Genomic DNA, 56,190 nt, shown 5'->3' on the forward strand with positions numbered 1-56,190 from the left:
TCGTCCTGCTGATCACGTTCGGATCCCTCGCCGCCGCCGGTCTGCCGCTGCTGGCCGCGATCATCGGCGTGGCCGTCGGCATGACCGGGATCATGGCTCTTTCCCAGACCTTCGGGCTGTCGGAGAACACCGGCACGCTCGCCACCATGCTGGGCCTGGCCTGCGGCATCGACTACGCCCTGTTCGTCGTCTCCCGCTACCGCGAGGAACGCGCCAAGGGCCACGTACCCCGGGAGGCGGCGGGTCTCGCCGTCGGCACGGCGGGCTCCGCGGTCGTCTTCGCCGGGCTCACCGTCGTCATCGCGCTGGCCGGACTCTGGGTCGTGGGTATCCCGATGCTCACCAAGATGGGGCTTGCCGCCGCCGGCGCGGTCCTCGTCGCCGTGCTGATCTGCCTGACCCTGGTCCCGGCGGTCCTGGGCTTCTGGCCGAACGCCGTGCTCTCGCGCGGCGCCCGCAGGAACTCCAGGCGATACCGCAGGAAGCAGCGCAAGACCGACAACGGCGGCTCGCGCTGGGCCAGGGCCGTCGTCCGCCTGCCGCTACCGGTGCTCCTGCTGGGCGTCGTGGGCCTGGGCGCGGTCGCCACGCCGGTGATGGACCTTCAGCTCGGCATGCCGGGCGACGAGGCCAAGCCCACCTCCACCACCGAGCGCCGCGCCTACGACGCGCTCGCCGAGGGCTTCGGCCCCGGCTTCAACGGCCCCCTGACGATCGTCGTCGACGCCAGGGGTTCCGACGACCCCAAGGGGGACGTAGCCACGGTCACGAAGGACATCGCCGCCACCAGGGGCGTCGTCTCCGTCTCGGCCGCCCGCTTCAACCAGGCCGGTGACACGGCGGTGTTCTCCGCCACGCCCGCCACGAGCCCGACCGACCAGAAGACCAAGGACCTCGTCAAGACCATCCGGGACGAGCGTCCCGGCATCGAGAAGGACGCGGGCGTGTCCTTCGAGGTGACCGGCAAGACCGCCCTGGACATCGACGTCGCCGAGAAGGTGCAGGCCTCGCTGGTGCCGTACCTCGCGGTGGTGGTCTCGCTCGCCGTCGTGCTCCTGCTGCTGGTCTTCCGCTCCCTGCTGGTGCCTCTGAAGGCGGCCTTCGGGTTCCTGCTCTCCGTCCTGGCGGCCCTCGGCGCGGTCGTCGCGGTCTTCCAGCAGGGTCATGGCGCGGACCTCCTGGGCGTGGAGTCCACCGGCCCGATCATGAGCATGATGCCGATCTTCCTGGTGGGCATCGTCTTCGGCCTGGCGATGGACTACGAGGTCTTCCTGGTCTCGCGGATGCGTGAGGCGTACGTCCACGGGGAGGCGCCCAAGCAGGCGATCGTCTCGGGCTTCCGCCACAGCGCCCGCGTGGTCGTGGCCGCGGCACTGATCATGATCGCGGTGTTCTCCGGCTTCATCGGCGCCGACGAGTCGATGATCAAGATGATCGGTTTCGGACTGGCCGTCGCGGTCTTCTTCGACGCGTTCGTCGTCCGCATGGCGATCGTCCCGGCCATCCTCGCCCTGCTCGGCCACCGGGCCTGGTACCTGCCGAAGTGGCTGGCCCGGCTGCTGCCGAACATCGATGTCGAGGGCGAGAAGCTGAGCCGCGAGGTGCCCGTCCCGACCGCTGGGACGACCGACGAGTCGCCCTCCGCGGAGCCCGTCGGGGCCCGCTGAGCCGGGGAGGGGCCGCCTGCTCGCGACGGCCCCTCCGCTGCTTCACCGGCGACTCGCGCACTGCCGGCCGGGATCCACGCCCACAGTGGGACCCGGCCGGTCACGTCCGTTCCGAACGCAACCGCTCGGCAACCCCCCTTGGGGGGCCACGGCATGGGCGGTGCGGTGCTGCGTGCGGTGAGGCTGTTCCTCCGGACGTTCATGCCCGCGGTGTGTGGGCCAGGTAGGCCAGGACGGCGAGGACCCGGCGGTGGCCGCTGTCGCTCTGCGGCAGGCCCAGTTTCAGGAAGACGTTGCCGATGTGCTTGTGGACGGCACGTTCGGTGACGACCAGAGTCCGGGCGATGGTCGCGTTGTCATGGCCCTCCGCCATCAGCTTCAGTACCTCCCGCTCGCGCGGGGTGAGCGAGTCCAGCGGCGAGTTCCTGCGACGGGTGAGGAGCTCGGCGACGACCTCCGGGTCCAGTGCGGTGCCGCCCGCCGCGACCCGCTCCAGCGCGTCGAGGAACTCGTCGACCCGGCCCACCCGGTCCTTGAGGAGATAACCGATCCCGTCGGTGCCGCCGCCCAGGAGTTCGGCGGCGTACGACTCCTCGACGTACTGGGAGAGCACCAGCACCGGCAGGCCGGGAATCGCCTGCCGTGCTTCGAGCGCGGCGCGCAGACCCTCGTCCCTGAAAGCAGGCGGCATCCGGACGTCGAGCAGGGCGATGTCCGGCCGGTGTGCCAGCAGCGCGGGCATGATCTCGGGGCCGCTGCCGGCGACGGCGGCGACCTCGTGCCCGGCCGAGGTCAGCAGGAGGACCAGCCCCTCCCGCAGGAGGGCGTTGTCCTCGGCGATCACCACACGCACGGCAGCTCCACTTCGATCACGGTCGGCCCCCCGACGGGGCTGGACACATTCATGGTTCCGTCGAGAGCGGCGACCCGTCGCCGCATGCCGGGCAGCCCCGAGCCGCCGCTCTCTCCCCCAGAGCCGAATGCCTGGGAGGTACCCTCAGCACCGCCGCGGCCCTCGTCCCGGACTCGGACACGCAGCCCGCGCCGGGCCCGGACCAGCCGGACCTCGGCGCGGGTGACCCCGCTGTACTTGGCCACGTTGGTGAGCGCCTCGGCCACCACGAAATAGGCCGCCGCCTCCACGGCCGCGGGCGCCCGCACCCCCTGGTCCAGGCCGCCGTCGTCCAGGGCGACCTCCAGTCCGCTGCTCGCCGCCAGCGCCCGCAGCGCACCGGCCAGGCCGCGGTCGGTCAGGATCGGCGGATGGATGCCGCGTACGACGTTCCGCAGCTCCGCCAGCGCCTTCTCGGCCTGGGCCTGGGCCTCGTCCAGCAGCTTGAGCGCGGTCTCCGGGGCACGGCCGTAGGCGCGTTTGGCGAGCCCGATCCGCATGGACAGCGCCACGAGTTGCGCCTGCGCCCCGTCGTGCAGATCGCGTTCGATGCGGCGCAGTTCGGCGCCGTGCGCGGCGATCGCGTCGGCCCGCGTCCGGGCCAGCCGCTCCACCCGGGCCGTCAGCAGCGCCTCCGGGGACGGCTTGAGCAGGGCGGTCGACCAGTCGGCCTCCAGGTCCGCGAGCCGCACGATCAGCGGCAACACGACCGCCTTCCGGCGCAGCAGGCCGCACCACATGCCGTCGACGACCAGTCCCACCGGCCACAGCGGCACAGCGAGGGCGAGCAGGGCGCCGTAGAACCAGTAGGCCACCATCCACCGCAGATCCCTGCGGGTGCCGGGGTCCCGTACCGCGGTTGCCACCCGCTCGCGCACCGTGCCGGTCAGGGGGCGGTACACCTCGGGGATCTTCACGCCGGTCCAGTCGGCGGTGAGGTTCCGCTTGGCCCCCGCGATCCGCCGGACGAGCAGGACCGTCTCGGGCAGCAGCCAGACACCGACCAGTGCCAACGTACCGACGGCGGTGATCAGCAGCACGGTGATGAAGATCCACGTGCCGAACGCCATGAGCGCCGTCAGAAAGAGGTGGGCTGTGGCCCTTCCGGCGCGCTGCACCGATTTCCACATGGCAGGAAGCTAAATGATGTAGTTGAGTGAGGCAAATATCGCTCGTGGCAGGCGAGTTCCCGGGCACCTCCTTCGCTCCGAGGGTGTAGTGGGCTACACCGTCGGTTCGGGAGTCCGCTCCCGTGTCCCGACCGGTGAACGACGGAATCGTGGGAGGCCCAGACCACGAGAGCTCCGAGCTCCCCGCACCAGAGGAATGCGATGAAGCCGAAGTCGCTGTTCGCCACCCTGAAGTCGTTCGTCGCCGACCTGCTGCTCTGGTCGTTCTTCGTGGCCGGCATGGCCGCTTCCGCAGGGGCCGGCGCGGTTCTGGACGGTACGGACAAGAACGTCGCCACGATCGTCGGCGCCGCCGTGTCGCTGCTGACGGGTACACGCATCGCGAAGAAGCCCAGGATCAAGGCGTTCCTGTCGACACGGCCGGTGCTGTGGTTCCTGTTCCTGTTCAACGGCGTCGTGGCCGTGGCCTCCTACTTCCTCATCGACGGTGTGAAGGGCGTGGCGACCGCCGCCGCGATGGGCCTGGTCGCGCTGGGAGCGCTCGGAGGGCTGGTGACAGGCCGCCACAGGGTCGGGAGCGCAGCCGGTCGGCCCGTACCGGACACCCGCGTCACCAGCAGGTAGGGACCGGAGCACGGTCCTGGCACTGCGATCCGCCACCCGCGTTCACCCCACCACCGGCTCCACCAACACGCACCGGACGGTACGAGGAAGGGACACACCCATGACCGCACGCCGCCACCATCGCATCACTGCCGTCGCCACCGCCGCAGCCGCTGTCGTGCTGACCGCGACACTCGCCGCAGGCTGCGAGTTCGACGACTCGCTGGACTGCCTCTCCAGCGCCGACACCATCGCCGACAGCGTCACCGCCATCCACACAGCGGGCGCGGACGCGATCAAGGATCCCACGCGGACCCAGGAGTCCATCGACACCATCGAGAAGAATCTCGACAAGATCAACGACAGGACGGACGACAACAAGGTCGACGATGCGGTCGATGACCTGAACAAGGCCATCGCGAACTACAACAAGGCCATCCTGAACGGCGACACCGACCCGGACAGCAGCAGGATCGACGCGGCGGCCGATCGGCTGAAGGACATCTGCACGTCGTGAACGGGTGCCGTGGACACGGCCGCCTGCGAGACACTCGTCCTCAGTGACAGGTGTCTTCAATGAGGAGTGACGCATGACCACGGTAGGTATCGCCACGGGCGCCGCCAGCGGGACCGGAGAGGCATGCGCCAGGCGCCTCGCCGATGTGGTGGATGTGCTGTTGCTCGCCGACGGGAACGAAGCGGCTGTGGCCGCGGTCGCGAAGGACCTGTCCGGCCACGGGAAGCGGGCCCTCGTCGAGCCCTTCGCGGTCGATGTCACCGACCGGGAGGACCTCGCCCGGCTCGCCGACCGGGTCAGGGCGGCCGGCACGCTCCGGGCCGTCGCGCACGCCTACGGCATCCCGCCCGAGGAAACCGACTGGCGCCGGATCATCGAGGCCGACTTCGTCGCGGCGGCGCTGCTCACCGAGACGCTCCGGCCACTCGCCACGGCCGGTACGGCGTTCGTCTACCTGGCCTCCGTGTCTCCGCTGATCGCGCACATCGAGCCCGACCCGGCGGTGGCGGCCGTCCTGGACGATCCGTTGCAGGAGGACTTCCTCGACCGTATCCGGGAGGTGGTCGGTCCCGCCGTCGAGGATCCGGCCTGGGCGTACCCGTGGGCCACGTACGGCGTGCACCGCCTGACCCGCGCGGAGGCCGTGCGGTTCGGCTCCGTGGGCGCCCGCGTGTGCTCGCTGTCGCCGGGTGCGATCGACACCCCGCAGACCCGGCTGGAGGCGGCACGGCACGCATCGATTCGACAGCTCATCGAGCGCACGCCACTGGGCCGCGTCGGCCGGTACGAGGAGGTCGCCGCCGTCGCCGCCTTTCTGCTGTCGGACGAGGCGAGCTTCGTGAACGGCGTCGACATCGTCGTCGACGGCGGCCTGTGCGCCTCGCTGCGGGAGGACTGACGGAGATCTCGACGGGTCCGCCTGATCGACGGCTGCGCCTCGGTCGCCGTGCGCTCGGCGGGGCGACCGAGGCGCCTGTCATCGGCCGGCGGTGGCCTCCCACTCGGCCTCGGGGTCGAGGGGCAGTCCGGGCTGGTCGCGCTTGAACTCCTGTGCCTGTTCCTCGACCTTGGGCAGGGCGTGATCAGGCGCGCCGAAGCCGCGGAACAGGGTCGCGCAGTACTCATGGGACAGGAACTGCGCATCCCACTGCCCGTCCGGCTTCACCCACTGGTACGTGTGGTTGTGCAGGTTGAGGAACTGGAGGGTGGCCAACCGGGGCGACATGGTGCGGAACACGCCCTGCTCCATGGCCTGCGAGAGCAGGTCCGAGATCAACTGCTCGAAGTCGGAACGCTGGGCGAGCAGGGTCTTGAGCTCGTCGCCGCTGAGACTGCGATAGTCGTGTTCGTAGACCCAGATGTGGTCGAGCCTGCGGAAGATGATCGTCAGCAGCGACTCCGACAGCAGACGCAGGCGCAGCAGCGGGTCCATGTCGAGGTCCGCGATCTGCCGCGCACGGGACAGCAACGGCCCCATGACCCGCGACTGGATTTCGACCAGCAGGTTCTCTTTCGAGCCGATGTAGTAGTACAGGGCTCCCTTGGCCAGCCCGACCGCGCGCCCCAGGTCGTTGATGGAGGTCGCGGCGTACCCTTGCTGAGCGAAGAGGGAAGCCGCGATGTCAATGATCTTCTGGCGTCTGACCTCGAAACCCGGTCCATGGCCTGGCGGTCGTGGCATGGATTCACTCCCCGCGTGATGTGGCGACATGTCGATGGGGATCGACTCCCGTGCCCACGTCGGATGCCTTTCGGTATATCCGGGGGAAGCGGACCACGGGGCGCCGCTTGCTTTTACTGGACCAATCGGTACATTAAACCATGAAAACCCGTCGTCTCAAGCCCGCACCGGCTGTCGGAGCATGGCAACGGCGCGCCGGGTCTGCGGTGCCGGCGCTCCAGCGCACCGACACCGGCTCCGGACGCCTGGACGACCTGGCGCAAATGTACCGCCGCAGGTGACGTGTCCGACGGTTCGAGGGCCGGGTCTCCGAACTCCACGAACCCTACAAGGCGACGGAGTTCCCCGGGTTCCCGCATCCGTGGACGGGGCAGTGGGTCCGCCGCCGGGATCCGGTCCGCCCCTTGCACGTCCGCCGTGGGCCCGGCCGCTCGGGCAGGACTGGTCGGGCCCACGGCGGACCCCGGTCGAGTCCGTGGTTCAGACGGTCGCGACCGGTGTCAGCGGACTGCCCTGGGTGCCGGGCAGGTTCAGCGGGGGAGCCGTCAACAGGAACCTGCTGCGGCCGTGCTCGCGCAGCCAGCCGGCCAGCTCGTGGAGGTACCACAGTTCGCCGAGGGGGACGCCCAGCTTGAACAGGCACAGGTGGTGGATCGGCAGCAGCGTGTGCGGGCCCTGGGCCTGTGTGACGCCCACGCCTTCGACGGCATAGTTGTCCGCCACCAGTGCCGAGATCTGCGACTCGGTGATCCACTCGAGCAGCGCCGGGTCGTCGGCGTCCAGGTAGGCGGCGGTCTGATGGATCGCCACGGGGTCGGGGTTCTTGTTCCAGGCGAGGATCTGGGTGGCGAAACCGGTGTGCAGCAGCAGCATGTCGCCGGGTTCCACGACGACGTTGTCCGCGGCCATGATGTCCTGCAGTGTCCTGAAGTTCACCGCCTGGTAGCCCGTGCCCAGGTGGTGTGCCAGGTCGACCAGGACGCCCCGGCCCTGCACGCCGTGCTCTGCCATGTGTTCCAGGCCCAGGTGACGGGCGTGGCTGAGGCTCCCGCTGCCGTCGCCCTTGGCGTCCTCCTGCGGTCCGACGATGTCGGTGCCCGCGCGGTATCCGTTGTAGTAGACGGGCTCGGCCACCCCGTCTCCGTCGGTGTCGAACTCGGCGCCCTGATGGGCGAGGGCGTCCCACTGGGTCGAGTACTGCAGCCAGAGGGTGACCACGTCGTCGGACCACACGTCGATGAGCTCGGGTGAGATCTGTTCACGTGCGACGACGTTGTAGAAGACGTCCTGCTTGTGCGCCAGGTCCTCGGTGGGCCTCAGAATCGGCGGATAGCGCCGCTGGTTCATGGCAGAGCCGCCGGGATAGTCGAGCGGCAGGCTCAGGCCGAAGCTGATTCCGTGCTCGACCTCACGCACGCCCTGGAGGACTTTCTCGGAGGTCAGCAGGTTGATGCGGCCCAGCTCGTCGTCGTCACCCCAGTCGCCCCACGTCGAGCCCGGCGGACGCTGCTTCCAACGCTTCGTCACGATTACGCCTCCTTCGGCGACAGTCCCGATGACAGCCGTGGGCATGCTATTCAGATTGTACCGATCGGTCAATGAGTTGGGTTTAATGCGAATCACCTCTCCCATTTCCTTCTGTCGCAGTAATAGACTGAGTGGTCGAAAGAAGTGGTGGGGTACTGCTGCCGAGCGCAGGCCCGTCCGACCTTGGAGAGAGAATGAGCGAAGCCACACAGGCGTGGGTCGCAGAGGGTGTGCGCGCCGTGATCGGGGCCCACGCCCAGGCCCAGGACGCCGGCCGTACCGATGAGGTCGTCGCGTTGTACACGCCCGACGGAGTTCTCGAGGTGCCGGGCATGGATACCGTCGAGGGCCACGACGGTATCCGGGAGGCCTTCAAGGGCTGGGCTCCGACGCGGCCGCAGCTGCACGTCGTGACCAATACCGTCGTCACCTCCGCCGCCGAGGACGAGGCCACGGCGGTGAGCGACGTGGTCTTCTTCCTGCGCGCGGAGCCGGGCTGGGCACCACAGCTCGTGGGCCGCTACGACGACACCTTCCGCCGCGTCGACGGCACGTGGCTGTTGCACCGCCGCAGGACCACCTACCAGGCCTAGCTTCCCGCCTCGACCCACTCCGCCCGTCGAATCCGCCCTGGGAGAGAAGAAGACAGATGACCATTTCCGCCGAAGCAGTCCTGGCCGGTGTACAGACCGCCATCGCCGCCTACGCCCACGCCATCGACGCGGGCCGCACCGAGGCCATCCCCGACCTGTTCACCGAGGACGGCGTCGCCGAGATCACCGGTCAGGGCACCTTCGAGGGCAGGGAGGCCATCGGCAAGGCCTACGCGGCGTTCACGCCGCAGGCTCCGCAGCTGCACCTCGTCGGCAACACCCTCCTGACCTCCCCTCCCGGGGACGAGGTCACCGCCAGCAGCAACCTGGTGTTCTTCGTCCGGGGTGAGGAGGGCTGGGCCGTCCAACTCGTCGGGACCTACGAGGACACCCTGGTCCGCGTGGGTGACGTGTGGAAGTTCCGCAAGCGGGTCACCACCTTCAAGTAGCCCGAACGCAGAACGGCCGTGCCACCGACCCACTTCCCGTCAGGATCGGCGGCACGGCCTCGGTCTTCCCTTCGGCCGCCCGGCACCGATCGACACTCCGGGGACTCGGCGTGAACGAACTGGCGCCGCAACAAGTCGAGTTCGCCTCGGATTCGCTCCGCAAGAGCACGCCGGGCGGCTGTCAGGAAGGGACGGGGACTGCGCTCGTGTGTGGATTGCGGAGCTGTGTCTCCAGCCTCGCCGGGCGTTCGTGACACCGCAACACTGCGCCTGTGCGTTTCCGGTCGGCGAAGACCCACAGGCGCAGCACGGCGAATCGCCCGATGCCCGCGAGCCCTGAGGCGCTGAGGTAGACGACCTGCTCCCACATCACCCCCGTGGACGGCCGCACGGCGTGCAGGACGAGCACCGCGGCCGAGGTCAGGGCGTAGGCGGCGGTGGCCGACCCGGCCGACTGCCAGTGCTGCCGCCACCCGGCACGCCGCCCGGTCCCGAAGGTGAAGCGTGCGTGGAGCTCCGTGCACAGGAGGGTCGTCGCGACCGTCACCAGCGCGTTCGACACCGCCCAGGGCATCGAGAGGGCGAGCAGCGTCACGGCTGGGCCGGAGGCGAGACCGACACCTCCGCCACACGCCACGAACCGGACGAACGAAGCCAGCGGTCCGGGGGTGTCCGGAGACCGGCGCGTCACCGGCACGAACGACGCTGTCCGTGCCGTCACCGGCTTCGACGGGAGCGTCGGGGTCATGGTGTCTTCCTTCCGGACGGAGCGTTGCGAACCGCCGTGAGCGGCTGGTTTCAACGATCCCGTCGCCTGCGGATCCGCACGAGGACGTGGGCTCCCCGACCGGAGGTGTAGCCAGCTCCACCGACGCAGATGGAGACCGGGCCGAAGATCGGCACTTGCCCCCGTCGACCGGTCGAACCGCCCGGCGCACGCGTGGCCGGCAGGCCGCCCGCCGGACCGTGCATCATGTGCTGGTGCTGGTGCTGGTGCTGGTGCTGGTGCTGGTGCTGGTGCGGTGCCGGTGCGGTGCCGGTGCCGGCGCCGAAAGAGAGGACCGCGGATGAAGGCGCTCGGGAACGACGCGGCGGCCGATACGGCAACGATCCGAACGGGCCGGCCACGCGCGACGTCGCGCGCCGTACTCGAACGACTGGGCTTCGAACTCTTCGCGCGGCAGGGGTTCGACGGTACGACGGTCGACGACATCGCCGAGGCGGCGGGTATCGGCCGCCGCACCTTCTTCCGCTACTTCGCCTCCAAGAACGACCTCGTGTGGGGCGACTTCGAAAAGCAGCTGGCCAGATTGGAGGCCCCGCTCGCGGCGGCTGATCCGGATGTGCCGATGATGGACGCGTTGCGCAAGGCGGTCGTCGAGTTCAACCGGTTCGACCCGGCGGTGGTGCCCTGGCACCGGCAGCGTATGACGCTCATCCTGCGGGTGCCGACACTGCAGGCGGACTCGGCCGTGCGCTACGCGTCATGGCGGGCGCTCGTCGCCGAGTTCGCCGCGCGGCGCCTGAACCGGCCGGTGTCCGACCTGCTGCCCCGGCTGATCGGCAGTACCGTCCTGGCCGCGTGTGTCGCCGCGTACGAGCAATGGCTCACCGACGAGGACGCCGACCTCTGCTGTCTGCTGGATCTGGCCATCCGTCAACTCGCCGCCGGATACGGGGAGTCTGCCCTTCGGGCGTAGGGCCGATCACGTCGCGGGGCCGGGTCCGTGGACGCCGGGGCGGTTCAGGTCAGACCACGCCGCATGGCGTCGGCGATCACCTCGCCGACGAGGACGGCGGTGGCTGCCGGTCCCCGCAACGGAGGCGTCGGCAGGATCGAGGTGTCCGCGACACGCAGACCGTGGACGCCGTGCACCCTGCCGTATGGGTCGACCGCAGCCCGGGGATCGTCCGCAGGGCCCAGGGGGACCGTCCCACAGGTGTGATGCGCTGTACCGAGATGCCCGAGGATCCACTGGTCGAGCAGGAGGTCGTCCTCCAGCACTGCGGTCATCGGCTCCGTGAGACCTCCGCAGACCTCCCTGAAGTCACTCGTGCCGGCCAGCTCGACGGTGACACGGACCGCTTCGCGCATGCGCCGCCGGTCCGCCGCGGTCGCCAGATAGCCGTAGGCGAGGCTCGGAGGTGTCGCGGGATCTGCGGAACGGGTCTGCATCCGGCCGCTCAGCCGCGGTGTCTGGACGGAGACGAGGAACGCCAGAGGCGCGCCGGGGACGGACACCTTCCCGCGGGTCAGCCCGGCCATGGGGACGAGGGACTGCAGGATCTCCAGGTCGCCCGGATGGCTCCCGTCCGAAGAGCTCAGGTGCAGGACTCCGCCGAGCCATGAGCCGGAGGGCGCCCCCATGGGCCGCCGGGGCATCCACTCCAGGACCACTTGAGGATGGTCGCCGAACCTGGCTCCGACGGCGGGAGCGTCCCTGACGACGGCGATCCCGAGGGCCTCCAGGTCACGGCGCGGCCCGATGCCCGACAGGTGGAGCAGCTGGGGAGAGCGGAACGCCCCCGCGCAGAGCACGACTTCGCCGCCGCGGAACACTTCGCGGTGCCCATGGCGCTCGACCTCCACGCCGGTGGCGCGGTTCCGTTCGACGATGACCCTGCGGACCGTACTGTCTCCTTCCACCCGGAGGTTGGGGCGGTCCAAGGCACCCAGCAGGTAGCTGATGCCGGTGTTGACGCGTACCCCGTCCACGGCGTTGGACGGCACCGGGCCGAACCCCGGCGGGTCCTGGGCGTTCTTGTCCGGCTCCGCGGGGAAGCCCAGCCGATGCGCGGCCGCCCGGAACGCGAGGGCGGCGGGATGGCGGAGTTCCGTGCGACGGACGCGTACCGGCCCGCGGTCGCCGTGCAGTGCGTCGGCACCGTGGTCGAGGTCGGTCTCCAGAGCGCGGAGAAACGGAAGCACCCGGTCGTACGACCAGACCGCGCCGCCCACGTCCGCCCAGCGTTCGAAGTCGGCCCGCCGGGCGCGGACGAAGTACCCGCCGTTGACGGTGGTCGAGCCGCCGAGCCAGCGCCCCCGGACGACCCGGTACGGACGCGTCGGGGTGAGGTGCACGTCGTACGGCAGGAGGGCCGGGTGACCGGGCTGTGCGCCGGGCACGAGCCGCGCGTCCAGCAACTCGGGTGCGAACGCCGACGAAGTACGCGGCACAGGGCCTGCCTCCAGCACCAGCACGGTGCGGCCGGGGTCCTCGCTCAGCCGTGCCGCGAGAGCGGCACCGCTGCCGCCGGCGCCCACCACGATGACGTCCGCGCCGCGTGCCCCGTCGTTCCCGTGCTCCGTCCGCCTCATGGACACGTGATTGAAGACGCGCCGACCTCTGCGGGCGGTGACGTGTCCCGCTGACCGGGACAGCCTCGGGCGCTCGGCGTACCGGTGACCTAGCGTCAGATGTGCCAGACGAGTCGGCGGTGCGGACCACCCTGGTTTTGACACCGGGTGCCATTGGCTCGCCCCCTCATCCGAGGGAGAGTCCGCAGCGTGCGACCGTGAAGCCGTAGGAAGCCAGGGAGAGTCGCATGAACGAACTCCGCTCCACCGTGCCCCAAGAGGCGGCCTTCGACGCCGAGCACGACCAGGCCGGTGCCCCGCCACCGCTCATCGAAGCCGAGGACCTCCTGGAGGAGATCTCCATCGACGGCATGTGCGGCGTCTACTAGGCGTCGCCGGATGACACGGCTGGACCTCGACCGCGCCTGGGACCTGCATCCGCAGGTCTCGGTGCGCCCCGAACCCTTCGGCGCGCTGCTCTACCACTTCGGCACCCGAAGGCTGACCTTCCTCAAGGACCGCCGGCTGCTCGCGGTCGTACAGCACCTCGTCCACGCCCGGACGGCCCGGGCCGCCTGTCTGGCCGCCGGCGTCGACGAGGGCGAACTGGCCCGGTACGGCCGTGCCCTGGCCGCACTCGCCGACGCGTCGATGCTCGTCGGAAGGATCACATGACCACCGCACCCACGGCCCTCGGGCCCACGCCCCGGACGCCACGGCTGGTCGACCTGTTCGAGCACGGACTCGACGCCCCGATCTGCCTCACCTGGGAACTGACCTACGCCTGCAACCTGGCCTGCTCCCACTGCCTGTCCAGCTCCGGCCGGCGCGACCCGAGGGAGCTGAGCACGGCGGAGGCCGAGGCGGTCATCGACGAACTGGAGGCCATGCAGGTCTTCTACGTCAACATCGGCGGCGGCGAGCCCACCGTCCGCCGCGACTTCTGGGAGCTCCTGGACTACGCCACGGCTCACCACGTGGGGGTGAAGTTCTCCACCAACGGCATCCGGATCACTTCCGAAGCCGCCGGGCGGCTCGCCCGCAACGACTACGTGGACGTCCAGATCTCGCTCGACGGCGCGACGGCCGACGTCAACGACGCGGTACGCGGGCCCGGTTCGTACGCCACGGCGCTGCGGGCGCTGGAGCACCTAGCCTCCGCCGGAATGCGCAACTTCAAGATCTCCGTGGTCTGCACCCGGCACAACATCCCCCAGCTCGACGACTTCAAGGCACTTGCCGACCGCTTCGGAGCCCAGCTGCGCCTGACCCGGCTGCGCCCCTCCGGACGCGGCGCGGACGTCTGGGACGACCTGCACCCGACGGCCGCGCAGCAACGCGAGCTCTACGACTGGCTGCTCGCCCACGGCGACGACGTGCTGACCGGGGACTCCTTCTTCCACCTCTCCGCCTACGGTCAGGCGCTCCCCGGCCTGAACCTGTGCGGTGCCGGGCGGGTCGTCTGCCTGATCGACCCGGTCGGCGACGTGTACGCCTGCCCGTTCGCCATCCACGAGGAGTTCCTCGCCGGGAACGTCCGCGAGACCGGCGGCTTCGCCGGAGTGTGGCGGGACTCCGAGCTGTTCCGGCGGCTGCGCGCCCCGCAGCACGGCGGAGCCTGCGCCTCCTGCGCGTTCTACGACACCTGCAAGGGCGGATGCATGGCCGCGAAGTTCTTCACCGGCCTTCCGCTGGACGGCCCGGATCCCGAGTGCGTGCAGGGACACGGCGAGCAGCGGCTCGCGGGGGGCCGGGGCGGCCGTCCACGCCCGTCCGCGGACCATTCCCGGCGCCCGCGGCCGGTGGACCTGGTCCTCACCCGCCGCGAGGATCCGGTCCGGCCTCCGGTGAGCGACTGCGCCCAGGACCCGCTGGCCGGGCTCCGACTGACCTGACGACCGATCTCCGAGGAGTGGCAGATGCGACGCCGGAACCCCTGGTTCGAATCGGTCGCCGAGGCACAGCGACGGGCCGAGAAGAGACTGCCGAGCACGGTCTACGGGGCGCTCGTCGCGGGCTCGGAGCGCGGGCGGACGATCGACGCCAACATCGCGGCCTTCGCCGAACTGGGCTTCGCCCCACGGCTCGTGGGCCACCACGCGGAGCGCGATCTGTCCACGACCGTGCTGGGCGTACCGACCGCCCTTCCCGTCCTCGTCTCACCGACCGGCGTGCAGGCGGTGGACCCGGAAGGGGAGGTGGCCGTGGCACGCGCCGCGGCCGGGCGGGGCGTCATCATGGGCCTGAGCTCGTTCGCGAGCAGACCGGTGGAAGAGGTCACCGCCGCCAACCCGAACACCTTCTTCCAGCTGTACTGGAGTGGTACCCGGGATGCGATGGTGCAGCGCATGGACCGGGCCAGGGCGGCGGGCGCCAAGGCGCTGATCGTCACCCTCGACTGGTCCTTCTCCCACGGACGGGACTGGGGGAGTCCGGCCATCCCGGACCGCATCGACTGGCGAACCGCGCTACGCCTCACCCCCGACGTCCTGCCCCGCCCGGGCTGGCTGTGGAGGTATGCGAGGTCCGGCCGTGTCCCCGACCTCACGGTGCCCAACCTGCGGCCACCCGGCGGCGACGCCCCCACGTTCTTCGGCGCCTACGGCGAATGGATGCAGACCACGCCGCCGACCTGGGAGGACGTCAGGTGGCTGCGGGAGGAGTGGGGCGGGCCCTTCCTCCTGAAGGGCGTGACCCGGCTGGACGACGCCAAACGGGCCGTCGACGCCGGGGTGTCGGGCCTGTCGGTGTCCAACCACGGCGGGAACAACCTGGACACCACTCCGGCCGTCATCCGGGTCCTGCCCTCCGTCGCGGCAGCGGTGGGCCACCAGGTGGAGGTCCTCCTCGACGGCGGCATACGGCGCGGCGGGGACGTGGCGAAGGCACTCGCCCTCGGCGCCCGTGCCGTGCTGATCGGCCGTGCCTACCTCTGGGGCCTCGCGGCGAACGGACAGGCCGGTGTCGAGAACGTGCTGGACATCCTGCGCGGCGGGCTCGACTCGGCCGTGCTGGGCCTCGGGCACTCCGGCGTCGACGAGTTGGGACCCGGGGATCTGGTGATACCACCGGGATTCTCGCTGACCTTGGGCGGCGGGGACCTCCCGGCGCCGCCCGAGGCCGTCCAGGCCCACGCCGAATCACCGGTCGCCTGAGCATGCCGGAGGACACCGGCGTGCGAGACCTCTCGGACGCCGTCTGGCCGGCCGTACCGTCCGGTGCACTCGTCCTGGTTCCGGTCGGGTCCACCGAACAGCACGGCCCGCACCTGCCGTTGGACACCGACACCGTGGTCGCCCACGCGGTCGCCCGGCGCACGGCCGACGCCCTCGCCGGCGGACCGTACGGCCAGCCGCTGGTGGCACCGCCGCTCGCGTACGGCGCCAGCGGCGAACACGCGGACTTCCCGGGCACCGTCTCGATCGGGCACGAGGCGCTGCACGCGGTGATCGTGGAGCTGGCGCGCTCGCTGTTCCGGTGGGCGGGCCGCGTCGTGTTCGTCAACGGCCACGGCGGCAACACGGCCACCCTCGGCACGGCCGTCGGCCTGCTGCGTGCCGAGGGCCACGACGCCGCCTGGACCTGCTGCGAGGTACCGGGCGGCGACGCGCACGCCGGCCGGGCGGAGACCGCACTGCTGCTGTACCTGACACCCGACCGGGTACACCTCGACGACGCCGTCGCCGGTGACACCCGGCCCCTTTCCGTCCTCCTGCCGGAGCTGATGGCCCGGGGCGTCCGCGCGGTCTCCTCCTCCGGTGTGCTCGGCGATCCCGCCGGTGCCTCGGCCGAGGAGGGCCTTCGGGCGATGGAGGCGATGGTGTCCGCAACCGTCGGCCGGATCAGCGCGTGGACCTGCGACGACCGGGGCCGTCTCGGCGATCCGGCCCGCCCGGAGGCGGTAGACCCATGACACTTCCCATCGGTTTCGTGGTCGAACTGGACCGGCACACCCGGGTCATCGACGGGGGCAGGGCTCTCCTCGGCGGGTTCCCGACCCGGCTGCTACGGCTGACGCCGCGGGCCCGGCGGCTCCTCGTGGACCGGACGATCCCCGTACGGAGCGCGGCGAGCGCGTTCCTCGCGGACCGGCTGCTGGCGTGCGGCATGGCCCACCCCGTGGCCGCATCGCTGCCCGAACCCCCGGACCCCCGCTGCACGGTCGTGATCCCGGTCCGGGACCGACCGCGCCAACTGGACCGGCTGCTGCGGAGCATCGGCACGGACCATCCGGTGATCGTGGTGGACGACGCCTCACGCCGCCCGGCGGCCGTGGCCGCCGTCGCCGCCCGGCACGGTGCCCGGCTGGTCGCCCTGACCACGAACGTCGGACCTGCCGGCGCCCGCAACGCCGGGCTCCGGCTCGTCACCACCCCGTATGTGGTCTTCGCCGACTCGGACATCGTGCTCGACGCCGACACGGTCCCGACCCTGCTGCGGCACTTCGCCGATCCCCGGGTCGCCATGGCCGTACCACGCATCACCGGCCTGCCCAACGCCGCCACGACCTGGATCGAACGGTACGAGAACGGCCGGTCCTCCCTCGACCTCGGCGCACGTCCGGCGCCTGTGCACCCCGGCACGCCCGTGTCCTGGGCGTCCTCGGCCTGCGTGGTCGCGCGGGTGGACATGCTGGAGGAGGGCTTCGACGACCGCATGCGGGTGGGGGAGGACGTCGACCTGTGCTGGCGGCTGGTCGAGGCGGGGCTGCGGGTGCGCTACGAGCCGGTGGTCCGGGCCGCCCACGAGCATCGCGTGCGCATGGCGGACTGGCTTCTGCGCAAGGCCGTGTACGGCACCGGGGCCCATCCCCTCGCCGAGCGGCATCCGGACTTCATCGCGCCCGCGGTGTTCGCCCCGTGGAGCCTGGTGTTCGTCACCGCGCTGCTCGCCCAGCGCCGTTGGTCGGTGCCGGCCGCAGGGGCCGTCCTGGGAGTGGTCACCGTGCGCATCGCCCACAAGCTGGACGGCACCCGGCATCCGCACCGGCTCGCCGTGCGGCTCACCGCCAACGGCGCCCTCGGCACCTTGTCGCAGGCCTCCGCGCTGCTGACCCGCCACTGGTGGCCGCTGACGGTCGTCGGCTGCACCGTGTCCCGCCGGGTGCGCAGAGCCACGGCGGTGGCGGCTCTGGCCGACATCGCACTGGAGTACCGACACGAACAGGTTCCTCTCGACCCCATCCGCTACGCCGTCGCCCGCCGTCTGGACGATCTCGCCTACGGGGCCGGCGTGTGGCTCTCGGCCCTGCGGGGCCGCTCCACCGGCGCGCTGCGGCCGCGCATCACCCGCTGACACGAGGCCGACCCGACATTCCGTACCCTCAATTATTGACTCGACCGATCGGTACAGTTAACTTCGTATGCAAGCCCGGGTGAGTCCTGCACGAACGACGAGGTTCGAAGAGGGGTACTGCCTGTGTTCAAGGAATTTGTCGTGTCCGGTGACTCGCACATCATCGAGCCGGTCGATCTCTTCAAGACCCGGCTGCCCAAGCACCTGCGTGAACGAGCTCTGTGGGAAGAGGAGTTCACCCTGGACGAGCCGATCGTCCCGGGCGGTCACACGGAGTTCAAGAAGCTCCACACCATCGGCTTCGACGGCTGGACCATCTCCAAGTACCGCCAGCACGGCGGTCAGACGCCGGACGGCGAGCCGGAGCACATCATCCGCGACATGGATCTCGACGGCGTCGACGCGTCGGTCATGTTCCCCAACCTCTCGCTGTTCGTCCTGTTCACGGACGACCACGAACTGTCGATGGCTCACGCGCGCGTGTGGAACGACTACATCGCCGAGCGCTACCTCCCGCACCGGGACCGCCTGCGCCCCACGGCGGCGATCCCGCTCACCCGCATCCCCGACGCGGTCGCAGAGATCGAGCGGTGCGCTCGGCTGGGGATCGGCGCGATCCTGCTGCCCGACATCCCGCCGGTGCCCTACTGGTCGCCGGAGTACGACCCGGTGTGGGCCGCGGCCCAGGCGAACGGGATGCCGGTCTTCTTCCATGTCGCCACCGGCGGGGTCAAGGTCAGGGAGAACGTCTCGGAGACCGCGGTCACGGTCCGGGGCCTGATGACCTCCATGAACATGGGCAAGGGCCAGCTGACCGACGCCATGGTGGCGAGCCGCACCATGAGCGCCGGTGGCGGCGGGGCGGCCGGTCCGCAGGGGATCATCGCCGACCTGGTGGCCGGCGGCGCCTGCGAACGCTTCCCCGACCTGCACTTCAACCTCATCGAGTACAGCGCCGGCTGGCTGGTCTCCTACATGGGGTTCATGGACAAACTCTGGAAGACCGGCACCGGCCAGGACCCCGACTGGTGGCTCGGCTTCTGGGACGACTCGCGCTCGCCGAAGGAACAGCCGGCGATGGGACGGCTGTTCGCCGTGAACAGTCGCTGGCCGCACCCGCTCAAGCCCAGCGAGTACGTCCGGCGCCAGATCCATGTGCAGTTCGCCGACGACCCCACCGCGGTCAAGGCCCGCCACATCACCGGCCTGTCGACGATCATGTGGGGCAACGACTACCCGCACGCGGAGGGCACCTTCCGCAGCAGCGCCGACTGCGTCGCCGAGAACTTCGTGGACGTCCCCGACGCGGACCGTGCGGCGATCCTGGGCGGCACGCTCGCCGGGATCGTGGGCTTCGACACGAGCCGGAAACTGGCCCCCGTCCCGCAGGGCACCTGAACCGCGGCCGAGTGACGGACCGGCCTCGGCGCGACCGGGCTGCGGGGCCGGCTCTGCAGACGGCCCCGCCCCCCGTTGATCTCAGCCTACCGAAGCATCCTTAAAAAAGTGCACTCATCAGGACGGAAGATCGGTCTCGGTGGAGACGAGCTGATCACGCTCGGGATCGACAGCGGGGCGCTCTGACGAACGTACGACGAGAGGAGTCGCGATGACCACGACACTCGAACCCGACGGAACCCACGACGGTGTCGCCGCCTACCACTTCGACAACCGGCTCGGCGGGCCGGTGCTCAGCCACCAGAACCGCTGGGACGAGATGGCCGCCGCGCACTCGGGCTTCCGCAGCACCGTCGCCCGCGGACACTGGGTCGTCACGGACGGCCCGGCGGTGCAGAAGGCGCTCCAGGACTGGCGCACCTTCTCCAACAAGTCGGTGACGGCACTCGATCCGGATCCGACGTTCCTGTGGATCCCCGAGATGCTGGACCCGCCCGTGCACACCGTGTGGCGGCGGCTGCTGGGCCACTACTTCTCTCCGAAGACCGTCGCCGCCCGCGAGCCGGAGATCCGCCGGGTCGCGGGCGATCTGATCGACGCGCTGAAGGAGCGCGACGGCGCCGACGTCCTCGACGAGTTCGCGCGCCGTTTCCCGACCCTGATCTTCATGCGCCTGATGGGGCTGCCCGAGGAGGACCTGCCCACCTTCCTGGACTGGGTGCACGAACTGCTGCACCTCTCCCACAGCGAGGACCCGCACGGCAGCAGGCGGCTGGCCGCCATGCGGGCGGTGTCGGCGTACTTCGAGGAGCAGATCGCGCTTCGCCGTTCGACTCCGCGCGACGACCTGCTCTCCCACGCCATGACCTGGACCGTCGACGGCACACCGATCAGCGACCGGGACATGCACGCCTTCTGCGTCCTGCTCTTCCAGGCCGGCCTGGACACGGTCCCGATCTCCATCGGCTGGGCGCTGTACCACTTCGCGACGCATCCGGAGCAGCGCAGGGCGATCCTCGCCGACCCCTCGCTCATCGCCACCGGCGTGGAGGAGACCCTCCGGGTCTACTCCTTCGTCGTCCCGGCGCGGAAGGCGACGCGGGACGTCGAGGTCGGCGGCTGTCCGGTGCGGGCGGGCGAGATGGTGATGCTCCCGCTGGCGGTCACCAACCGCGATCCCGACCGGTTCGACAACCCGAGCGAAGTGGACCTGCGTCGCAAGGCCGTCAACCACATCGCGTTCGGCTCGGGCCCTCATCGCTGCCTGGGGTCGCACCTCGCCCGCCTCGAACTCAACGTGGCGGTCGAGGAGTGGCACCGCCGCATCCCCGACTACCGGATCGCGCCCGGTCAGGATCTCTGGCAGCACGGCAACATGTACGGCATCAAGTCGCTCCGCCTGGAGTGGTGAGGCGCAGGGGCTCGCGTGCGGTCGTGGCGAAATGAGGGCACTCCACTTGTGGCACCGTCTCGTCCCTCGGGTGCGGGGACGCATAGACTCGGGAGCCGCGAGAGCCACCGGAGGAGTGACCCATGGCGACTGCCGTCGATCGCGAGTTCGCCGACGGCGAGACCGGTGCCGCGGTCGGCAAACTCGCCGCGCAGACCGCACTGCGTATCGAGGCCACCGTGATCCGCCGGGGCTGGCCGGTCGGCGAGTCACTCGGCTCCGAAGCGGACCTGCGGGAACGCCTGGGTGTGAGCCGCGCCGTGCTGCGCGAGGCCGTTCGACTGGTCGAGCACCACCAGGTCGCGAGGATGCGGCGCGGCCCGGGCGGCGGACTGATCGTCCGCGCCCCCGACGCCGGACCCGCTACCCGGGCCATGGTGATCTGTCTCGAGTACGTCGGCACCAGCGTCACGGACCTGCTCCAGGCCCGCCGGCTGCTGGAGCCCATCGCCGCGGGACTCGCGGCCGGGCGCATCACCGAGGACGGGATCGCCACCCTCCGCACGGCGCTCGACGACGAACTCACGCACCTGGACGACCCGTCGGTCCACTCGCAGGAACCACTCCACCCGATGCTCGGCGAGCTGTCGGGCAATCCCGTGCTGCATCTGTTCATCGACGTCCTCACCCGCCTCACCGCCCGGTACGCGCACACCTCCCGTCGGCTCTCCAGGGCGGAGACGCGTGCGGCGAAGGAGTTCTCGCACCGGGAGCATCGCGCGGTCGTCGACGCCGTGATCGCCGACGACGGTGCTCGTGCCCAGACGGAACTCACCGCGCACCTGGAGTCGGTGACCGCCTGGATCGCGAAGCACCGCGTGCGCCGCGGCCGACGCGTCGCGGGGAACGTCGTCGAACCCGAACTGGTCGAGGGCCCGAGGGCCAAGCTCGCCGAGGTCGTGGCGGCCCGGATCCATGACGACATCGCCGCGCGGGGCCGGCAGATCGGGATGGTGCTCGGTTCGGAGGCGGACCTGCTGGCCAGGTACGGCGTCAGCAGGGCCGTGCTGCGCGAGGCCGTCCGGCTCCTCGAGTACCACTCGGTCGCCCGGATGCGCCGGGGCCCGGGCGGCGGGCTGATCGTCACGGAGCCCGACCCCCGGGCCAGTGTCGACACGATGGCGCTCTTCCTCGAATACCAGGGCGTCACGGCCGACGACCTGCGGATCGTCCGCAACGCCATCGAACTCGGCGTCGTCGCCAGGGTGACCGCCCGGCACGCCGAGGGCGACACGGAGGTCGCCGAGCGCCTGTCGAGGGCCGTGCGGTGGACCACGGAGGGCCCGGCCGACGAGCCCCGCAAGGCCGACCTCTTCCACTCCGAGCTGGCGGACCTGGCCGGCAACCCGGTGCTGTCGCTCTTCCTCGACATCATCACCGAGCTGTTCCGCCGGCACGCGTCCGGCCACGACCGGCCCCTGCCCGGTGACAGGGCCGCCGACGAGGTGCGCCACGTCCACCAGCGCATCCTCGACGCGATCCTGCAGGGGGACGCCGGGGTGGCACGGCACCGAATGCGCCGTCACCTGGACGCGCTCATGCCCTGGTGGCACTGATCCTGCCGCCCTCGACCCACGTCCCTTCGCCCGATAAATAAGTATCCTGAATATCGAAGCAAGCCCGGTAGAACGGAGTAGCTGAGTGAAGATCACCATCGATGCGGCGCAGTGCTCCGGGCACGCGCGGTGCGCGGCAGCGGCGCCCGGACTCTTCCGTCTCGACGACGACGGTTATGCGCTGCCCTACGACGGAGACGTCCCCGAGGACCTGGAAGAGGCCGCCCGGGACGGCGAGTCGGCCTGCCCGGAGCGAGCGATCACCGCAGGGTGACGCCGTGAACGCGCGAGCCCCACGGCCTCGGGCCGTGGGGCTCGGTCATGCCCGGTCGCTCAGCCGGCAGGCTGCGGCGGCGGCGTGAAGTGGTGCCCCCAGAACGCGCCGTCGGTGATCTCGTAGACGGGGACGGGCTCCGGCACCTTCAGGCCGTTCCAGCCGAACTCCACGGCATAGTTCTCCGGTGACCACACGTAGAACGACACCATGTGGTCGTTCGTGTGCTTGCCGAGGCTGTGCATCATCGGCACCTCGTACGTGCCGGCCCGGTCCAGGGCGCGTCCGACGTCGTCCAGCGTCGCCGCCTCGACCATGAAGTGCAGAAGGCGCCCGGGGCCCGGCATCGGGGTGACGCCGAGGGTGTGGTGCCGGGGATTGCAGCCCATGAACCAGGTCGTGCCGCCCGGCGAGCGCATGGTGTTCCGCTCGATGAAGCCGAGCACGTTGACGTAGAACTCGAACGTGGTCCGTGTGTCCTCGGCGGAGACGATCGCGTGCCCGAACCCCATGTCCCCGGTGACGAACTTCGACACCAGGGGAGTGTGCACGGGCACGTGGTCGAGGACGGTGCCGTAGAAGAGCTCGACCGGGTTGCCGCCGGGGTCGTTGAACTTGACGAAGCCGGTGACCTTCCGGTCCGCCGCCTCGGCCTCGGTGCCGGGCGTCACCTTGATCCCGGCCTTCTCGACGTCCGCGACCAGGCGTTCGAGCTCGCGCTCGTCCAGGACCTCGAAGCCGAGCGCCGTCATTGCGGGCTGGGCGCCCGGGGAGACGACGATACGAGCCGGGTAGTCGTCCATCCGGAAGGACAGCGACTCGGAGCCGCCGCCCTCGACCGGCATGAGCCCGAGGAAGTCGGCTCCGAAAGCCTTCCACTTCGCGATGTCGTTGGACTCGAGCCTCAAGTACCCGAGCGAATGAACTCCCATCCGACTCTCTCCTTCACGCTGGTCAGTCCGGGGCGGCCAGGGCCCCGGCTCCTCCATATGCGCGACGGTAGGCGCTTCGGTGCGCCCGCCGCCCGGGGCCGTCCCACTGACCGGGAGAGACGGGAACGATCGACGGCGGCCGACCGGGACCGGGCCGGCACGCGAGGATCCATCCGTTGTGCCATCCACGAGGCGTTTATTGTATCGACCGGCTATTCTATTTTTCGCTCGAGGATGCGAAGCCGCGCAACGGGAGCGAGTCATGACCGACAAGGACGTTGAGGGAACAGCCGATCTCAGGGCAGCGGGCTGGACGGCCATGCGGGCGGCCCTGCCCGGCGTCTTCCCCGAAGGCGAGGTCGACCTGCGCGACGGGCGCATCGGCGAGGATCTCGTCGACATAGGCCTCACCAGTGTCTGGGGGTCGCTGTGGGCTCGCGAGGGACTGGCCCCGCGCGATCGGAGCCTGCTCACACTGGGCATCCTCATCGCCCTGGGGGCGGAGAGCGAGCTGAAGACCCACGTCCGTGTCGCGCTGACCAACGGACTGACACGGGACGAGATCGCGGAGGTCGTCTACCACTCCAGCGGTTACACCGGTTTCCCGCGTGCGGTGGCCGCCCGTACCGCCGCTCGCGAGGCGCTGGAGGACTGACCTGGCCGGCCGTCCGCGTGGCGGAGCAGTCTGCGTTCCGCCCCCGATTTCCGCCATCCCCCCACTTCCACCTGGAGGAAAGACCATGGCCGAGGCCGACATCAAACCCGCCCTCGACGAAAGGATCTACGACTACCAGGACGACCGGGACGCCAAGTGCCCGTTCGCCCCGCCGCCCGGACTGCGCGCCCTGAACGAGAATGCGCCCGTGACCCGCGGCCGGATCTGGGACGGCAGCACCCCCTGGCTCGTCACGGGCCACGCCGCCCAGCGCGCGATACTCTCCGACCCACGGGTGAGCTCGGACGACAAACAGCCCGGATTCCCGCTGCCCAACCGGGCGATGGCCGAGAACGTCCAGCACTATCCGCTGACCATCTTCAACGCGGACGGCGAGGACCACAGCCGCATCCGCCGCATGATGACCCGGCCGTTCACCCGACCGCGGATGGAGGCACTGCGGCCGGAGATCCAGCGGTTCACCGACGAGCTGATCGACAAGATGCTCGCCGGTCCCAAGCCGGTGGACCTGGTGACCGCACTGTCGCTGCCGCTGCCCTCACTGATGATCTGCGCACTGCTCGGAGTGCCGTACGACGACCATGACTTCTTCCAGGAGAACGCCTCCTTCGCCACCCGCAGCGACAAGACCGCCGAGGACGACCGGCGGGCCAACGAGGCGCTCGGCGGATACCTGGCGGCGCTGCTTCAGACGAAGATGGACAACCCCGGCGACGACGTGCTCTCGGACTTCGCGGCGCGGATCAAGGACGGCGACCTCACCCTTCCCGAGGCGACCCTGCTCTCGATGATCCTGCTGATCGCCGGGCACGAGACCAGCGCCAACATGATCACGCTGGGCACCGCGCTGCTGCTCGAAAACCCCGAGCAGCTGGCCCGGTTGCGGGAGATCGACGACACGAAGGCCGTCACGGGCGCGGTCGAGGAGATCCTGCGCTATCTGACCGTCGCCCAGTTCGGACAGCGGCGGATCGCCAAGGAGGACTTCGAGTTCGAGGGCGTACGCATCGAGAGGGGCGACGGCATCGTCGTCCCGCTGCCCGCCGGGAACTGGGACCCGACTGCGTTCCCCGAGCCGGACAAGCTCGACCTCGACCGCAAGGCGAGCCACCACCACGCCTTCGGCTGGGGCATCCACCAGTGCCTCGGCCAGCAGCTCGCCCGCATCGAGCTCCAGGTCGTCTACGGCACCCTCTACCGCCGCGTCCCGACCCTGCGCCTTGCGGTCGACCGCGACGAACTCGCCTTCCGGCCGGCCGACTCGCTCGCCTTCGGCATCAAGGAGCTGCCGGTCACCTGGTAGCCGGGCTCCAACTCGGCCTCGCAGTAGTGCTGCGAGCTCGCGTCGAGTTGTTGGTCTCGCCTGTACGGGCGGGACCAACAGCCTCTCATCCGCACTCTCTCAATGCCTGTTGTCCTTGCGGGGTCGGGGGTTGTGTCTCCGGCCAGGCACAGGAGGGCGGTTCCGTGGGAGTGGTGACGCGTGCCGGCCTCATACTCCTCTGCGTCGCCGAGCTCATGAGTCTGCTCGCGCTCGGCGACACCCGACGTCTGCGGTGGTCAGGCCGTATGGGAGCGGGTCGAGGTGATCACGACGGATGTGTAGGGCATGGTGGCGTGGCCGCCGAGCTTGTCGATCGCGGTTCCGGCGCTGTCCAGGACCTCCGCCATTTTGTCTGCGGGGAGTTGGGTGAGGCCGCCGAAGGTGGGGAGCTGGTCGAGCCACTCCTCTCGGGAGTAGGCGCGCTCCCAGGCGAAGCGCCACTGTTCCGGCTCGCTGAAGGTGCCGGTCTGCCGGATCCCGTCGGCGATTTTCGCGAACAGTGGCTGGTATGCGTCCACGGCCGATCCTCTCAGCAGGCCGGGGTTGAACGGGGAATCGGGGACGACCCGTTGGAGGGCTTCGGCGAGGGCGTCGATCACCTCGGCCGGGAGCTGGGGGACGTGGTGGAAGGGCGCGAGCCGGCCGCCGGGCCGGAGCACCTGGGCCGCCTTGGCCGCTCCGACGACGGGGTCCACCCAGTGCCAGGCGGTGCCGGCGATGACCGCGTCGAACTGCCGTCCGGCCGGCTGCCAGTCCTCGAACCTGGCGACCTCGACCTCGACACGGCTGCGTCGCGCAAAGGCGGCCATCCGCTCGTCGGGCTCGACACCGAGCACCGTGCAGCCGGCCGCCTGGAACTGCCGGGCCTCGATGCCGGTCCCGGCTCCGACGTCGAGGACGTGCCGACCGGGGCTTGCCGCGACGATCCTGTCCACCAGGGCCTGGGGATACGGCGGTCGGGCGCGGTCGTAGCGTTCGGCGTCCACGCCGAACGACTCGGCCGTCTGCCGGTGGCGGTGGGGCTCGGGCCCGGACTGGTCCGGCTGTCCCTGCGATAAAGTGGGCATGCGCCCACACTAATGGGCGGTTGCCCACTTGTTAAGGCGGGGGCGGTGCGGAAAGGAAGACAATGCCGACAGGGGTACACATCCACAACGTGCGCGGCCAGTTGTTCGAAGCCGCCGAGCGCGTCCTGCTCCGGGACGGGCCCGACGCGTTGACCAGCCGGGCGGTCACGGAGGAGGCGAACTGTGCCAAGGGCGTGCTGCACCGGCACTTCACCGACTTCGACGCCTTCCTGGCGGAGCTGGTCCTCGACCGCGTCCGCGACATCGAGGACCGAACCACGACTCTGCGCGCGGCCGCCGGCACCGGGAGCGTGGTGGACAACCTCGCCGACGCGCTGCAGGACCTGTTCGGGCCGGTCACGGTGGCAATCGTCGCACTCATCACCTTCCGCGACGGCCTCCGCACCCGGCTGCGCGAGGCCGGCCTGACCGGCATCCCACTGGCCGCGCAGGGCACCGCCATGATCGCTGCCTATCTCACCGCCGAGCGGGAGTCGGGGCGTCTGGCCGGCGATGCCGACATCGACACACTCGCCCCCACCCTCGTCGGGGCCGGGCACCTGCTGTTCGCCGACCGGGCGAGCGCCCCGCCGCAGACCGCCGCCGTCCGCAAGATGGTGACCACCGTCATCGCCGGCGCCTTGCGACCACCCCAGCAGTGACCTGAGCGCCTCGGCCGCACGCCGCCCCGCCCGCCCCTGCCCGGGTCTGGTAGACCTCCACGGCGAGTTCTCCGCAGGCCAAGCGCCAGATACCTGGGGAGACCCACTGAGCAGGTACGGCTTCGACCCGAGCAAGGGGTGGCCGTTTTCCAGGCTCTGGCTGCACTTCCGTGAACGATCTTGAAGACTAGATGATCAATTCCAAGGGATGCCTGCGGAGGGTGTGGGGTGGGCGGCGGCCGAAGTCACCGCGAGACGGTCAGGCGGCGGGCTGCCGGCCCTGGTTGTCGAGGTGGCAGCGGGCGGTCAGGCGTCGGGGTCGACTTCGGGGTGCGTGAACCGCACGGGCTTGCCCAGCGACCGGGCGTAGGCGATTTCGGCTCGGGTGCTGTCTCCGATGTAGTCGCCGACTACGAGCACCTCATCAGCGAGCCGGATCTTCGCCCGGTGCAGATCGTCGAGTCGAACCTTCAGCGCCTCGGCCTCCACAGGATCGGACCAAAGTTCGTGCGGCGACTTCATGTCACAGCCCGGTTTGACGACAATCTTTCCGGCTTTGGTCTCCCGCAGATCGGCCTCGTTCATCTCGGTCATGAAGCGGGTGGAGCCGCAGATCACGACGATACGCGGGAGGCTCAACAGCTTCTTCGCGTCGGCGAGCTTCTCCTCGGGGGTGAGCAGTTGCGGGTATGACACCGGTTCCTCCTGGTGGTGTGGTCCAAGGGGTGCCTGCGGAGACGAGAACGAGGGTGCCCAAGGTCGTTTTGTGACGTTGGAGACGGCCCGTGGCGAGAACCCTCGACTTCGACGCAGTCTGGCCCAGTACGAACCGGACTGAGTGAGAAGCTGCTTCTGAGCCCTGCATGACAGGCAGGTGGAGCCTGCTTCGTCGGCCGGTGTTATGTCACCTCGGCGGCCTTGGCCGACTCGGCCACGTCGAGTGCGGAACGTACGAATGCGGCTACTGCTTGGGAGCGGCAGGTGGGGGGCCAGGCTACGACGACGGTGCTGGGGCTGATGTCGGAAACCGGCACGTAGGTCAGGCCGGGGTGGGCCGCGGAGTCGGCGTATGAGGCGGGAAGGAAGGCCACGCCCTGGCCGAGCACGACCGCGTCGAGCATCTGGTCCATGTTCTCCACCCTCGGGCCAGGGGGTGCGTGCACCGCGTGAGCGGTCCACGTGTCGGTGGCCGCGTTGTAGGCGGCCTGCTCCGCCGTGGCGCCGGGCCAGTGAGGGACCGGTTCGTCGTCCAGGTCGATCCGGCGCAGTCGCTCGCGCCGGGCCAGGCGGTGGCCGGCCGGGAGTACGGCCATGCGTGGTTCGGTGAGCAGGACTTCGCTGTCCAGCAGGGGATCGAACAGGGGGCCGCGCAGCAGGGCGACGTCGGCGCGGCCGTCGAGCAGCATCGCGGTCGGCTCGCCCCAGCCTCCGATGGAGATCGCGGCGGGCGGCCAGGTGCCCTCGCTGTCGTAGCGGGTGACGATGTCGCGTACCAGGGCCGGTGCGCTACCGGTCTTGATCACGACGGCCAGCTGTGGGCGCTCCGTGCCGGCTCGGGCGGCCCGGCGGCCGGCGGCGGTGACTGCGGCGATGGCCGGGCGCGCCTGGTCCAGCAGTACGCGGCCGGCAGCGGTGAGGGCCGGGGGGCGGGCACTGCGGTCGAGCAGCCGTACGCCCAGTTTGGTCTCGATGGCCTGGATGGCGCGGGAGAGCGGCGGCTGGGCGATGCCAAGGCGGTCGGCGGCGCGGGTGAAGTTCAGTTCCTCGGCGACCGCGACGAAGTAGCGCAGGTCCCGCAGGTCCAGGTCTTCCATACCTTCAGGGTATACCCGCAGACCGGGCGGGTCTTTCCCTTCCGGGGAGGGGCTGGGGTCCACTGGGCGCATGAGCGAGAGCAAGATCAGCCTGGTGACCGGGGCCACCGGGCACGTGGGTTTCACCCTGGTGCAGTACCTGCTGGCGCAGGGGGAAACGGTCCGGGCAGGGGTTCGGGACACCGGCGCCCGGTCGGACCGGCTGCGCGCGCTGGATGTCGAACTGGTGCGGGCCGAGCTTATGGACCGCGCCTCGCTGGTGGCGGCCATGCGGGGGGTCGACATCGTCTACTCGGTCGCCGCCGCTTTCCGTGTCTGGGCCAAAGATCCGGAGAACGAGATCGTGCGTGTCAACCTCGACGGAACGCGCCATCTCGTCGAGGCGGCCCTCGAAGCCGGCGTCCACAGAATCGTCTATGTCAGTTCGATGACTACGGTCGACGCCAGCGTGCGACCGTTCAGCGCCGACACCTGGAACCCGCTGAACATCAACCCCTACGAATACTCCAAGACCCAGGCCGAGAAACTGGCCCGGCAGCTGGTCGACGGCACGGACATCGAGTTCGTCTCGGTGCTGCCGTCGGCGATCACCGGTCCCGGGTTCTCCACGCCCACTGGAAGCGTGGAGCTGTTCACCACGATCCTGGCCGGGAAGTTCACCGTCGACCCCGGCCTCCACCTGCTGCTGATCGACGCCCGCGACGTGGCCAAGGCTTGTCATCTGGCGGCCACCCGGGGCCGCGACATGGGCCGCTACCTGGTCAGCAACACCACGCCCGTCTCCACCACCGAGATGGTCAAGACCGCCCAGCAGATGTTTCCCGAGCTGGGCCTGAAGACCCCGCGGACCCTGTCCCCGGCCGTCCTCAAACCGATGGCTCGGGCCGCCACCTGGGTCTCGCGGCTGACCCGCCGCCCGCCCCTGATGCGCCCGGAGATCATCCAGATCTACGCAGGAGCCCCGCACCTGCGCGCCGACACCGCATCCACCACCCGCGATCTGGGGCTGCAGCCGATCGACAACGAGCAGACCGTCCGCGACAGCTTCCGCTGGGCCAAGGACCACTTCTGACCCAGCCAGCCCGCGCTCCTCATTCACGCACCCCTGCCCCAGAAAAGGAAACCGACACGACTGGACCGCATCTGGGCTGATGGGGCTCGTTGAAAACGGTTCTGGCAGCGATTCTCGTGAATGCCTAGGCCAGTGCCGTGTCAGGATGCGAGCTCGCAAGAGCGCGAAGGACGCGCGACCGTACATGCTTCTCTTGAGGAGCTTGACTCTGCAGACATGTCCTTCGACTACGCCCGAGCTGTAGGCGAGGGTGAGTCCGGCGGTGACGGCGTCGAGGTCCTGACGGAGAAAGCTGTCAAAGGACCGGATCGACGGCTGACCGCATTGTTCGCCTTGGCGGATCCACTCGGTGAGCAGATGGCCGCGGCGGTTTCGGACGAGTTCGGTGAAGGCACGGGCGATGTTGCACGCTTCGGTGATGTCCGGGCAGGCCAGCCGGACGCGTTCCAGCTCAGCGGCTTGACGAGGTGAGAGCTTTTCGGGTGGTCGCATGGTCCATCCGCTGATGGTGCGTGGGCTCGGGACCGGTGCGGGGGCAGGGACGGCGGTGCCGTCGCGCAGTGTTCGCACGTAGCGGGAGAGCGTCGAGTAGTCGCCGGAGAAGCTGCGTTCGCAGATCTGGTCGTACAACTCTTTGGCGTTGGTGTGGCCGTCGGCGAACTGGGCCTGGAGGTAGGGCTTGAAGCGGTCGAGGGGCACGTTCCGTCGGTCGCGGGCCTAGGCGAGCAGAACGTCGAAGTCGGTGTCGCGGTAGCGGCGGACGGTCTTGCGGTCGAGTCCGAGACGTCGAGCGATCTCACTGATCGGGTAGCCGGTCTCGACCATGCTGGTGATCACCTCGTGCCGGCGTCGGACCCGGTCCACGATCAGCGTGGTCGGCACGAGCTCCAAGGTGAGCTGCCGCGGGTGGGTCTGCCGTTGTTGTTCAGCGTATTTCCGCAGGCAGGCGCGGTTTTCGTGGCAGACCCGTTCGACGGCGAGAGACAGGTTGCGCAGCAGGTGCCAGCGATCAGCCACCTCAGTGGCGCCAGGGGCGGCCTCCTTGACGGCACGGGTGTAGGCGCTGGCCCGGTCCTGGCACACGACCTCGGCACCGGCATGGTCACGGAGCCAGGCGGCCAGCGTCTCGGAACTCCGGTCTGGCAGGACGTCGACGAGCGGATGGGTTTCGACATTGACGAGGATCGTTCCGTAACGACGGCCGCGGCGGAAGACGAACTCGTCCACGCCGAGCACGCGTGGGGCCCGGTCGGGCACGGCCGGAGCATACAGATGCCCGAGGAGTCGCATCCGGCCTGGAACCGAGAGTTTCCGGCACAGCCGTGCCCCAGGCCGTCCACCCAGCTCGGCCGCCACGGAACGAAGCACGAAGCACAGGCTTGAGCTGGCCCTCTGGTAGGGCTCGCTCACACCGTCGGTCTGCTCAACGAAGGTCCTGCGTGGGCAGGTTGGAGTATCGCAGAAGAACCGGCGGACGGTCAGCCGAACCAGCACCGGCCTGCCAGCGACGGGACAGTCGTCCAGCTGACGACCGTAGCGGCTGTGGACCCGGTGGGATGCGACACCGCAGTCCGGACACGTTCTCGATGAGCATGTGCTGGACAGGCGGACCAGTGTCCCGTCCACGAGCTCCATCACACACTCCACCTGCACATTACGAATCCCGGGAAAGAACACGCCCTCGGCCGATAAGCAGACCAAACGCGGCGACAGCCTGCGGGCCATCGCCCGAGAGCTCCGCCTCAGCCGCGGCACCGTCCTGCGCTTCGCCCGGGCCGCCGATGTCGAGCAGCTTCTCGTCGCAGCGACCCACCGACCGAGCATGATCGACGACTACCGCCTCTACCTGCATCACCGCTGGATGGAGGGCTGCTCCAACGCTGCCGCACTCACCCGGGAGATCCAGCAGCTGGGCTACCGCGGAGACGTCAACACCGTCCGCCGCCACCTGCGGCCCTATCGCACCGGGACGATCCCGACCGATGCCCCGCTGCCCCATCTGACCGTCCGCAGGGTCACCGACTGGATCATGCGCAGGCCCGAGCAACTCACCGAGACCGAGCGCAAGTGCCTCGACGAGCTGTGCGAACGCAGCCCTACCCTGGCCACGACCACCCAGTACGCCCGCCGCCTGGCCTCGATGGTGCGCGAACGCCGCAGCGAACACCTGGCACCCGACGTCTGGCTCGCCGATGTCCGCCTCGACGGACAACGAGAACTCCGCACCCTGGCCGCGGCATACGGCGCGACCGAGCAGCCGTACTCGCCGCCCTGACCACCACCTTCACCTCGGGAGCGGTCGAGGGCAACGTCACCAGGATCAAACTGCTGAAGAGACAGATGTACGGCCGGGCCAACTTCGACCTCCTGCGACGCCGAATCCTCCTGTCACCTTGATCAAACAGCCACCACCCCCAAATCAGCGACAGAGCCCCACAAGTGGGCCAGAGCCGCTTCCCGCCGACACAACCAGCGGCGGCTTTCCGCTGCTGTCCCGTGTGGTCCGGGAGCTGGAACGCCGGCCCGGTGTGGTGCTGCTGAGGCGCACCACGTGCCGGTGTGGAGAGGCGCCGGACCGGCTGATCGGGGCGGGCGCCCCGGATGTGCCGTCGACGACGCCAGGGTCCGTGAACCCGACGCCCTCAGCGGCGACGCCGAGGACTTCCACCGCGCTGTCGTACCTCCGTTCCGCCTTCGGGCGGCTGCGTGACCGAGGCGCCGAGGTACTTGACGGCGAGCAGGGCGATCGCAAGGTCGGTATGTCCTGCTCGGGTCGAGTGCCCCCATGATCTCCTCCGCCTTGCGGATGCGGTAGTGCACGGTGTTCTTGTGCAGGGTCTCATTGCTCGCCGTGGCGGTGTAATTGCAGCCGGTTGCCAGGAAGTCGCGCAGAGTCTCTCGCAACAGTGCGCACTGCTCGTCGTCGACGGCCAGCGGCCCGAGGACTCTCCCCACCCAGGTGCGCAGATCCGGGAGGTTGTCGCACATCAACGCGATCGGAGCGACCTGAGCGTACGCGGTGAGCCGACGGCCGGGACTCGCCGCCGTCGCAAGCTCTTGTGCGCGTAGCGCTTCCCTGTTCGTGCTGCGGAACCCCCCGATCCCGCGCTGCACGCTTCCGGCGCACACCTGCACGGAGGGCTCGCCGCTTTCGACCAGACCGGACAATCGGTCCCAGGACGGTTCGCTGTGACAACCGAAGGGCAGCCAAGCCCAGGCCAGTCCTTCGTCCCGGGGCACGAACAGCGGTCCGGTGGGACAGCCGAGTTCTTCTGCCATTTCGTGGGTGAGCCGGTCGAGCCGGGTCAGTCCGGCTCCGGCTCCGCCGGGCGTCGGCGTCGGCATCCAGGCCACGAGCCCGAGGTGGTGCCGGCGCAGGCGGTAGCCGAGAGCGGCTTCCGTCGCGTCGAGGTCCACCTCTTTCCCGGCGAGGATGTCCCGCACGCGCGCGGCACGCATGGCGGTCCGGCCCATCAGCCAGCGTTCCCGCTCCCGGTAGTACACGTCGGTGACATGCTCCGTGATCCTGTCGATGTAACCGAAGCTCACTTTCAGCATGCGCCGGTTGGTGGCGGCGGAGACAACGTCGTCGGCGCCCCGGAGGGAAAGTTCGTCCAGGCACCATTGCAGGAAACGCCAGTGCCCGAGTCTGTAGGCCCGGATCAATGCACTGACAGGGATATCCCGCTGAGCCAGTCTTCTGGCGTGCTCATTGGCCGCAGCGAGCCCCTCAAGATTTTCCAGGGGGATGTCGTTCTCGAAGATGTGCAGCAAAGTGGCAACATTTTCCTTGACGCTCGCCAGCAAGATTCTTTCGACGGCGGCTTCTCCCCTGACCTGCGGGATTTCAATGAGCAAGTGTTCCCATACGTCGTGGGAGATCTCCGCGAGGTTCGACTCTACGTGTGCCGCACTCACGGACAGTTCCCGTGCAGGCTCCGGACTCTCCACGCCCATGCTCCAAAGAGTACAAGGCGGCCGGTGTCATGCAGTCACTGGCCTGTGTCCGCCATATTTCGGCACCGTCGAGCGGTGAGTGATTTGTTTCTATGTCACAAGCGTCGACCAGAAGATGGTGCATTGTGCCCGGCGTTTTCCCTGCTTTGCACTCCTACCCTCGTTCTTGCTGTCGCGATCCGGACGGCACGGTCCCGTACCCCTCGGACGGCGAGGAGCGGCGGCCCGCGTCAGCTGAGAGCCGCCGGATCGCCAGGAGGCAACCGTCAGGAGGGCAGCTCAACCGTGGGCTGGTGTGACGATCGGCCCTGCTGTCTTTGGCCCGAGCTTTCGAAAACCACGCGATGGGAGAAAACCGGTGACCGAGACGCATCAAGGCAGTCTCTGTGAGCGACTGGACCCCCGAGAGACGCCCGACGCGGCCATCGCGATGATCGACGCCGAGGGGACGGTGGTGGGGTGGACGAGCACGGCGCAGCGGCTTGTCGGTTACCCGGCCACGGAAGTGGTCGGCCAGGCCGTTTCCAAGCTCCTGCCTCTCACCCGTCAAACGCTGCTGGACTGGGCGTCGAACGAGGAGTGCCTTGCCCGGGGTGGCTGGTCCGGCACCGCGACCGTCCGTCACCGTGAGGGCCGCGCCATCAAGGCGAGCCTGCGGTTCTCACTGCTGTGGGGGGAAGACCGGGACATCCGCTGGCTCGTCTCCGGCACCGACATCGCCTCGCTCTCCCCGGTGGCGACCACCGGATGGGTTCGGGACTCGCTTCTCACCCGTACACCGATGGGCGTCGTCGTTCACGACCAGGATCTGCGCTGTGCCTGGACCAACGACGCGATGGAGCGGCAGGACGGCATTCCTCGCGATCAGCGGCTGGGACGCCGTCTCCCGGATGCGCTGCCCGGCATCGAAGCCGAAAGGCTCGAGACGGTGATGCGACAGGTCCTGGACAGCGGCATCGCCACGGTTCACGAGTACCGGGCGTGGCCGTCGGTGGATCCGCGTCGTGAGCATGCGATCGCGGCCTCGTACTTCTGCCTGCGGGGCGCCGACGGCCGGGCCATGGGGGTGTGTTGCACGAGTGTGGACGTCACCGGCAGTCAGCGGGCTCGCGAGCGCCTGGCCATCCTCAGCGAGGCGAGCACGCGCATGGGCAACAGCCTGGACGTGATGCAGATCGGTCAGGAGCTGGCCGACCTCGCGGTGCCCCTGCTGGCCGACTACGTCAACGTCGACCTGGCCGAGTCGATCCAGTTCGGCGAGGCGCCCTTCGCCCGCATCGGCCCGATGGACAACCGCCGCCGCACCCTCCGTCGTGCGGGCATGGCCTCGATCCACCCCGGGGTCCCCGAGTCCCCGTGGGCGCGCGGTGAGCTGGTCGCCGTACCACCGAGCTCGCCCTTCACCAAGGTCCTGTCTTCCGGCCGCTCCCATCTGGAACCGGTTCTGGACGGTTCTCCCGGCACCTGGTTCGACCGGGACCCCGACCGGGCACGGACCATGCGCGACAGCGGCATGCACTCCCTGATGGTCGTCCCCATCCGCACCCGGCATGCCTCCTTGGGCACGGCGGTGTTCATCCGGACCGAGGAACCCGCGCCGTTCCAGGAGGACGACCTGCTCCTGGCCGAGGGGCTCGTCAGTCGTACGGCGCTTGCCCTGGACAACGCTCGCCGGTACGCACGGGAGCGCAGCGCGGCCCTGACCCTGCAACGCAACCTGCTCCCGCAGCGTGTGGTGCAGGGCACGGCCATCGAGACGGCCTCGCGCTATCTGCCGGCCGATGTGGACAACGGTGTCGGAGGCGACTGGTTCGACGTCATCCCGCTGTCCGGAGCCCGGACCGCGCTCGTCGTGGGCGATGTGGTGGGTCACGGCATCAACGCCGCGGCGACCATGGGCCGGCTCCGCACGGTGGTACACGCGCTGGCGGACCTCGACCTGCCCCCCGACGAGTTGCTGAGCCACCTCGACGACACGGTCCGGCGCCTCGCCGCCGAAGACGCCGACTCCCAGGACCCGACCCGTGTCACCGGTGCGACCTGCCTGTATGCCGTCTACGACCCCGTCACCCGCAAGTGCACCATGGCACGCGCCGGGCACCCCCCGCCCGCGGTCGTCGACCCCCACGGCGAGGTCACCTTCCCCGACCTGCCCACCGGAACGCCGCTCGGCGTCGGGCTGGGGGTCCCCTTCGAAGCCGTCGAACTGGAACTTCCCGAGGGGAGCCGGCTCGCCCTGTACACCGACGGCCTGATCGAGAGCCGCGACCACGACATCGACGTCGGCATGAAGCGCCTGGGCGACGCCCTGGCACATCCCGGCCGGTCGCTGGAAGGTCTCTGCTCCTCGGTGATCGAGACGGTGCCGGCCCAGTCACCGTGCGACGATGCGGCGCTGCTCGTCGCACGGACCCATGCGCTGAGCTCAAGCCAGACCACCTGCTGGGAACTGCCCGGTGACCCTGCCGTCGTCCACCGCGCCCGCACCTTGGTCACCCGACGACTGGCCCAGTGGGGACTGGAACGTCTGGAGGCATCCACCCAGCTGATCATCAGCGAACTGGTCACCAACGCCGTCCGCCACGCCACCGGCCCGATCCGCTTGCGCCTGATCCGACACCAGGCCCTGACCTGCGAAGTCTCCGACACCAGCGACACCCTCCCCCGGCTGCGCCACGCGGGCACGAGCGACGAAGGCGGCCGCGGTCTCTACATCGTCGCGCAGCTCTGCCGCCGCCACGGAGCCAGGTGCCTGACAAGCGGCGGGAAGACCGTGTGGGCCGAGCAGGAACTCGACCCCGGCATTTGAGACGGGAAGCGTGACGAAGAAGGCCGGATCGGCGGCAAAAGTGACGGCGACGACCAGGAGCAGAATGACCCGGTCGAGACCTGTTCACGGCCGGCCGTCCACCGTTGCGAGTTCCCTGCCGCCGTCAGCCAACGCGGCGGTCAGACATGTCCTTCATCGAGACATCGCGGCATGATGCGCGAAAATGACTGAAGAGACTGTTCTGTCATGTGCCAGGGAGTCACAGATGGACGCCTCGGACGAACTCCTTCGACGGGCTGAACCGGCGGCTCTCGTGACGCTGGACGGTGCGATCCGCAGCCTCAACTCTGCGATGGCCACAGCGCTGGGCAGGTCTGCGGAGCAGTGCCTGGGACGCGCCTTCGGTGATCTGTGGCCGGCAAGCCAGCGGATCTCGGCCGAGAGTCTCATGATGGCCGCCGCCAAGACGAAGACGGTCGCGATGCGGGTGCTGGACTTCCCCGGGCGAGGCGGAGCACCCGTCGCCTGCTTGATCGAGGCGCAGTCGGTCAAGGATCCCACCGGTGACGGGCAGCTGGTGTGGGTGCACGCACTGGATGCGCGAAACGACCTGGCCAGCCTGGTGATCCCGTTCCGGCTGGCCACCTCGGCCGCCCGCCTCGGCCTGTGGATGTATTCACCCGATGACCACCGGCTGGAGTGGCTCGGGGGCGCACCCGCCCTGGTGGCGCTCTTTCCGGATCCCACCATGTCGCTTTCCACCGTGATCTCGGCAGTCCACCCTGACGACCGGGAGGCCTTGCGGCAGCTCCTGCGCTCGGCCTCCACCCAGCAGTCCTCCTGGGTGAGGTTGCGATACCTTCCCCAGCACGAGGACTGGCACCAACTGGCCGCGAAGACCCGTCGGATCCAGTTGGGATTCGGCGGCCCCGAGCGGATCTTCGGAATGCTCCGCGACGACACCAGGCAGGAGAAGCGCAAGGAGGAGGCGCAGGCCGCACTGGCTGCCGAGCGACAGCGGGCCAAGGACATCGCCGACTTCTCCTCCGCCTTGATCACCGCAGCCACGGAGCAGGAGCTGCAGCAGGTCGCCCTGACCCGGCTCGCCGCGACCTTCGGTGCCAGTGGCGCCCTGCTCGCGCTCGTCGACGAAGGCCGCCTGCGCGTCTCCACCGATGCCGGGATAGCCATGTGGGAGGTCGACGTCCTGCACGGCATGTCCCTGGACCATCCGAGTGCCCTGCCCGAGTCGATCCGCACCGGCAAGCCGCAGCTCATCCTCGACCAGAAGGACTACCTCCATCGCTGGCCACACGGGGCCGTGTTTCCGCGGCTCCACCTACTCGGCTCCGACTACGTCACCTTGATCACCCCCCTCAGCGAGGCAGGCAATCAACCGCTCGGGGCGTGGCTGGTGACCTACGGCAGCGGATACCGGCCGTCCTTGGACGAGCGGACCCTGATGGGTACGCTGGCCGACCTGGCGGGCCAGGCACTGAGGCGCATCAGGTTGCAGCAGGCGCGAGTCGAGCTGGCCACGGCGTTGCAGAAGACCCTGCTCCCCGCGCTGCCCGAGCACCTCGCGGGCCTGGAGGTCGCCGCCCGCTACCGGCCGAGCCGGGACGGGCTGGACATCGGCGGAGACTGGTACGACGTTTTCGTGATGCCCGACGGCACGGTCGCCCTGGAGATCGGCGACGCCCAGGGACACGACGTGGACGCCGCCGCGGCCATGGGACAGGTACGTGCTTCCATGCGCGCGATCGCCGACCACGAACCGGATCCCGCAACCGTTCTGACGCGTACCAACGAGTTGCTCGTCACGATGAACGCGGCACGGTTCGCCAGCTGCACCATGCTGCACATCGACCCGCGCGACGGACGCGTCACCGGCGCCAGCGCCGGCCACGTGCCGTTGCTGTGTGCGCGCAAGGACGGCAGCCACAGTATCCGCGAGCTGCCGGGCGGGCCGGTCCTCGGAGTCGTGCCCGGCACCGACTACCGCGAGGAGACCTTCACCCTGGACAAGGACAGCGCCCTGGTCATGGTCACCGACGGAGTGGTCGAAGGACCGGGTCTCACATTGGAGGACGGACTGGACCGAGCCGGAACACTGGCCGGCGCGGCCCTCCACGACGGACTGAACACCGAGGACACCGCCGACCGCATCCTCGACTCGGCGGTCGCGGTGGACCACCTCGACGACGTGGCCGTGCTCGTCATCCGGCGCACGTGACCGCGTCGGGCCGCGCTGATCCATCAGCATTCCGGCGACGACCGACAGCAGACGCGGACGACGCTCATGGCGTACCCGCGCCGACACCGGTTCGGGGCCCCGCGCCGCGCGTAGCGGTGCGGGGCCTGCTCAGGCGGCCTGGCCGACTTCCGCGTCCTGGAGACGCTCGGCCTTCGGGACCAGGGCGACGCACAGTCCACCGAGGGCACAGCAGCCGACGACCAGCCACATCCCGTTGGTGAAACCCTTGTCGAGGTAGAACTGAGTGCCCTTCAGGACCATTCCGTGCTGTGCCATCACCACGTAGGCCACCTGGGAGACGATGATCTGCGCCACCCCCTGAGCGAGGTTCTGCGCGCCGTTGGCCAGAGCCTGCTCCTCCGGGCTGACCACTTCGATGACCATGATCGGTACGACGGCGACGACGATGCCGGTGCCGAGTCCCGCGACCACGCCCCAGGAGATGATCTGGGCGGCGGTGTGGTGGTACTGCGTGCCGATGCCGTAGCCGAGGACGGCCAGCGCTGCCCCGATGGCCAGCAGGATCCGGCTGTCCGAGCGGCGGGCGAGCATGCCCGTCCCCACGGCACCCACGATGATCATGACGCTGATGGGGCTGGTGACGATGGCGTTGTGCGTTCCGGACCAGCCCAGGCCGTCGGAGACGTGGGGGATCTTCGGCATCAGCACCAGCAGCTGGATCACCACACCGACGGCGCTGAGCGAACCGGCCGCCACGGAGGTGGCGAGCAGCGCCGTCCACACGGTGCGGCGCCGCGTCATGGCCAGCGGGAACAGCGGCTCGGCGACCCGGCGTTCGACGAGCAGGAAGGCGATCAGCGCGACCACCGCACCCACGACGAATCCGATGAACCTGCCGCTGCCCCAGCCCCAGTCCGCCCCCTCGCCCACGGCGTAGACGATGAGGGTGACGCCGCCGCCGAGGAGGATTCCGCCGGCCCAGTCCATCCGGCCGCCGCGCTCGCGGACGGGGCTCTCCGGGACGAGGAACGTCACCAGGAGCAGGCTCACGGCCGTGCTGATCGCCATGAACCAGAGAACGCCGCGGAAACCGTGGTTGTCGAGCAGCCAGCCCGACAGGAAGGGGCCCCCGAAGGCGACGAGACCCACACCGCCGGCCATGATCCCGTTGGCCAGCCCGACCCAGCGGCGCGGGAAGACGTCACGGGTGATGGCGTAGCAGATCGGAGTGGCCGCCACGTAGACGCCCGCGATGCCGCGCCCGATCAGCAGCGTGCGGTAGTCGGTGGCGACGGCGGCGACCAGGTCTCCGACGAGGCCCAGCGCGGTGGCGACGACCAGCGCACGCTTCTTGCCGAACAGCGCCGCTCCCTTGACCACGAAGGGGAGGAAGAAGGTCCCGCTCAGCAGGGTCATCAGGGTGAACCAGGCGATCTGGGTGGTCTGGAAGTGGATCGCGACCGCGGCCTGGGTGACGCCCGACAGCGCGGCCACGAGGGACACCAGCTGCACGGCCCACAAAAGGGCGACGACGATGAGCACGTTGTGCGGGTTCGAGCGGGATCTCTCCGACGTCTCGGGTGGTGTGATCTGTGTCTGGGACATGGAAGGGCCTTCCGTGGGTGAGCGGAGGTCCAGGGAGCGGCTTTGTTCCGGGCGGCCGGAGGGACGCCGGGAGCAGGATCGACCCCTGTGGATGGTGCCGTTCCGAGTGACCGCGGCCTGGAAAGACGGGAGCGGCTCGGCTAGGGCGTTCGGTTTGCCGTGTCAGGCCGGACTGGCGGAGGGAACCGGCCGGTCGGGGCCGACGCAGGCTCGTCGGCTCTTGTCGCCGCCCTGACCGACCGCGTCGGTCGATGCCGTGGTATCGGAACGGCGGCGAGGAAGGGCTGTGGTGCGGGATCTGGGGCGCGGTGTGCCGGGCCGTTCAGTGTCCGCGTTGCGTTGTACAGCCCTGGGTGGGGGATCGCTCGGAGCGAGTGTTGCGGCGAGTCCGGGGTGGGCGGCCCGGGTGCGGGCTCGAGTGTGTGCGGCCGGCGCCCCGTGGGGGAGGACGACCGGCGACACCGCTGCTCGCATGATCCTCATTGAACATACGGGTCTCTCCTGACCAGCGATGTGGCTGCCCGTAAAATAGACCCAACGGTCGGTACAATCAATGGTTTGGTCAGGAAAAGCCGCTGGGGCGGTGGAGGCGCGGGTCGGTTGCGGAACCGCGCCCGCTACCAGGCCGTCCAGCCCCCGTCGACCGTGACCGTGGAGCCGGTCATGAAGCGGGACGCGTCCGAGGCGAGGAAGACCGCGGCGCCGCCCAGCTCGTCGGCTTCGCCGACCCGGCCCAGGGGAGTTCCGCGGACGATCCGTTCGCCCCAGCGGCTGTCGAGCAGGCCGGAGCTGAGATCGGTGCGGAAGTAGCCGGGCGCGAGGGTGTTGACACGCACCCCGTGTTCGGCCCACTCGACGGCGAGCGCCTTGGTGAGCGCCTCGACGCCGCCCTTGCTCGCGGCGTACGCGGCGATCCGCTCGAAACCGGTGCCGGCGTGCACCGAGGAGACGTTGACGATCGACCCGGAGCCCTGGTCCAGCATCACCTTCCCGGCCTCGCGGCAGCAGTAGAAGGTGCCCGCCAGGTTCACGTCGAGGACCTGCTGCCAGTCCTCGTCGGTGACGTACTCGCTGCGGGTGAAGTGCGGACTGATGCCCGCGCAGTTGACCACGGCGTCGAGGCGGCCGGCCCACTCGATGACGCGGCCGACCGCCGTCCGTACGGCGGCCGAGTCGGAGACGGAGGCGGGCACGGCCAGCACCTTGCCGCCGTGGGCCGACAGTTCGCCGGAGAGCTGCTCCAGATCGGCGGCCGTACGTGCCGTCACGGCCAGGGTGGCCCCCGCCTGGTGGAGAGCCACCGCCATGGCGCGACCGAGGCCCTTCCCGGCACCGGTGACCCATACGGTCTTGCCGTCCAGGCGCAGTCGGGTGTTCACGTCGGTCATGCCTGCTCCTCCACGGGGATGTCGCGCAGGGTCCGCTTGAGGACTTTGCCGGAGGGGGTACGGGGGAGCGCGTCGACGACGTCGAAGCGGGTGGGCACCTTGAACTTGGCCAGGCGTGCCCGGCAGAACTCGCCCAGTTCCTCCGATCCGGCCGCGGCACCGGGCCGGAAGACGACGAAGGCGCGGGGGACTTCACCCCAGCGGGGGTGCGTCAGGCCGACCACGGCGGCTTCCAGGACGGCGGGGTGCTCGTACAGCACCCGCTCGACCTCGGGCGTGGCGATGTTCTCCCCGCCGGAGACGATCATGTCCTTCTTCCTGTCGTCTATATAGAGGAAGCCGTCCTCGTCGACGTGCCCGATGTCCCCCGTGTGGAACCAGCCGTCCTTCAGGGCGGCGGCGGTGGCCCGCTCGTCGCGCCAGTAGCCGGCGAAGACCTTCGGGCCGCGCAGGGTGATCTCGCCGAGCTCGCCCGTGGGGGCTTCCTCGCCGGAGTCGCCGACGATGCGGATCCGGGTGTGCGGCACGGGGCGGCCGACGGATCCGAGCTTCGTCAGGGAGTGCTCACGGTCGAGGAAGGTGTCACCGGAGACGGTCTCGGTCAGGCCGTAGGCGTCGGCGAACCAGGCGTTGGGGAACGCGGTCATGATCCGGCGCAACACCGGCTCGGGGGTCTTCTCGCCACCGCCCAGGACGAAACGCACGGACGCGGTGTCGTACGTCTCGCGGTCCGGGACCTCCAGGACGGCGTTGACCATGGCCGGCGCCAGCCAGACGTTGGTGACCTTGTGATCCTGGATCGCGCGCAGCACTCCCTCCGGGTCGAACCTGCGTTGCAGGACGACCGAGCCGCCCGCGTACAGCACTCCGAGGGCGGGCATGTCCAGCCCTCCGACGTGGTAGAGCGGGCCGCAGACCAGTGTGGTGTCCGCCGCGGTCAGCCCGAAGTGCACGATGTGGGCGAGGTTCTTGGCCTGCACGTTCCCGAAGGTGATGCACACGCCTTTGGGCCGTGAGGTGGTGCCGGAGGTGTACATCAGACGTTGCAGATCGCCCGGGACCACGTCCACCGGTTCCACCCGGGCGCCCTTGTGGCGGGCCAGCAGCTCCTCGTAACCCGTCCACGGGGGTGCGGTGGGATCGGCGTCGAGCTGGATGCGGTGCTCCAGGTGACCGAGCCCCGGGGCGATCCGTACCACGGCCGGGACGAACTCCGGCTCGGTCACGATCACCTTGGCACGGGCGTGGTCGAGGATGTACTGCCATTCGTCTTCGGACAGCCGGTAGTTCAGCGGCAGGAAAACCGCCCCGATCCGGTTGACGGCGTACACCAGCTCAAGGAACTCCGGCCGGTTGTACAGCAGCAGCCCCACGATGTCGCCCCGGCCCACGCCGAGTTCGGACAGGCCCGCGGCCAGCTGGTTGACCCGTTCGTGCAGCTCGCGCACGGTCAGGTGCCGTTCGTCCTGTACGACGGTCACGGCGTCGGGCCGCTGGGCCAAGTGGTAGTCGAGGATGCTCGCGAAATTGTGCACGGCGACTCTCTCGTTCGGCGACCGGCATTGTCCCGACCGGTCGGTTGCCCACTACAAAGTTTTCGTGTACTCATTGGTCTATAAAACCGTAGCCGCACTTTACGGCGCTCCGCAGCCACCGACAACCGCCGTGCGGAGCGATTTCCCGCCGAGGAGGAGGGTCTCTGTGCCACGCATTCGATGGGAGGCCGACGGACCGGTCGTGCTCCTCCGGCTGACAAACCCACCGATGAACGCGTTCGACTCGGAGCAGCGGCGTGAGCTGGCGGCCGCGGTGCGCGAGCTGGCCGACTCCCGCGACGTCCGGGCCGTGGTGCTCTACGGCGGTGAGCGGCTGTTCGCGGCCGGTGCCGACATCCAGGCGCTGGCGGCGATGGGACCCGAGGAGATACGGAGCTGGAACCGGGCCCTGCAACGGACCTTCGACGAGGTGGCCCGGCTGCCGATGCCGGTCGTCGCGGGGATCACCGGCTACGCGCTCGGCGGCGGCCTCGAACTGGCGCTGTGCGCCGACTACCGCGTGGCGGCCCGGGACGCCCTGCTCGGTCAGCCGGAGGTGCAGCTCGGCATCATGCCGGGCTCCGGCGGCACCCAGCGACTGGCGCGTCTGCTCGGCCCGGCACGGGCGAAGAACCTGCTGATGACCGGCCGCCGGGTGGGTGCCGAGGAGGCGCTGCGGATCGGCCTGGTGGACGAGGTGGTCCCGGCCGACGAGGTGCTCGCCGCCGCCCTCGGCTACGCGAAGCGGCTCGCCGAGGGTCCCGCCGCGGCTCTGGAAGCGATCAAGGAGGCGGTGGACCACGGCGCCGACGCCGGTGTGTCCACCGGACTCGCCCTGGAGCGGTCCCTGTTCACGGGGGTCTTCGGTACCGCCGACGCGGCCACCGGACTCCGCTCCTTCCTCGAACACGGCCCGGGAAAGGCGACGTTCGCAGGCCCCGGGCCGGACCGCGGCGAGACGGACCACGACGACACGGAGGGACGTAGGGCGTGAAGGCACTGCGCTGGCACGGTGCACGGGACCTGCGGCTGGACGAGGTACCCGACCCACCGCAACCCGGACCGCACGAAGCGGTCGTGGAGGTCTCCTGGTGCGGTGTGTGCGGCACCGATCTGCATGAGTTCCTCGAAGGCCCGCACATGATCCGCACGGGTCCGCACCCCCTCACCGGAGCGGAGCCGCCCCTGGCCCTGGGGCACGAGTTCAGCGGAACCGTCCTCGCGCTGGGCTCCGAGGTGCCCGGCATCGAGGTCGGCGACCGGGTGACCGCCGATCCCGTCTGGCGATGCGGTGTGTGCTACTGGTGCCTGCGCGGCGAGTACCACATCTGTCCCAGGAGCGGCTCCGTGGGACTCGCCTCCGCCGGCGCGTTCGCCGAACGCGTCACCGTGCCCCTCGCCGGGCTGGTGCGGCTGCCCGACAACGTCACCGACGAGATGGCCGCGCTCGCCGAACCCCTGGCGGTCGGACTGCACGCGGTGACCCGGGCCGGAGTACGACCGGGGGACAACGTGCTGGTGGTCGGCGGCGGTCCGATCGGCTTCGCGGTCGTGCTCGCCGCGCGTCTCGCGGGAGCGGCCGGACTGTATGTGAGCGAGCCGCTGAACGAGCGCAGGGAAAGGCTCCTGGAGATCGGTGTCACGGAGGCGTTCGACCCGGGCGAGACGGACGTACGCCGCGAGGTGTTCCTGCGCACCGGCCGTATCGGCCCGGACGCGGTGATCGACGCCACGGGTGTGGCGGCGCTCGCGGGGCAGGCGGTCGCCACCGTCCGGCGCGGCGGCCGGGTCGTCCTCGCGGGGGTCGGGCACGGCAACGTCGAGATCGACATGGGCCAGTTGGTCTTCTACGAGCGGGCCGTGCTGGGAACCCTCGGCTACAACTTCGACATCCCCCGCGTCATCGACCTGATGAGCACCGGGCGCCTGGACGCCTCACCCCTGCTCACCGGTCGGTTCCCGCTGGCACAGGGCATCGGGGTCTTCGGCGACCTGACTGCGGACCGGGCCCGGCATCTCAAGGTTCTGCTGACTCCCAAGGGGCTGTGACATGGATTTCGACCTGCCGGAAGAGACACGCGCGCTGCAGGAGATGGTCCGCGAGTTCGCGGCCCGTGAGATCACCCCGCACGCCGCCGAGTGGTCCGAGAACGAGGAGTTCCCGACCCACATCTTCACCAAACTGGGCGAACTCGGGCTGATGGGCATGCTGGTGCCCGAGGAGTACGACGGCGCCGGCTCGGACCTGGTCTCCTATGTGGCGGTGATGGAGGAACTGGGTGCCGCAGACCAGTCCGTCGCCTCCTCCTGGAACGCGCACTCCACGATCGCCACGCTGCCGCTGCTCGCCTACGGCACTCAGGAGCAGAAGCACCGCTGGCTGGCTCCGCTGGCCCGCGGCGAGGCCATCGGGGCGTTCGGCCTGACCGAGCCCGGGGCCGGCTCCGACGCGGCCGGCATCGCCACCACCGCCCGCCGCGCGGACGGCGGCTGGGTGATCAACGGCACCAAGATGTTCATCACCAACGCCGGTACGGACATCAGCCAGGGCGTGACCCTGCTCGCGGTGACCGGACGCGACGACGGGGGACGCAAACGGTTCGCGACCTTCTACGTGCCGACGGACACGCCCGGCTACACCGTCGGCCGCAAGCTGAAGAAGCTCGGCTGGCACGCCATGGACACCCGGGAACTCGTCTTCACCGACTGCTTCATCCCCGAGGACCATCTCATCGGCGAGGAAGGCGGGGGACTGCGCCAGTTCCTGTCCGTCCTGGACAAGGGCCGTATCAGTGTGGCGGCGCTGGGCATGTCACTGGCGAAGGCGGCGCTGGCGCTCGCGGTCCAGCACGCCAAGGAGCGCGAGCAGTTCGGCCGTCCGCTGGCCGCGTTCCAGGCGGTGGCCCACAAGATCGCGGATCTGGGCACGGAGTTCGAGGCCGCCCGCTGCATGGTCTACCGCGCCGCCTGGCTCGCCGATCAGGGGCGGCCGCATGCCACGGAGGCGGCGATGGCGAAGCTGTACGCCTCCGAGGTCGCCAACCGCGCGGCCTCCCAGGCGGTACAGATCCACGGCGGCTACGGCTACATGCGGGAGTCGGAGATCTCCCGCTTCTACGCGGACGCCAAGATCCTCGAGATCGGCGAGGGCACCAACGAGATCCAGCGCAACGTCATCGCCAGGGCACTGGTCGAGCGGGCATGAGATCCGGGTGGCTCCGGCCCCGCGGCGCGGGGCCGGACACCAGCTCCACAAGGGGACGCAGGAGTAGTGAGGACGCACCATGACCCTGGCACCGCAGATGACCGGAGTGAAATCCACCCACGCGGAACAACTCCTTGAGATGTACCGGCGGATGAGCCGCATCCGCCGGTTCGAACAGCGGGCGTCGGACCTGTACAAGGCCACCGAGATCCCGGGCTTCCTGCATCTGTCGATCGGACAGGAGGCCGGCGCGGTCGGTGCCTGCTGGCCTCTTCGCGACAGCGACGGCATCACCTCCACCCACCGGGGCCACGGCCATGTGCTGGCCAAGGGGCTGGACACGGCGTCGATGATGGCCGAGCTGATGGGCAAGGAGGCCGGCACCTGCCACGGCCGCGGCGGCTCCATGCACATCGCCGACCCGGGTCTCGGCATCTACGGCGCCAACGGCATCGTCGGTGCGGGCCTGCCCATCGCCACCGGAGTGGCGACCGCTGCCAAGCTGCGCGACGCGGGGGACGTGGTGGTGGCGTTCTTCGGGGACGGCGCGGTCGCGCAGGGCATGTTCCACGAGGCGGTCAACCTCGCCGCCGTCTGGGACCTGCCGGTCGTCTTCCTGTGCGAGAACAACCACTACTCGGAGTTCTCGCCCGCCGCCGAGCAGCACCGGGCGCCGCTCTCGGCCCGCGCCGCCGGATACGGGATCGGCTACGCCCACGTCGACGGCAACGACGTCCTGGCGGTGGCCGGGATCATGACCGACGTGGTCGAGCGGATCAGGCACGGCGGCGGCCCGGTCCTGCTGGAGGCGGAGACCTACCGCTGGCACGGCCACTACGAGGGTGACCCGCAGCGCTACCGCAGCCCGGAGGAGGTCGCCGAGGCCAAGGAGCGCGACCCCCTGCTCGTGGCCCGCCGGCACCTGGCGGCGGCCGGGGTGGACGCGTCCCAGGCCGACGCGGTGGACGAGGAGATCGACAAGGAGATCGACGCGGCGGTGGAATGGGCGAGGAGCCTGCCCGAGCCCGGCCCGGAGACCCTCCACGACTTCGTCTCCGCTCCGCGTGCCGTCGTACCCGAGCCTGCCCCTCTGCCGGGCGAGGCAGAGATCTTCCGTTCGATGGACGCCGTACGGCTCGCCCTGGAGCACGAACTCGCCGCGGATCCAGCGGTGTTCGTGGCGGGGATCGACGTCGGAGCCGGCGGCAACGTCTTCGGGCTGACCCGGGGTCTGGCGCAGGCGTTCCCCGGCAGGGTGCGCGACACCCCGATCAGCGAGAGCGCGATCCTGGGTACCGCGGTGGGTGCCGCCATGGCCGGGATGAAGCCGGTCGTGGAGATCATGTACATGGACTTCATCGGTGTCTGCCTCGACATGCTGCTCAACCAGGCGGCGAAGCTGCGTTTCATGACCGGCGGCCGTGCTTCCATGCCGCTCGTCGTCCGCACCCAGTTCGGCGCCGGCCGCTCCTCGGGCAGCCAGCACTCGCAGAGCCTGGAGGCGCTGCTCGCGCACATCCCCGGACTGACCGTGGTGATGCCTTCCAACCCCGCCGACACCTACGGGCTGTTGAGGGCCGCGATCCAGGACCCCAATCCGGTCGTCTTCGTCGAGAACCGGTTGCAGTACGGCTTCAAGGGACCACGGCCTCCAGCCGATCACCTGATCCCGCTCGGCCGGGCGAAGGTGGTGCGCGAGGGCACCGACATCACGCTCGTCTCCTGGTCCCGGATGGTTCAGGACTGTCTCGCCGCCGCCGAGGTGCTCGGCGGCGAGGGCGTCAGCGTCGAGGTCGTCGACCTGCGCACGGTGGCGCCGCTCGACCGGCAGACCGTTCTCACCTCCCTGGCCAAGACGAACCGTCTGGTGATCGCCCACGAGGCGGTGCGGGACTTCGGGGTCGGCGCCGAACTGGCCGCGCTCGCCGTCGACGAGGGCTTCTGGCATCTGGACGCACCGGTCACCCGTGTGGCGCCGCCCCCGGTGCCCGCCCCGTACGCGCCCTCCCTGGAGCGTGCGTGGCTGCCCTCACAGGACACGATCGCCGAGACCCTGCGCCGGATCGCCGCGGTCTGAACCGCAATGGACCGAGTGATCCAAAGCTCTTTCTCGTCCGACCCGCCCCTCGGTTTTCTGTTCGCAGTCCCTAGAATGCTGAATCATGGCAAGACCACCAGGGCACGGACCAGGCTACGAGACCAAGCGTCAGGAGATCATCGACAAGGCGGCCGCGCTGTTCGCCGAGAAGGGGTACGCCGCCACCGGTATCGCGGAGGTGGGCGATGTCGCGGGGCTGGCCAGGGGCGCGCTCTACTACTACATCGGCTCGAAGGAGCATCTGCTCGTCGAGATCCAGGACCGGGTGATGCGTCCCATGCTCGCCGGTGTGCACCGGATCGCCGCCCTGGACGAGAATCCGGTGCTGCGGCTCCGGCTGTTGTCCCAGACGCTGCTGGAGAACATCCTGGCCCGGCTGGACCATGTCCGGGTCTACGAACACGACTACCGGAACCTGCGCGGGGAGAACCGCACCCGCCTGCTGAGCCAGCGCCGCGAATTCGAGGGTGTCGTCGAGCGGCTGCTCGTCGCCGCGATGGAGGACGGATCGTTCCGCACGGTCGATCCCAGGCTGGCCACCCTGCAGTTCCTGAACATGCACAACCACACCTACCAGTGGGTCAAGCCGGGTGGTGAGTGGGACGCCCGGCGCCTGTCCCGGGAGTACTGCGCGACGCTCTTTGCGGGATTCGCCGGTCCAGGCCGCCGGTTCGACGACATCGAGGACGATGTGAGCGACTTCCTCGCCAAGCGGGAGACCGCCGCTCCCGTGCCGATTCCGCGTTCCTCCGGCAAGGCGTGACACGGGGCCCGTCACCCGTGTTCCGGGCGTTGCCTACCTCTGCGCGCGCCGATAGTGTGACGGGGATTTAATTCACCGACCGATCGGTCTAACCTCTGGTGTCCTGCTTGGCGGTGGGCGACCGCTCAGCACGAGGAGGGATGTTGAGTGGACTGGCGAACCGAGGCCGACGTGTTGATCGTGGGTGCCGGTACTACAGGCCTTTACCAGCTCTACCGTGCCAGAGCCGAGGGCTTTTCCGCGGTGCTGCTCGAGGCGGGCCTCGGCGTCGGCGGGATCTGGTACTGGAACAACTCCTTCGAGGCGCGCTTCGAGGCGGAGAGCAGTGTCCGCGGACACCTCTTCTCGGCAGAGCTGGGAGCCGCGTGGCAGCGGCCCGGGGAGGGCGCCGGACAGCCGGTCATCGAGGGCTATCTCAACCATCTGGTCGACCGGCAGGACCTGCGCCCGCACATCCGGTTGGGGGCCACGGTGGGTTCGGCCGTGTACGACGATCCGACCGGGACCTGGTCGGTGCTGACCGGTGACGCCGTCGAGTACCGGGCACGCTTCCTGGTCGCCGCCACCGGGGCCCTCCCGGCACCCGGCCGTCTCTGCACGGGCGGCCGCCGGCAGGCCGGGGCCGGACACCGGAAGGGCCGGGACACCGGGCGTGGCGTCCGGGTCGCCCGCCAGGAGTCAACTGCCTCGCATGTACCGGAGAACCGCTCGTCCGCGTTCAGCGACAGCGGTGTCTGCGCGGGGGGCCTCATCGTGGCCGGGGACGACGCGTTCAGCGGCGGCACACTGAAGCGGCTCGGGGTGCGTGGCCGGGACGGCCTCAGACTGGCGGGCTACTGGGCGGACGGCCCGCGGAGCTATCTCGGTGTCATGACCGCGGGTTTCCCGAACTTCTTCTTCCCCGGCGGCCCGCACTGCGTCCCCGACAACCCTCGTCACCCCGGCGATCAGGTGGACTTCATCACCGGTGCCCTCGTGCGGGCCCGCGATCACGGGTGTGATGTCGTCGAGGTGGGGCTCGCGGCCGAGGAGGAGTGGACGGACCTGATGGCCGGGGCGCCGTTCCCGTGGCGGCCGCACCCGTTGCCGGGATCGCCGCTGGGAGGGCCGGCCGGCGAGACCATGGGTGACGCGTACGGGGCGTTCATCTTCTCCGAAGCCGGGCGGGCGGCCTGATGCGGGGCCTTCGCGTTGCCGCGCGCATCGTGGCGTGAGCGGCGGGATCCGGCCGACGGACCCGCATGGCCGTACGCACTCGCACGCCGGTGCCCCGGGATCCGTTTCCCGGGGCACCGGCGTGGTCGTGGCGGCGAGCAGGTGTCACGCGTCGGCCGAGATGCCCGCCTTCGACAGGTCGAAGGTGTTGAAGTCGTTCTCCCGGACCTCCTGGATCAGCTCCTGGAGCTTCCACCGCCCGGTGGGGTTCAGCAGCTGGCTGACCGCCTTGCCGGGGATGTTGGCCCCGTAGAAGTAGCTGGCCTTCTGGAAGATCGACATGTTGTCGCTGTTGTTCATGAGATCGGTCCACTCCTGCTCCGCGGCGGCCTTGACCTCGATCACGCCGTAGCCTTGCTGGTACGCGTGCAGCAGGGCCTCGTGCGCGAAGTCCACCTGGTCGCCGGCGTAGCGCGGGTTGTTGCCGAGTGCGCCGTGCGGGCCGCCGGGGAAGAAGAAGTTGGGGAACCCGGCCGCGGCGATCCCCAGGTAGGTGCGCGGGCCGTTCGCCCAGTGCTCCTCCAGCGCCAGACCCTGCCTGCCACGCACCCCCAGGCGGTTGAGCGCGCCGGTACCGAAGTCGTAGCCCGTGCCCCAGATGACGATGTCGAACTCACGCAGGCCCGTCGAGGTCTCGATGCCCGTCGCGGTGAACCGGACGATGGGCTCCTCGGGAAGGGAGACGAGCGAGACGGTCGGCTTGTTGTACGCCTCGAAGTAGCCGGTGCCGAACGGAGGGCGCCGGGCGCCGTAGCCGCCGTCGGTGGGGATCAGCTTCTCCGCCGTCGCGGGGTCCTTCACGATGCCGCGGATCTTCCCGGCCATGAAGTCGCACCACTCGGCGTTCACCGTGGGATTGAACGTCATGTCGCGGTAGTGCTCGGTCAGCTTCGTGAAACCGGGGCTGTTCCAGACCTTCTCGTAGAACTCCTGGCGCTCCGCGGGGCTGACGTCCGCGCCCATGACCGGGTTCATGGCGTGCAGGAACCCGCTGGGAGAGGTGCTGAGGGTGTCCCGGATCCGCTCGTAGTCCGCCTTGAGCCCGGCCTGCTCCTCGGCCGTGATCGGCCTGTTGTTGAGCGGTGTGACCCAGTCCGCCTTCATCTGGAAGACGGTCAGGGAGGCCACCTCGTCGGCGATGGCCGGCACGATCTGGACGCCGCTGGAGCCGGTCCCGACGAGCGCCACCCGCTTGCCGGTGAAGTCGATCGGCTTCTTGGGCCAGCGGCTGGTGTGGTGCTGCTCGCCCCTGAAGTCCTCCCGGCCCGCGATGCCGGGGATGAAGGGGACCGAGAGGTTTCCGGTGGCCGCGACGAGGAATCGCGCCCGGAGCGTGGTGCCGTTCTCCGCCGTCACCGTCCAGGTGCCGGACGGCTCGTCGAAGACGGCCGAGGTCACCTTGGCGTTGACGGCGATGTCGCGCCGCAGGCCGAACCGGTCGACCACGTGGTTGAAGTACCGCTCGATCTCCGGCTGTCCGGCGTACTGCTCCGACCACTCCCACTCCTCCCACAGTTCCTTGGAGAAGAGGTAGCCGTAGGTGTAGCTCTCGGAGTCGAAGCGTGCCTCGGGATACCGGTTCCAGTACCACACACCGCCGACACCGCTGCCGGCCTCCAGCAGCTTCGCCGAGAGGCCCGCCTCGCGAGCCCGGTACAGCTGGTAGATGCCGGTGACACCCGCGCCGATGACCACGACGTCCAGCAGGTCGGCCGGATCGGCCTGACCTCCGGGTGCCGCGGCCGTTGTCTTCGTCGTCTTGCTCATCTGCCCTCCACAGTGCACAGGGGGCTGCTCCGCCCGCGTGAGCCCGAGTTTGTTATTTCGACCGATCGATCGAAGATTGAGGTGAGAGTAGAGCAGGGCCCTGGCTCGATCAATGGCCGTGCCGTGGGGAGATGCCTGCGGGGCGGTGGTCGACCCTCTGAATGTCCGCCGCGAACTCCTTCGCGGCCTGGCGACAGGCGATTCCTGTCCTGGTCGTTGATTATACCGACCGATTGGACTAACTTTCAGGGCGCGGGGAGGACACAGTGTCGTGCCAACAGGAGTCGCCCATGACGGCCAAGAATGCCGAAGAGCCGACCGATCTGCGCGGTGCCGGGCTCAAGGCCATGCGAGACGCGCTGCCCGGGGTGTTCCCCGACGGGGACATCGACCTGCGGGACGGGCGCCTCGGGGAGGAACTGGTCGAGATCGGCCTGACCAGCGTATGGGGATCCCTGTGGGCCCGTGAGGGGCTCGGTCCGCGTGACCGCAGCCTGGTCACCCTGGGAATCCTCATCGCGCTCGGCGCGGAGACCGAACTGCGGACCCACTTCCGGATCGGCGTCACCAACGGTCTGACCCGGGACGAGATCGCCGAGGTCATCTACCACGCCAGTGGTTACGCGGGTTTCCCGGCCGCGACGGCGGCCCGGAACGCCGCACGGGAGGCCCTCCCCGACTGACGGGGGCGGTGCTCCATGGGGCGCCGGACGAATGTACGGGGCGCACAGTCGGCCGGGCGGCGGGGTCTGTCGGAGGCCTGCCGCGCGGTGTCACACGAGCGAGGAGCAGGGGTATGTCATTGCAGGGAAAGGTCGCCGTCGTCACCGGCGGCGCCCGGGGTATCGGCCAGGCGGTCGCGACGGTGCTGGCGGCGCAGGGTGCGAAGGTCGCGGTGTGGGATCTGGATCTCGGCGGGGCCGAGAAGACCGTCACCGCGATCCAGGAGGCGGGCGGAACGGCGATCGCCGTAGGAGGGGATGCGGCCGAGGCCGCCGCCGTGGCCGCGGCGGCGGGCCGGACCCGGGCGGAGCTGGGGCCCGTCACGATCCTCGTCAACAACGCGGGGATCACGGCCTACCAGCCGTTCACCGGCATCACCGAGGACGCCTGGGACCGCATGATCGGGATCAATCTCAAGGGGCCGTTCCTGGTCACCAAGGAACTGGTGCCCGACATGCTGGAGGCGGGCTGGGGCCGCGTCGTCAACATCTCGTCCTCGTCCGCACAGACCGGTGCCCCGGCCATGGCGCACTACGCGGCCTCCAAGGGCGGGGTCATCGGCCTCACCCGGGCGCTGGCCATCGAGTTCGCGGACAAGGGCATCACCGTCAACCACGTGCCCCCGGGCTTCATCGACACCCCCCTGGTACGCCAAGGACCGATCGACGTGGACGCGGTCGCGCAGACGATGCCGATGAAGCGGGCCGGCCGGCCCGAGGACGTCGCCTACGCGGTCGCCTATCTGGCCTCCGAAGAAGCCGGATACGTCACGGGGCAGACCCTCAGCACCAACGGCGGACGCTATCTCGCGTGACATCCCACTCTGCCGCTTTATTATTTAGACCGTCTGGTCTATTTTGAGGGAACGTATGAAGCAACATCGGAGTCAGCTATGAGGATCGAGTACGGCGTCCAGGTCGCCGGGGTGAGCGCATGACCGCCCCCGGACGGATCCTGGTGGTGGGCGCGTCGGCGTCCGGGCTCACCACGGTGGAGTCGCTGCGACGCAAGGGGTACACCGGCGAGATCGCCGTGATCGGCGACGAGCCGCACGCGCCGTACGACAGGCCGCCCCTGTCCAAGCAGGTCCTCTCCGGTGCGTGGGAACCGCAGCGGGCGACGCTGCGCACGGAGGAGGTCCTTTCCGGTCTCGCCGCCGACTTCGTCCTCGGCGACGAGGCGGTCGCGCTGGACCCGGCGGCCCGGACCGTGCGCACCGCGTCCGGACGGGAGCTGTCCGCGGACGCGGTCGTCCTCGCCACCGGCGTCCGGCCTCGTACCCTGCCCGGCCAGCAGGGCCTGGCGGGCGTGTACGTGCTGCGCGGTCTTGACGACGCACTCGCCCTGAAGGCAGAGCTGCGCCCCGGCGCGCGGCTGGTCGTGGTCGGCGAGGGCGTGCTCGGATCGGAGATCGCGGCCACCGCGCGCACGCTGGGGCTGGAGGTCACCCTCACCGGTCCGCTGTCCGCGCCGATGGCCCTGCAAGTGGGCCCGATGGTGGCCGGTCTGCTGGCGGAACTCCATCAGGAGCACGGCGTACGACTGCGGTTGGGGGCCGGGGTCGCGGGGCTGAGCGGCCGGGACGGGCGGGTCACCGGGGTGGAACTGAGCACCGGGGAGACCCTTACGGCGGACGTGGTCGTCGTCGCCATCGGGGCGTCGCCGGCGACCGACTGGCTGGCGGACAGCGGCCTGACCCTGGACAACGGCGTCGTGTGCGACTCCCGCTGCCGTGCGGCGGACGGGATCTACGCGGTCGGTGACGTGGCCCGGTTCCGCCATGAGGGCTATGGCCGCCTGATGCGTCTGGAAAACCGTACGAACGCCACGGAACAGGCCGCGGCCGTCGCCGGCGTCGTGCTCGGCGAGGACCGGCCGTATGCGCCCGTGCCCTACTTCTGGACCGACCAGTTCGAGGCGAAACTCCAGGTCCACGGGCTGCTGCCCGCGGGCGCCGACGTGGAGGTCGTCGAAGGCGATGTCGCTGCCCGCCGGTTCGTCCTCCGGTACTCCAGCGAGGGCGCGGTGACCGGCGTGCTGGGCTGGAACATGCCCAAGCAGACGCGCCTGCGCCGCCAGGAGGTCGTCGACGCCCTGCACACCCCCGTCTCCACCCCCTGACACGAATGGGAGAGGTTTCATGAAGGTCCTCATCGACGAGGAGAAGTGCGTCGCCGCCGGACAGTGCGTGAACGCTTCCCCGGACGTCTTCGACCAGCGTGAGGAGGACGGCATCGTCGTCCTGCTGAACGAGAACCCGTCGGCGGAGCTGGCGGACGACGTCCGTAACGCGGCTGCGGTGTGCCCCGCACTCGCCATCCGCATAGCGGAGTAGCCGGCCGTGGCGGCCCGGAAGCCCCGGGAGACCCGGAAGACAGGCATGGCGGGACAGCGCAGTACGACAGGAGTCACCCATGAGTGAGTTCAGCTTCGAAGGTCGCGTGGCCGTCGTCACCGGTGCGGGGCGGGGCATCGGGCGAGCCCATGCCCGTCTGCTCGCCGAACGGGGAGCGAAGGTCGTCGTCAACGACCTCGGCGGATCGATGGAGGGCGAGGGGACCGACGCCGGTCCGGCGCAGAAAGCGGCCGACTCGATCGTCGCGGCCGGCGGCCAGGCCGTCGCCGACACCAACGACGTCTCCACCGAGGCGGGCGGCAAGGCGATCATCGACTCCGCGCTGGACGCCTTCGGCCGTATCGACATCGTCATCAACAACGCCGGCATCATCAGGTGGGCCGGTCTGCCCGAGGTCGACCTCGACAACCTCGAACGTCATCTCGCCGTTCACCTGCTCGGTTCGTTCAACACCATGAAGGCCGCCTGGCCGCACTTCGTCGAGCAGGGGTACGGCCGCGTCGTTCTGACGACGTCGGCCGGTCTCTTCGGCCTCGACAACAACCTGTCGTACGCGGCGGCCAAGGGCGGCGTGGTCGGTCTGGCCCGCAGCGCGCGGCTGGCCGGCGAACCGCACGGCATCAAGGTGAACGTGGTCGCGCCGGCCGCGCTGACCCGCATGGGCGGCATCGAGGACGAGGCCGCGGCCGAGGCCGCCGCCCAGCAGGCGGGCA

53 protein-coding genes and 1 pseudogene (1 of these 54 only partly in view) are annotated in these 56,190 nt (G+C 69.7%); 37 read left to right on the plus strand and 17 right to left on the minus strand.

Annotation, left to right across the window (positions count from 1 at the left end):
* The coding region (locus ACFWPS_RS34840) for an MMPL family transporter (protein ID WP_383712652.1) at positions 1-1,667 on the plus strand (1,667 nt) is incomplete at its 5' end.
* Between the two features lie 199 nt (positions 1,668-1,866).
* On the opposite strand, the gene ACFWPS_RS34845 is transcribed toward ACFWPS_RS34840, so the two are convergent.
* On the minus strand, positions 1,867-2,520 hold the full coding sequence (locus ACFWPS_RS34845) for a LuxR C-terminal-related transcriptional regulator (protein WP_383712654.1): 654 nt from the start codon (positions 2,518-2,520) through the stop codon (positions 1,867-1,869).
* Positions 2,508-3,689 (minus strand): histidine kinase, encoded by a 1,182-nt coding sequence (locus ACFWPS_RS34850; protein ID WP_383712656.1) that lies wholly within the window; start codon positions 3,687-3,689, stop codon positions 2,508-2,510. The genes ACFWPS_RS34845 and ACFWPS_RS34850 overlap by 13 nt, the downstream gene beginning before the upstream one ends.
* 201 nt (positions 3,690-3,890) lie before the next feature.
* Here ACFWPS_RS34850 and ACFWPS_RS34855 point away from each other — a divergent pair, with 201 nt between their 5' ends.
* From ACFWPS_RS34855 to ACFWPS_RS34865, 3 genes are all read left to right on the plus strand, one after another.
* Complete coding sequence (locus tag ACFWPS_RS34855) at positions 3,891-4,313, plus strand: hypothetical protein (RefSeq protein WP_383712659.1); 423 nt, start codon at positions 3,891-3,893, stop codon at positions 4,311-4,313.
* Positions 4,314-4,413: 100 nt separating this feature from the next.
* Complete coding sequence (locus tag ACFWPS_RS34860) at positions 4,414-4,809, plus strand: hypothetical protein (protein ID WP_383712662.1); 396 nt, start codon at positions 4,414-4,416, stop codon at positions 4,807-4,809.
* 73 nt (positions 4,810-4,882) lie between these two features.
* Positions 4,883-5,707, plus strand: coding sequence for an SDR family oxidoreductase (locus ACFWPS_RS34865; RefSeq protein WP_383712665.1), 825 nt, complete (start codon positions 4,883-4,885; stop codon positions 5,705-5,707).
* Positions 5,708-5,785: 78 nt separating this feature from the next.
* Here ACFWPS_RS34865 and ACFWPS_RS34870 read toward each other — a convergent pair whose 3' ends face one another.
* Together ACFWPS_RS34870 and ACFWPS_RS34875 are read right to left on the minus strand one after the other, a co-directional pair.
* Positions 5,786-6,490, minus strand: a complete 705-nt coding sequence (locus ACFWPS_RS34870) for a TetR/AcrR family transcriptional regulator (protein WP_383712667.1) — start codon at positions 6,488-6,490, stop codon at positions 5,786-5,788.
* A gap of 480 nt (positions 6,491-6,970) precedes the next feature.
* The gene (locus tag ACFWPS_RS34875; RefSeq protein ID WP_383712669.1) at positions 6,971-8,017 is read right to left on the minus strand and encodes a cyclase family protein; all 1,047 of its coding nucleotides are present in this window, start codon (positions 8,015-8,017) and stop codon (positions 6,971-6,973) included.
* 194 nt (positions 8,018-8,211) lie between these two features.
* Here ACFWPS_RS34875 and ACFWPS_RS34880 point away from each other — a divergent pair, with 194 nt between their 5' ends.
* Positions 8,212-8,610 (plus strand): nuclear transport factor 2 family protein, encoded by a 399-nt coding sequence (locus ACFWPS_RS34880; RefSeq protein WP_383712672.1) that lies wholly within the window; start codon positions 8,212-8,214, stop codon positions 8,608-8,610.
* 56 nt (positions 8,611-8,666) lie between these two features.
* Entirely contained in the window at positions 8,667-9,059 is a 393-nt protein-coding gene (locus tag ACFWPS_RS34885; protein ID WP_383712675.1) for a nuclear transport factor 2 family protein, read from the plus strand.
* Between the two features lie 181 nt (positions 9,060-9,240).
* Here the strand turns inward: ACFWPS_RS34885 and ACFWPS_RS34890 are convergent, their stop codons facing one another.
* On the minus strand, positions 9,241-9,807 hold the full coding sequence (locus ACFWPS_RS34890) for a GtrA family protein (protein WP_383712678.1): 567 nt from the start codon (positions 9,805-9,807) through the stop codon (positions 9,241-9,243).
* 155 nt (positions 9,808-9,962) lie between these two features.
* Between ACFWPS_RS34890 and ACFWPS_RS34895 the strand changes: the two genes are divergently transcribed.
* Together ACFWPS_RS34895 and mftR are read left to right on the plus strand one after the other, a co-directional pair.
* Positions 9,963-10,130, plus strand: a complete 168-nt coding sequence (locus ACFWPS_RS34895) for a hypothetical protein (RefSeq protein WP_383712681.1) — start codon at positions 9,963-9,965, stop codon at positions 10,128-10,130.
* The gene (gene mftR, locus ACFWPS_RS34900; protein ID WP_383712684.1) at positions 10,127-10,759 is read left to right on the plus strand and encodes a mycofactocin system transcriptional regulator; all 633 of its coding nucleotides are present in this window, start codon (positions 10,127-10,129) and stop codon (positions 10,757-10,759) included. The genes ACFWPS_RS34895 and mftR overlap by 4 nt, the downstream gene beginning before the upstream one ends.
* 44 nt (positions 10,760-10,803) lie before the next feature.
* On the opposite strand, the gene mftG is transcribed toward mftR, so the two are convergent.
* Positions 10,804-12,378, minus strand: coding sequence for a mycofactocin system GMC family oxidoreductase MftG (gene mftG / locus ACFWPS_RS34905; protein ID WP_383712687.1), 1,575 nt, complete (start codon positions 12,376-12,378; stop codon positions 10,804-10,806).
* Between the two features lie 227 nt (positions 12,379-12,605).
* On the opposite strand from mftG, the gene mftA reads away from it, so the two are divergent.
* From mftA to ACFWPS_RS34955, 10 genes are all read left to right on the plus strand, one after another.
* Entirely contained in the window at positions 12,606-12,746 is a 141-nt protein-coding gene (mftA, locus tag ACFWPS_RS34910) for a mycofactocin precursor MftA (protein WP_383712690.1), read from the plus strand.
* A 10-nt stretch (positions 12,747-12,756) separates the two neighbouring features.
* Positions 12,757-13,032, plus strand: a complete 276-nt coding sequence (mftB, locus tag ACFWPS_RS34915) for a mycofactocin biosynthesis chaperone MftB (protein WP_383712693.1) — start codon at positions 12,757-12,759, stop codon at positions 13,030-13,032.
* Positions 13,029-14,252: a mycofactocin radical SAM maturase gene (gene mftC / locus ACFWPS_RS34920; protein WP_383712696.1), complete on the plus strand. Its 1,224-nt coding sequence runs from the start codon at positions 13,029-13,031 to the stop codon at positions 14,250-14,252. Before mftB ends, mftC begins: the two co-directional genes overlap by 4 nt.
* A gap of 24 nt (positions 14,253-14,276) precedes the next feature.
* The gene (mftD, locus tag ACFWPS_RS34925; RefSeq protein ID WP_383712699.1) at positions 14,277-15,512 is read left to right on the plus strand and encodes a pre-mycofactocin synthase MftD; all 1,236 of its coding nucleotides are present in this window, start codon (positions 14,277-14,279) and stop codon (positions 15,510-15,512) included.
* Positions 15,513-15,532: 20 nt separating this feature from the next.
* Positions 15,533-16,270, plus strand: coding sequence for a mycofactocin biosynthesis peptidyl-dipeptidase MftE (mftE, locus tag ACFWPS_RS34930; RefSeq protein WP_383712701.1), 738 nt, complete (start codon positions 15,533-15,535; stop codon positions 16,268-16,270).
* The gene (gene mftF / locus ACFWPS_RS34935) at positions 16,267-17,652 is read left to right on the plus strand and encodes a mycofactocin biosynthesis glycosyltransferase MftF (protein ID WP_383712704.1); all 1,386 of its coding nucleotides are present in this window, start codon (positions 16,267-16,269) and stop codon (positions 17,650-17,652) included. Before mftE ends, mftF begins: the two co-directional genes overlap by 4 nt.
* 141 nt (positions 17,653-17,793) lie before the next feature.
* Positions 17,794-19,050 (plus strand): amidohydrolase family protein, encoded by a 1,257-nt coding sequence (locus tag ACFWPS_RS34940; RefSeq protein ID WP_383712707.1) that lies wholly within the window; start codon positions 17,794-17,796, stop codon positions 19,048-19,050.
* A 211-nt stretch (positions 19,051-19,261) separates the two neighbouring features.
* On the plus strand, positions 19,262-20,461 hold the full coding sequence (locus ACFWPS_RS34945) for a cytochrome P450 (RefSeq protein ID WP_383712709.1): 1,200 nt from the start codon (positions 19,262-19,264) through the stop codon (positions 20,459-20,461).
* A 122-nt stretch (positions 20,462-20,583) separates the two neighbouring features.
* Positions 20,584-22,056: a FadR/GntR family transcriptional regulator gene (locus ACFWPS_RS34950; protein ID WP_383712712.1), complete on the plus strand. Its 1,473-nt coding sequence runs from the start codon at positions 20,584-20,586 to the stop codon at positions 22,054-22,056.
* An 85-nt stretch (positions 22,057-22,141) separates the two neighbouring features.
* Positions 22,142-22,330, plus strand: coding sequence for a ferredoxin (locus ACFWPS_RS34955; protein WP_329530373.1), 189 nt, complete (start codon positions 22,142-22,144; stop codon positions 22,328-22,330).
* Between the two features lie 59 nt (positions 22,331-22,389).
* Here ACFWPS_RS34955 and ACFWPS_RS34960 read toward each other — a convergent pair whose 3' ends face one another.
* On the minus strand, positions 22,390-23,262 hold the full coding sequence (locus tag ACFWPS_RS34960; RefSeq protein WP_383712715.1) for a VOC family protein: 873 nt from the start codon (positions 23,260-23,262) through the stop codon (positions 22,390-22,392).
* A 262-nt stretch (positions 23,263-23,524) separates the two neighbouring features.
* On the opposite strand from ACFWPS_RS34960, the gene ACFWPS_RS34965 reads away from it, so the two are divergent.
* Positions 23,525-23,917, plus strand: coding sequence for a carboxymuconolactone decarboxylase family protein (locus ACFWPS_RS34965; RefSeq protein WP_383712718.1), 393 nt, complete (start codon positions 23,525-23,527; stop codon positions 23,915-23,917).
* An 85-nt stretch (positions 23,918-24,002) separates the two neighbouring features.
* Complete coding sequence (locus ACFWPS_RS34970) at positions 24,003-25,241, plus strand: cytochrome P450 (protein ID WP_383712721.1); 1,239 nt, start codon at positions 24,003-24,005, stop codon at positions 25,239-25,241.
* Between the two features lie 257 nt (positions 25,242-25,498).
* On the opposite strand, the gene ACFWPS_RS34975 is transcribed toward ACFWPS_RS34970, so the two are convergent.
* Positions 25,499-26,329 (minus strand): class I SAM-dependent methyltransferase, encoded by an 831-nt coding sequence (locus ACFWPS_RS34975; RefSeq protein WP_383712723.1) that lies wholly within the window; start codon positions 26,327-26,329, stop codon positions 25,499-25,501.
* A 62-nt stretch (positions 26,330-26,391) separates the two neighbouring features.
* Between ACFWPS_RS34975 and ACFWPS_RS34980 the strand changes: the two genes are divergently transcribed.
* On the plus strand, positions 26,392-26,991 hold the full coding sequence (locus ACFWPS_RS34980; protein WP_383712726.1) for a TetR/AcrR family transcriptional regulator: 600 nt from the start codon (positions 26,392-26,394) through the stop codon (positions 26,989-26,991).
* 306 nt (positions 26,992-27,297) lie between these two features.
* On the opposite strand, the gene ACFWPS_RS34985 is transcribed toward ACFWPS_RS34980, so the two are convergent.
* Positions 27,298-27,687: a hypothetical protein gene (locus ACFWPS_RS34985; RefSeq protein WP_037743720.1), complete on the minus strand. Its 390-nt coding sequence runs from the start codon at positions 27,685-27,687 to the stop codon at positions 27,298-27,300.
* Positions 27,688-27,890: 203 nt separating this feature from the next.
* A complete protein-coding gene (locus ACFWPS_RS34990; RefSeq protein ID WP_383712729.1) occupies positions 27,891-28,805 on the minus strand; it encodes a LysR family transcriptional regulator in 915 nt (304 codons plus the stop codon).
* A gap of 70 nt (positions 28,806-28,875) precedes the next feature.
* On the opposite strand from ACFWPS_RS34990, the gene ACFWPS_RS34995 reads away from it, so the two are divergent.
* Positions 28,876-29,877 (plus strand): NAD-dependent epimerase/dehydratase family protein, encoded by a 1,002-nt coding sequence (locus tag ACFWPS_RS34995; protein ID WP_383712731.1) that lies wholly within the window; start codon positions 28,876-28,878, stop codon positions 29,875-29,877.
* A 204-nt stretch (positions 29,878-30,081) separates the two neighbouring features.
* Here the strand turns inward: ACFWPS_RS34995 and ACFWPS_RS35000 are convergent.
* Together ACFWPS_RS35000 and ACFWPS_RS35005 are read right to left on the minus strand one after the other, a co-directional pair.
* Positions 30,082-30,369: pseudogene (locus ACFWPS_RS35000) on the minus strand (transposase); the annotation flags it as partial.
* Between the two features lie 225 nt (positions 30,370-30,594).
* Positions 30,595-31,701 carry an ISL3 family transposase gene (locus tag ACFWPS_RS35005; protein ID WP_383712734.1) on the minus strand — a complete coding sequence of 369 codons (1,107 nt, stop codon included), beginning with the start codon at positions 31,699-31,701 and terminating at the stop codon, positions 30,595-30,597.
* On the opposite strand from ACFWPS_RS35005, the gene ACFWPS_RS35010 reads away from it, so the two are divergent.
* Entirely contained in the window at positions 31,700-32,152 is a 453-nt protein-coding gene (locus ACFWPS_RS35010) for a hypothetical protein (RefSeq protein ID WP_383712832.1), read from the plus strand. The genes ACFWPS_RS35005 and ACFWPS_RS35010 overlap by 2 nt on opposite strands.
* Positions 32,149-32,274, plus strand: a complete 126-nt coding sequence (locus ACFWPS_RS35015) for a hypothetical protein (protein ID WP_383712826.1) — start codon at positions 32,149-32,151, stop codon at positions 32,272-32,274. Before ACFWPS_RS35010 ends, ACFWPS_RS35015 begins: the two co-directional genes overlap by 4 nt.
* Here the strand turns inward: ACFWPS_RS35015 and ACFWPS_RS35020 are convergent, their stop codons facing one another.
* Positions 32,275-33,834, minus strand: a complete 1,560-nt coding sequence (locus tag ACFWPS_RS35020; protein WP_383712736.1) for a PucR family transcriptional regulator — start codon at positions 33,832-33,834, stop codon at positions 32,275-32,277.
* Positions 33,835-34,192: 358 nt separating this feature from the next.
* On the opposite strand from ACFWPS_RS35020, the gene ACFWPS_RS35025 reads away from it, so the two are divergent.
* Entirely contained in the window at positions 34,193-36,643 is a 2,451-nt protein-coding gene (locus ACFWPS_RS35025) for a SpoIIE family protein phosphatase (protein WP_383712738.1), read from the plus strand.
* Positions 36,644-36,869: 226 nt separating this feature from the next.
* Positions 36,870-38,840 (plus strand): SpoIIE family protein phosphatase, encoded by a 1,971-nt coding sequence (locus tag ACFWPS_RS35030; RefSeq protein ID WP_383712741.1) that lies wholly within the window; start codon positions 36,870-36,872, stop codon positions 38,838-38,840.
* A 129-nt stretch (positions 38,841-38,969) separates the two neighbouring features.
* Here the strand turns inward: ACFWPS_RS35030 and ACFWPS_RS35035 are convergent, their stop codons facing one another.
* The 3 genes from ACFWPS_RS35035 to ACFWPS_RS35045 form a co-directional block, all read right to left on the minus strand.
* Positions 38,970-40,427 carry an MFS transporter gene (locus ACFWPS_RS35035; protein ID WP_383712743.1) on the minus strand — a complete coding sequence of 486 codons (1,458 nt, stop codon included), beginning with the start codon at positions 40,425-40,427 and terminating at the stop codon, positions 38,970-38,972.
* 617 nt (positions 40,428-41,044) lie between these two features.
* Positions 41,045-41,815, minus strand: coding sequence for an SDR family NAD(P)-dependent oxidoreductase (locus ACFWPS_RS35040; RefSeq protein WP_383712746.1), 771 nt, complete (start codon positions 41,813-41,815; stop codon positions 41,045-41,047).
* Positions 41,812-43,350: a long-chain fatty acid--CoA ligase gene (locus tag ACFWPS_RS35045; RefSeq protein ID WP_383712749.1), complete on the minus strand. Its 1,539-nt coding sequence runs from the start codon at positions 43,348-43,350 to the stop codon at positions 41,812-41,814. The genes ACFWPS_RS35040 and ACFWPS_RS35045 overlap by 4 nt, the downstream gene beginning before the upstream one ends.
* A gap of 166 nt (positions 43,351-43,516) precedes the next feature.
* Here ACFWPS_RS35045 and ACFWPS_RS35050 point away from each other — a divergent pair, with 166 nt between their 5' ends.
* The 6 genes from ACFWPS_RS35050 to ACFWPS_RS35075 all read left to right on the plus strand — a co-directional run bounded on the left by ACFWPS_RS35050 (position 43,517) and on the right by ACFWPS_RS35075 (position 50,592).
* Positions 43,517-44,344, plus strand: a complete 828-nt coding sequence (locus ACFWPS_RS35050) for an enoyl-CoA hydratase/isomerase family protein (RefSeq protein ID WP_383712752.1) — start codon at positions 43,517-43,519, stop codon at positions 44,342-44,344.
* On the plus strand, positions 44,341-45,399 hold the full coding sequence (locus ACFWPS_RS35055) for an alcohol dehydrogenase catalytic domain-containing protein (RefSeq protein ID WP_383712755.1): 1,059 nt from the start codon (positions 44,341-44,343) through the stop codon (positions 45,397-45,399). Before ACFWPS_RS35050 ends, ACFWPS_RS35055 begins: the two co-directional genes overlap by 4 nt.
* A gap of 1 nt (position 45,400) precedes the next feature.
* On the plus strand, positions 45,401-46,555 hold the full coding sequence (locus tag ACFWPS_RS35060; RefSeq protein WP_383712758.1) for an acyl-CoA dehydrogenase family protein: 1,155 nt from the start codon (positions 45,401-45,403) through the stop codon (positions 46,553-46,555).
* 79 nt (positions 46,556-46,634) lie between these two features.
* Positions 46,635-48,632 carry a pyruvate dehydrogenase complex E1 component subunit beta gene (locus ACFWPS_RS35065; RefSeq protein ID WP_383712762.1) on the plus strand — a complete coding sequence of 666 codons (1,998 nt, stop codon included), beginning with the start codon at positions 46,635-46,637 and terminating at the stop codon, positions 48,630-48,632.
* A gap of 85 nt (positions 48,633-48,717) precedes the next feature.
* Entirely contained in the window at positions 48,718-49,416 is a 699-nt protein-coding gene (locus ACFWPS_RS35070) for a TetR/AcrR family transcriptional regulator (RefSeq protein WP_383712764.1), read from the plus strand.
* 147 nt (positions 49,417-49,563) lie between these two features.
* Complete coding sequence (locus ACFWPS_RS35075; RefSeq protein WP_383712767.1) at positions 49,564-50,592, plus strand: hypothetical protein; 1,029 nt, start codon at positions 49,564-49,566, stop codon at positions 50,590-50,592.
* 144 nt (positions 50,593-50,736) lie between these two features.
* Here ACFWPS_RS35075 and ACFWPS_RS35080 read toward each other — a convergent pair whose 3' ends face one another.
* The gene (locus tag ACFWPS_RS35080; RefSeq protein WP_383712769.1) at positions 50,737-52,398 is read right to left on the minus strand and encodes a flavin-containing monooxygenase; all 1,662 of its coding nucleotides are present in this window, start codon (positions 52,396-52,398) and stop codon (positions 50,737-50,739) included.
* A 290-nt stretch (positions 52,399-52,688) separates the two neighbouring features.
* Here ACFWPS_RS35080 and ACFWPS_RS35085 point away from each other — a divergent pair, with 290 nt between their 5' ends.
* From ACFWPS_RS35085 to ACFWPS_RS35105, 5 genes are all read left to right on the plus strand, one after another.
* Entirely contained in the window at positions 52,689-53,081 is a 393-nt protein-coding gene (locus ACFWPS_RS35085; RefSeq protein ID WP_383712772.1) for a carboxymuconolactone decarboxylase family protein, read from the plus strand.
* A 113-nt stretch (positions 53,082-53,194) separates the two neighbouring features.
* Positions 53,195-53,935 (plus strand): SDR family NAD(P)-dependent oxidoreductase, encoded by a 741-nt coding sequence (locus ACFWPS_RS35090; RefSeq protein ID WP_383712774.1) that lies wholly within the window; start codon positions 53,195-53,197, stop codon positions 53,933-53,935.
* A gap of 119 nt (positions 53,936-54,054) precedes the next feature.
* Entirely contained in the window at positions 54,055-55,242 is a 1,188-nt protein-coding gene (locus ACFWPS_RS35095; RefSeq protein WP_383712776.1) for an NAD(P)/FAD-dependent oxidoreductase, read from the plus strand.
* A gap of 19 nt (positions 55,243-55,261) precedes the next feature.
* On the plus strand, positions 55,262-55,456 hold the full coding sequence (locus ACFWPS_RS35100; protein WP_089103724.1) for a ferredoxin: 195 nt from the start codon (positions 55,262-55,264) through the stop codon (positions 55,454-55,456).
* 79 nt (positions 55,457-55,535) lie between these two features.
* A protein-coding gene (locus ACFWPS_RS35105) for an SDR family NAD(P)-dependent oxidoreductase (protein WP_217561213.1) crosses the window boundary here: on the plus strand, positions 55,536-56,190 show its 5' portion. 287 nt of this gene lie beyond the right edge of the window; 655 of the gene's 942 nt are visible here — the first part of the coding sequence; its start codon is at positions 55,536-55,538; its stop codon lies beyond the right edge, outside the window.

It is taken from the genome of Streptomyces sp. NPDC058457 (genome assembly GCF_042720695.1).
Taxonomy (GTDB): Bacteria; Actinomycetota; Actinomycetes; order Streptomycetales; family Streptomycetaceae; genus Streptomyces.

Coding starts and splice junctions, on each gene's coding strand:
- ACFWPS_RS34850 (WP_383712656.1), bottom strand. CDS start 3,689: ATGTGGAAATCGGTGCAGCGCGCCGGAAGGGCCACAGCCCACCTCTTT.
- ACFWPS_RS34855 (WP_383712659.1), top strand. CDS start 3,891: ATGAAGCCGAAGTCGCTGTTCGCCACCCTGAAGTCGTTCGTCGCCGAC.
- ACFWPS_RS34860 (WP_383712662.1), top strand. CDS start 4,414: ATGACCGCACGCCGCCACCATCGCATCACTGCCGTCGCCACCGCCGCA.
- ACFWPS_RS34865 (WP_383712665.1), top strand. CDS start 4,883: ATGACCACGGTAGGTATCGCCACGGGCGCCGCCAGCGGGACCGGAGAG.
- ACFWPS_RS34870 (WP_383712667.1), bottom strand. CDS start 6,490: ATGCCACGACCGCCAGGCCATGGACCGGGTTTCGAGGTCAGACGCCAG.
- ACFWPS_RS34880 (WP_383712672.1), top strand. CDS start 8,212: ATGAGCGAAGCCACACAGGCGTGGGTCGCAGAGGGTGTGCGCGCCGTG.
- ACFWPS_RS34885 (WP_383712675.1), top strand. CDS start 8,667: ATGACCATTTCCGCCGAAGCAGTCCTGGCCGGTGTACAGACCGCCATC.
- ACFWPS_RS34890 (WP_383712678.1), bottom strand. CDS start 9,807: ATGACCCCGACGCTCCCGTCGAAGCCGGTGACGGCACGGACAGCGTCG.
- mftR (WP_383712684.1), top strand. CDS start 10,127: ATGAAGGCGCTCGGGAACGACGCGGCGGCCGATACGGCAACGATCCGA.
- mftG (WP_383712687.1), bottom strand. CDS start 12,378: ATGAGGCGGACGGAGCACGGGAACGACGGGGCACGCGGCGCGGACGTC.
- mftA (WP_383712690.1), top strand. CDS start 12,606: ATGAACGAACTCCGCTCCACCGTGCCCCAAGAGGCGGCCTTCGACGCC.
- mftB (WP_383712693.1), top strand. CDS start 12,757: ATGACACGGCTGGACCTCGACCGCGCCTGGGACCTGCATCCGCAGGTC.
- mftC (WP_383712696.1), top strand. CDS start 13,029: ATGACCACCGCACCCACGGCCCTCGGGCCCACGCCCCGGACGCCACGG.
- mftD (WP_383712699.1), top strand. CDS start 14,277: ATGCGACGCCGGAACCCCTGGTTCGAATCGGTCGCCGAGGCACAGCGA.
- mftF (WP_383712704.1), top strand. CDS start 16,267: ATGACACTTCCCATCGGTTTCGTGGTCGAACTGGACCGGCACACCCGG.
- ACFWPS_RS34945 (WP_383712709.1), top strand. CDS start 19,262: ATGACCACGACACTCGAACCCGACGGAACCCACGACGGTGTCGCCGCC.
- ACFWPS_RS34950 (WP_383712712.1), top strand. CDS start 20,584: ATGGCGACTGCCGTCGATCGCGAGTTCGCCGACGGCGAGACCGGTGCC.
- ACFWPS_RS34960 (WP_383712715.1), bottom strand. CDS start 23,262: ATGGGAGTTCATTCGCTCGGGTACTTGAGGCTCGAGTCCAACGACATC.
- ACFWPS_RS34965 (WP_383712718.1), top strand. CDS start 23,525: ATGACCGACAAGGACGTTGAGGGAACAGCCGATCTCAGGGCAGCGGGC.
- ACFWPS_RS34970 (WP_383712721.1), top strand. CDS start 24,003: ATGGCCGAGGCCGACATCAAACCCGCCCTCGACGAAAGGATCTACGAC.
- ACFWPS_RS34975 (WP_383712723.1), bottom strand. CDS start 26,329: ATGCCCACTTTATCGCAGGGACAGCCGGACCAGTCCGGGCCCGAGCCC.
- ACFWPS_RS34980 (WP_383712726.1), top strand. CDS start 26,392: ATGCCGACAGGGGTACACATCCACAACGTGCGCGGCCAGTTGTTCGAA.
- ACFWPS_RS34990 (WP_383712729.1), bottom strand. CDS start 28,805: ATGGAAGACCTGGACCTGCGGGACCTGCGCTACTTCGTCGCGGTCGCC.
- ACFWPS_RS34995 (WP_383712731.1), top strand. CDS start 28,876: ATGAGCGAGAGCAAGATCAGCCTGGTGACCGGGGCCACCGGGCACGTG.
- ACFWPS_RS35010 (WP_383712832.1), top strand. CDS start 31,700: ATGATCGACGACTACCGCCTCTACCTGCATCACCGCTGGATGGAGGGC.
- ACFWPS_RS35005 (WP_383712734.1), bottom strand. CDS start 31,701: ATGCTCGGTCGGTGGGTCGCTGCGACGAGAAGCTGCTCGACATCGGCG.
- ACFWPS_RS35020 (WP_383712736.1), bottom strand. CDS start 33,834: ATGGGCGTGGAGAGTCCGGAGCCTGCACGGGAACTGTCCGTGAGTGCG.
- ACFWPS_RS35030 (WP_383712741.1), top strand. CDS start 36,870: ATGGACGCCTCGGACGAACTCCTTCGACGGGCTGAACCGGCGGCTCTC.
- ACFWPS_RS35035 (WP_383712743.1), bottom strand. CDS start 40,427: ATGTCCCAGACACAGATCACACCACCCGAGACGTCGGAGAGATCCCGC.
- ACFWPS_RS35040 (WP_383712746.1), bottom strand. CDS start 41,815: ATGACCGACGTGAACACCCGACTGCGCCTGGACGGCAAGACCGTATGG.
- ACFWPS_RS35060 (WP_383712758.1), top strand. CDS start 45,401: ATGGATTTCGACCTGCCGGAAGAGACACGCGCGCTGCAGGAGATGGTC.
- ACFWPS_RS35065 (WP_383712762.1), top strand. CDS start 46,635: ATGACCCTGGCACCGCAGATGACCGGAGTGAAATCCACCCACGCGGAA.
- ACFWPS_RS35070 (WP_383712764.1), top strand. CDS start 48,718: ATGGCAAGACCACCAGGGCACGGACCAGGCTACGAGACCAAGCGTCAG.
- ACFWPS_RS35080 (WP_383712769.1), bottom strand. CDS start 52,398: ATGAGCAAGACGACGAAGACAACGGCCGCGGCACCCGGAGGTCAGGCC.
- ACFWPS_RS35085 (WP_383712772.1), top strand. CDS start 52,689: ATGACGGCCAAGAATGCCGAAGAGCCGACCGATCTGCGCGGTGCCGGG.
- ACFWPS_RS35090 (WP_383712774.1), top strand. CDS start 53,195: ATGTCATTGCAGGGAAAGGTCGCCGTCGTCACCGGCGGCGCCCGGGGT.
- ACFWPS_RS35095 (WP_383712776.1), top strand. CDS start 54,055: ATGACCGCCCCCGGACGGATCCTGGTGGTGGGCGCGTCGGCGTCCGGG.
- ACFWPS_RS35100 (WP_089103724.1), top strand. CDS start 55,262: ATGAAGGTCCTCATCGACGAGGAGAAGTGCGTCGCCGCCGGACAGTGC.